The 57,671-nt window shown below is 43.4% G+C and carries 49 protein-coding genes and 1 tRNA gene (1 of these 50 running past the window's edge); 36 read left to right on the forward strand and 14 right to left on the reverse strand.

The features are described 5' to 3' along the window. Positions 1-316: 316 nt before the first annotated feature. The 4 genes from mnmE to AAEY72_RS12920 all read left to right on the forward strand — a co-directional run bounded on the left by mnmE (position 317) and on the right by AAEY72_RS12920 (position 4,748). The gene (gene mnmE, locus AAEY72_RS12905) at positions 317-1,705 is read left to right on the forward strand and encodes a tRNA uridine-5-carboxymethylaminomethyl(34) synthesis GTPase MnmE (RefSeq protein ID WP_352310866.1); all 1,389 of its coding nucleotides are present in this window, start codon (positions 317-319) and stop codon (positions 1,703-1,705) included. Between the two features lie 92 nt (positions 1,706-1,797). Beyond that, entirely contained in the window at positions 1,798-2,274 is a 477-nt protein-coding gene (nrdR, locus tag AAEY72_RS12910) for a transcriptional regulator NrdR (RefSeq protein ID WP_010197173.1), read from the forward strand. Between the two features lie 305 nt (positions 2,275-2,579). Beyond that, the gene (ribD, locus tag AAEY72_RS12915) at positions 2,580-3,650 is read left to right on the forward strand and encodes a bifunctional diaminohydroxyphosphoribosylaminopyrimidine deaminase/5-amino-6-(5-phosphoribosylamino)uracil reductase RibD (RefSeq protein WP_352310787.1); all 1,071 of its coding nucleotides are present in this window, start codon (positions 2,580-2,582) and stop codon (positions 3,648-3,650) included. A 423-nt stretch (positions 3,651-4,073) separates the two neighbouring features. Beyond that, entirely contained in the window at positions 4,074-4,748 is a 675-nt protein-coding gene (locus tag AAEY72_RS12920) for a riboflavin synthase (protein WP_352310789.1), read from the forward strand. A gap of 93 nt (positions 4,749-4,841) precedes the next feature. On the opposite strand, the gene AAEY72_RS12925 is transcribed toward AAEY72_RS12920, so the two are convergent. After that, complete coding sequence (locus AAEY72_RS12925) at positions 4,842-7,658, reverse strand: response regulator (protein WP_352310790.1); 2,817 nt, start codon at positions 7,656-7,658, stop codon at positions 4,842-4,844. Between the two features lie 460 nt (positions 7,659-8,118). Between AAEY72_RS12925 and fmt the strand changes: the two genes are divergently transcribed. The 15 genes from fmt (at position 8,119) to AAEY72_RS13000 (ending at position 23,814) form a co-directional block, all read left to right on the forward strand. Continuing rightward, positions 8,119-9,177 carry a methionyl-tRNA formyltransferase gene (fmt, locus tag AAEY72_RS12930; protein WP_502945380.1) on the forward strand — a complete coding sequence of 353 codons (1,059 nt, stop codon included), beginning with the start codon at positions 8,119-8,121 and terminating at the stop codon, positions 9,175-9,177. Between the two features lie 66 nt (positions 9,178-9,243). Next, the gene (locus AAEY72_RS12935; RefSeq protein ID WP_352310794.1) at positions 9,244-10,848 is read left to right on the forward strand and encodes a transcription antitermination factor NusB; all 1,605 of its coding nucleotides are present in this window, start codon (positions 9,244-9,246) and stop codon (positions 10,846-10,848) included. A gap of 45 nt (positions 10,849-10,893) precedes the next feature. Continuing rightward, positions 10,894-12,315 (forward strand): threonine synthase, encoded by a 1,422-nt coding sequence (gene thrC, locus AAEY72_RS12940; protein WP_352310796.1) that lies wholly within the window; start codon positions 10,894-10,896, stop codon positions 12,313-12,315. A gap of 348 nt (positions 12,316-12,663) precedes the next feature. Next, complete coding sequence (locus tag AAEY72_RS12945) at positions 12,664-13,761, forward strand: LysM peptidoglycan-binding domain-containing protein (RefSeq protein WP_352310798.1); 1,098 nt, start codon at positions 12,664-12,666, stop codon at positions 13,759-13,761. A 48-nt stretch (positions 13,762-13,809) separates the two neighbouring features. Beyond that, on the forward strand, positions 13,810-15,057 hold the full coding sequence (gene dprA, locus AAEY72_RS12950) for a DNA-processing protein DprA (RefSeq protein ID WP_352310800.1): 1,248 nt from the start codon (positions 13,810-13,812) through the stop codon (positions 15,055-15,057). A gap of 294 nt (positions 15,058-15,351) precedes the next feature. After that, positions 15,352-15,981: an L-threonylcarbamoyladenylate synthase gene (locus AAEY72_RS12955; protein WP_352310802.1), complete on the forward strand. Its 630-nt coding sequence runs from the start codon at positions 15,352-15,354 to the stop codon at positions 15,979-15,981. A 116-nt stretch (positions 15,982-16,097) separates the two neighbouring features. Next, positions 16,098-16,616, forward strand: coding sequence for a GbsR/MarR family transcriptional regulator (locus tag AAEY72_RS12960; protein WP_010197184.1), 519 nt, complete (start codon positions 16,098-16,100; stop codon positions 16,614-16,616). Positions 16,617-16,773: 157 nt separating this feature from the next. Next, on the forward strand, positions 16,774-17,727 hold the full coding sequence (locus AAEY72_RS12965; RefSeq protein ID WP_352310804.1) for a fatty acid desaturase family protein: 954 nt from the start codon (positions 16,774-16,776) through the stop codon (positions 17,725-17,727). Positions 17,728-17,844: 117 nt separating this feature from the next. Further along, positions 17,845-18,345: a hypothetical protein gene (locus AAEY72_RS12970; RefSeq protein WP_352310806.1), complete on the forward strand. Its 501-nt coding sequence runs from the start codon at positions 17,845-17,847 to the stop codon at positions 18,343-18,345. 23 nt (positions 18,346-18,368) lie between these two features. Next, positions 18,369-19,334: a TIGR01777 family oxidoreductase gene (locus tag AAEY72_RS12975; protein WP_352310808.1), complete on the forward strand. Its 966-nt coding sequence runs from the start codon at positions 18,369-18,371 to the stop codon at positions 19,332-19,334. Between the two features lie 83 nt (positions 19,335-19,417). Further along, positions 19,418-19,861, forward strand: a complete 444-nt coding sequence (locus tag AAEY72_RS12980; RefSeq protein ID WP_352310810.1) for a hypothetical protein — start codon at positions 19,418-19,420, stop codon at positions 19,859-19,861. Between the two features lie 114 nt (positions 19,862-19,975). After that, positions 19,976-20,845 carry a fatty acid desaturase family protein gene (locus AAEY72_RS12985; RefSeq protein ID WP_352310812.1) on the forward strand — a complete coding sequence of 290 codons (870 nt, stop codon included), beginning with the start codon at positions 19,976-19,978 and terminating at the stop codon, positions 20,843-20,845. A gap of 1 nt (position 20,846) precedes the next feature. Further along, the gene (locus AAEY72_RS12990) at positions 20,847-21,308 is read left to right on the forward strand and encodes a thiol-disulfide oxidoreductase DCC family protein (protein WP_352310814.1); all 462 of its coding nucleotides are present in this window, start codon (positions 20,847-20,849) and stop codon (positions 21,306-21,308) included. A gap of 148 nt (positions 21,309-21,456) precedes the next feature. Continuing rightward, complete coding sequence (locus tag AAEY72_RS12995) at positions 21,457-22,530, forward strand: metallophosphoesterase (protein ID WP_352310816.1); 1,074 nt, start codon at positions 21,457-21,459, stop codon at positions 22,528-22,530. Positions 22,531-22,686: 156 nt separating this feature from the next. Continuing rightward, complete coding sequence (locus AAEY72_RS13000; RefSeq protein WP_352310818.1) at positions 22,687-23,814, forward strand: metallophosphoesterase; 1,128 nt, start codon at positions 22,687-22,689, stop codon at positions 23,812-23,814. On the opposite strand, the gene AAEY72_RS13005 is transcribed toward AAEY72_RS13000, so the two are convergent. After that, a complete protein-coding gene (locus AAEY72_RS13005) occupies positions 23,779-25,074 on the reverse strand; it encodes an alpha/beta hydrolase (protein WP_352310820.1) in 1,296 nt (431 codons plus the stop codon). The two genes, AAEY72_RS13000 and AAEY72_RS13005, sit on opposite strands and share 36 nt — an antisense overlap. Positions 25,075-25,498: 424 nt before the next feature. Between AAEY72_RS13005 and grpE the strand changes: the two genes are divergently transcribed. Both grpE and dnaK read left to right on the forward strand, forming a co-directional pair. After that, positions 25,499-26,098, forward strand: coding sequence for a nucleotide exchange factor GrpE (gene grpE, locus AAEY72_RS13010; protein ID WP_189583952.1), 600 nt, complete (start codon positions 25,499-25,501; stop codon positions 26,096-26,098). A gap of 256 nt (positions 26,099-26,354) precedes the next feature. After that, positions 26,355-28,295, forward strand: a complete 1,941-nt coding sequence (gene dnaK / locus AAEY72_RS13015; protein WP_194620492.1) for a molecular chaperone DnaK — start codon at positions 26,355-26,357, stop codon at positions 28,293-28,295. A 270-nt stretch (positions 28,296-28,565) separates the two neighbouring features. Here dnaK and AAEY72_RS13020 read toward each other — a convergent pair whose 3' ends face one another. Both AAEY72_RS13020 and AAEY72_RS13025 read right to left on the reverse strand, forming a co-directional pair. Beyond that, positions 28,566-29,375: a methyltransferase domain-containing protein gene (locus tag AAEY72_RS13020; RefSeq protein ID WP_352310822.1), complete on the reverse strand. Its 810-nt coding sequence runs from the start codon at positions 29,373-29,375 to the stop codon at positions 28,566-28,568. A gap of 176 nt (positions 29,376-29,551) precedes the next feature. Next, on the reverse strand, positions 29,552-30,784 hold the full coding sequence (locus AAEY72_RS13025; protein ID WP_352310824.1) for an 8-amino-7-oxononanoate synthase: 1,233 nt from the start codon (positions 30,782-30,784) through the stop codon (positions 29,552-29,554). A gap of 288 nt (positions 30,785-31,072) precedes the next feature. Between AAEY72_RS13025 and AAEY72_RS13030 the strand changes: the two genes are divergently transcribed. From AAEY72_RS13030 to AAEY72_RS13055, 6 genes are all read left to right on the forward strand, one after another. Continuing rightward, positions 31,073-31,618 (forward strand): porin family protein, encoded by a 546-nt coding sequence (locus tag AAEY72_RS13030; RefSeq protein ID WP_010197225.1) that lies wholly within the window; start codon positions 31,073-31,075, stop codon positions 31,616-31,618. A gap of 110 nt (positions 31,619-31,728) precedes the next feature. Continuing rightward, the gene (locus AAEY72_RS13035) at positions 31,729-32,283 is read left to right on the forward strand and encodes a porin family protein (RefSeq protein ID WP_189583977.1); all 555 of its coding nucleotides are present in this window, start codon (positions 31,729-31,731) and stop codon (positions 32,281-32,283) included. A 207-nt stretch (positions 32,284-32,490) separates the two neighbouring features. Beyond that, entirely contained in the window at positions 32,491-33,051 is a 561-nt protein-coding gene (locus AAEY72_RS13040; protein ID WP_010197230.1) for a porin family protein, read from the forward strand. A 199-nt stretch (positions 33,052-33,250) separates the two neighbouring features. Continuing rightward, entirely contained in the window at positions 33,251-33,748 is a 498-nt protein-coding gene (locus tag AAEY72_RS13045; protein ID WP_352310827.1) for an NfeD family protein, read from the forward strand. 12 nt (positions 33,749-33,760) lie between these two features. Beyond that, positions 33,761-34,621 carry an SPFH domain-containing protein gene (locus AAEY72_RS13050; protein ID WP_189583983.1) on the forward strand — a complete coding sequence of 287 codons (861 nt, stop codon included), beginning with the start codon at positions 33,761-33,763 and terminating at the stop codon, positions 34,619-34,621. A 204-nt stretch (positions 34,622-34,825) separates the two neighbouring features. Next, positions 34,826-36,241, forward strand: coding sequence for an esterase-like activity of phytase family protein (locus tag AAEY72_RS13055; RefSeq protein ID WP_352310828.1), 1,416 nt, complete (start codon positions 34,826-34,828; stop codon positions 36,239-36,241). A 233-nt stretch (positions 36,242-36,474) separates the two neighbouring features. Here the strand turns inward: AAEY72_RS13055 and hemN are convergent, their stop codons facing one another. Then, entirely contained in the window at positions 36,475-38,016 is a 1,542-nt protein-coding gene (hemN, locus tag AAEY72_RS13060; protein WP_352310830.1) for an oxygen-independent coproporphyrinogen III oxidase, read from the reverse strand. A 248-nt stretch (positions 38,017-38,264) separates the two neighbouring features. Further along, positions 38,265-40,712: a penicillin acylase family protein gene (locus AAEY72_RS13065; RefSeq protein ID WP_352310832.1), complete on the reverse strand. Its 2,448-nt coding sequence runs from the start codon at positions 40,710-40,712 to the stop codon at positions 38,265-38,267. 374 nt (positions 40,713-41,086) lie between these two features. Between AAEY72_RS13065 and AAEY72_RS13070 the strand changes: the two genes are divergently transcribed. After that, positions 41,087-42,664, forward strand: a complete 1,578-nt coding sequence (locus AAEY72_RS13070) for a YifB family Mg chelatase-like AAA ATPase (RefSeq protein WP_352310833.1) — start codon at positions 41,087-41,089, stop codon at positions 42,662-42,664. Positions 42,665-42,697: 33 nt separating this feature from the next. Here the strand turns inward: AAEY72_RS13070 and AAEY72_RS13075 are convergent, their stop codons facing one another. After that, positions 42,698-43,369 (reverse strand): phosphoglycolate phosphatase, encoded by a 672-nt coding sequence (locus AAEY72_RS13075; protein ID WP_352310835.1) that lies wholly within the window; start codon positions 43,367-43,369, stop codon positions 42,698-42,700. A gap of 127 nt (positions 43,370-43,496) precedes the next feature. Next, entirely contained in the window at positions 43,497-43,997 is a 501-nt protein-coding gene (locus AAEY72_RS13080) for a DUF4385 domain-containing protein (protein WP_352310837.1), read from the reverse strand. A gap of 179 nt (positions 43,998-44,176) precedes the next feature. Between AAEY72_RS13080 and AAEY72_RS13085 the strand changes: the two genes are divergently transcribed. Beyond that, positions 44,177-44,548, forward strand: a complete 372-nt coding sequence (locus AAEY72_RS13085) for a hypothetical protein (protein ID WP_352310839.1) — start codon at positions 44,177-44,179, stop codon at positions 44,546-44,548. A gap of 104 nt (positions 44,549-44,652) precedes the next feature. Here the strand turns inward: AAEY72_RS13085 and AAEY72_RS13090 are convergent. Beyond that, positions 44,653-44,728 (reverse strand) — tRNA-Phe (locus tag AAEY72_RS13090). Positions 44,729-44,851: 123 nt separating this feature from the next. Then, positions 44,852-45,274: a hypothetical protein gene (locus tag AAEY72_RS13095; protein WP_194620473.1), complete on the reverse strand. Its 423-nt coding sequence runs from the start codon at positions 45,272-45,274 to the stop codon at positions 44,852-44,854. A gap of 386 nt (positions 45,275-45,660) precedes the next feature. On the opposite strand from AAEY72_RS13095, the gene hisB reads away from it, so the two are divergent. The 4 genes from hisB (at position 45,661) to AAEY72_RS13115 (ending at position 49,068) form a co-directional block, all read left to right on the forward strand. Then, complete coding sequence (hisB, locus tag AAEY72_RS13100) at positions 45,661-46,326, forward strand: imidazoleglycerol-phosphate dehydratase HisB (protein WP_010197269.1); 666 nt, start codon at positions 45,661-45,663, stop codon at positions 46,324-46,326. Then, a complete protein-coding gene (gene hisH / locus AAEY72_RS13105) occupies positions 46,326-46,970 on the forward strand; it encodes an imidazole glycerol phosphate synthase subunit HisH (RefSeq protein ID WP_352310841.1) in 645 nt (214 codons plus the stop codon). The genes hisB and hisH overlap by 1 nt, the downstream gene beginning before the upstream one ends. Positions 46,971-47,170: 200 nt before the next feature. Continuing rightward, positions 47,171-47,560, forward strand: coding sequence for a hypothetical protein (locus tag AAEY72_RS13110; RefSeq protein WP_201592789.1), 390 nt, complete (start codon positions 47,171-47,173; stop codon positions 47,558-47,560). A gap of 605 nt (positions 47,561-48,165) precedes the next feature. After that, on the forward strand, positions 48,166-49,068 hold the full coding sequence (locus tag AAEY72_RS13115; RefSeq protein WP_352310843.1) for a DJ-1/PfpI family protein: 903 nt from the start codon (positions 48,166-48,168) through the stop codon (positions 49,066-49,068). A gap of 93 nt (positions 49,069-49,161) precedes the next feature. On the opposite strand, the gene AAEY72_RS13120 is transcribed toward AAEY72_RS13115, so the two are convergent. Further along, positions 49,162-50,484, reverse strand: a complete 1,323-nt coding sequence (locus AAEY72_RS13120) for a valine--pyruvate transaminase (RefSeq protein WP_352310845.1) — start codon at positions 50,482-50,484, stop codon at positions 49,162-49,164. 351 nt (positions 50,485-50,835) lie between these two features. On the opposite strand from AAEY72_RS13120, the gene AAEY72_RS13125 reads away from it, so the two are divergent. Genes AAEY72_RS13125 through AAEY72_RS13135 form a run of 3 tightly spaced genes read left to right on the forward strand, consistent with a single transcriptional unit; the run spans position 50,836 to position 53,970 of the window. Further along, positions 50,836-52,113 (forward strand): DNA methyltransferase, encoded by a 1,278-nt coding sequence (locus AAEY72_RS13125; RefSeq protein WP_352310846.1) that lies wholly within the window; start codon positions 50,836-50,838, stop codon positions 52,111-52,113. 8 nt (positions 52,114-52,121) lie between these two features. Next, positions 52,122-53,264, forward strand: coding sequence for a DUF262 domain-containing protein (locus tag AAEY72_RS13130; RefSeq protein WP_352310848.1), 1,143 nt, complete (start codon positions 52,122-52,124; stop codon positions 53,262-53,264). Next, complete coding sequence (locus AAEY72_RS13135; protein ID WP_352310850.1) at positions 53,257-53,970, forward strand: MAE_28990/MAE_18760 family HEPN-like nuclease; 714 nt, start codon at positions 53,257-53,259, stop codon at positions 53,968-53,970. Before AAEY72_RS13130 ends, AAEY72_RS13135 begins: the two co-directional genes overlap by 8 nt. A gap of 13 nt (positions 53,971-53,983) precedes the next feature. On the opposite strand, the gene AAEY72_RS13140 is transcribed toward AAEY72_RS13135, so the two are convergent. The 3 genes from AAEY72_RS13140 to AAEY72_RS13150 all read right to left on the reverse strand — a co-directional run. Continuing rightward, positions 53,984-56,626, reverse strand: coding sequence for an ABC transporter permease (locus AAEY72_RS13140; RefSeq protein ID WP_352310852.1), 2,643 nt, complete (start codon positions 56,624-56,626; stop codon positions 53,984-53,986). A 19-nt stretch (positions 56,627-56,645) separates the two neighbouring features. Then, positions 56,646-57,365 carry an ABC transporter ATP-binding protein gene (locus AAEY72_RS13145; RefSeq protein WP_352310853.1) on the reverse strand — a complete coding sequence of 240 codons (720 nt, stop codon included), beginning with the start codon at positions 57,363-57,365 and terminating at the stop codon, positions 56,646-56,648. A 163-nt stretch (positions 57,366-57,528) separates the two neighbouring features. Continuing rightward, positions 57,529-57,671, reverse strand: the 3' portion of a protein-coding gene (locus tag AAEY72_RS13150; protein WP_439294381.1) for an arylesterase. The gene runs 709 nt beyond the window's last position; the window shows 143 of its 852 coding nt (coding positions 710-852); its start codon lies beyond the right edge, outside the window — the gene reads right to left on this strand; its stop codon occupies positions 57,529-57,531.

The raw sequence follows: 57,671 nt of genomic DNA on the forward strand, positions 1-57,671 counted from the left end.
AAAGGACTGAGCCCTGTACAATACAGAGCTCAGTCCTATCTTTAATTAAACCGTCCAAGTTTCGGGGGTCAGTTCATAAGCGGTGGTTTTTTTATACGTCAAACCTAGTATTTGCTTATACTTAGTATTTGCTTATATTGGTACGCACTAAAAAGCGCAAAATCCCGCTATGTAAAGATTGCTTTGTCAGCATGCTTTTAGCCGTCTATAATGGGGTTTTTATCTATTGAGAGTAAGCGTGAATTCTGTCGAAGTGACGTTAGCACTTGGTTCATCTGAAAAGCCTGATTCCTCTAAAAATCATAAGTCATCTGGATTGGCCACCATTGCCGCAATTGCCACACCGCTTGGGCGCGGTGGTGTTGGGGTTATTCGTCTGTCAGGTGCGCGTGCTTATGACATTGCCTGTCAGCTCACTGGTAAGTCTGTTTTTGTCCCGCGTATGGCCAGCTTTTGCCGTTTTTATCAAGAGGATGGCACGACCATTGATGAAGGCTTAGTGTTGTACTTTAAGGGGCCGCACTCATTTACTGGTGAAGATGTGATTGAGCTGCAAGGGCATGGCGGCATGATTTTGCAAAATCAGCTGCTAGCACGGGTGTTTGAATTGGGCGCAAAACAAGCCAGTGCAGGGGAGTTTTCTTACCGCGCTTTTGACAACGATAAGCTGGATTTGGTACAAGCAGAGGCTATCGCTGATGCGATTGATGCGACCAGTGCTGCCGCTGCCAGTAGTGCTATACGCTCGCTAAGTGGTGAGTTTTCACAAAAAATTAATGAATTGCTTGAGCAGCTTATTCATCTGCGTTTACATGTTGAAGCCGCCATTGATTTCCCCGATGAAGAAGATGTTGATTTTTTATCCGATGGCGTTATACAGGCCAATCTTGAGAACACGCAACACAAGATACAGCAAGTACTGTCGACCGCAAAACAAGGTCAGCTATTACGCGATGGTATTCACGTGGTATTGGCAGGCAGACCAAATGCTGGCAAATCGAGCTTGCTGAACCGTCTAGCAGGACAAGAGCGCGCTATCGTCACTGATGTCGCAGGTACGACACGCGATACGCTACAAGAGACCGTGGTACTGAATGGCTTGACGCTGCACCTAACCGATACAGCTGGCCTACGTGAGACGGAAGACACCGTAGAGCGTATTGGCATTGAGCGCGCGCGTACCGCTATTACGCAAGCTGATATGTTAATGATGGTCTACGACGTGACTCGCGACCTTGAAGAAGAAAGTACGCCACTACAGCTGGCTGAGCAGTTATTTGGCAAGCTACCAGAAGCTAAGCGATTATTGATTATTGCCAATAAAAGCGATTTACTAAACGGTTTGAGTGACGAGGATGCCATGTCCGCTTCACAGATTGAAATAAAGAATCGTGGTTATGAACAAGTTAATGTTTCATGTGAAACAGGCGCTGGTATCGATACATTGGTCGAAGCGTTGTGTGCTAAAGTGGGTTTCCATCCGCCCGAAAACAGTCTCATCGCCCGCACGCGGCATTTAGATGCACTCAGACGCACAGCAGACTATTTGGCAGAAGCACACGAACAATTAACCGTCTTTCAGGCAGGTGAGCTGGTGGCTGAAAGCTTACGTCAAGCTCAGCAAAGCTTGGCTGAGATTACTGGTGAGTTCAGTGCCGATGATCTACTGGGTAAAATTTTTGGCAGCTTTTGTATTGGCAAGTAGCTTTTTTAAGCCAGCATAATTAATGGCTTTGTTGAGCCGCGCGATTAAATCGTCGATGTTGCCGCCTTTAATATTAAGACAAGGAAAGTAGTATGCATTGCCCGTATTGTAATGCGTCAGAGACCAAGGTGATTGATTCACGGCTGGCGGCAGAAGGTGCGCAAGTCCGTCGCCGCCGTTCCTGTAATAGTTGCCAAGAGCGTTTTACCACGTTTGAGATGGTAGAAGTGGTAATGCCAAGAATTATCAAATCAAGCGGTAAAATTGAGCCTTACGACAATGAAAAGCTGCGCCGCTCTATACTATTGCCGCTACAGAAGCGTCCCATCACCATTGATGAGCAGGAGGCAATGATTAGCCGGATAGAGAAGCGCGTACGGCAAATGGGTGAGCGTGAAATTAGCAGCAAGGTCTTGGGCGAGATTATTATGAGCGAGCTTAAAACGCTTGATGATGTCGCTTATGTACGCTTTGCCAGTGTTTACCGTGACTTTCAAGACATTGATGCTTTTCATCAAGAAATCGCTAACATCCGCCCCACCGAAAAAACTGACGATAACGTTAAGTAGGGTCTGTTGAACATTCAAATATTAGGACTGCTGATCGCTAAAATCGCATCAAACTAGGCGTAAACTGATGATAATGTCGAGACCTTAGCTAGGTTTACAACAACGTTTGGGGTGATTTTAGCATCAGCCTTTCAGGGCAGGGCTATTTTTTGCCAATACATGGCGAAATTGTCTACCCTAGAATGACTAGGCGTCAAAAATTTCACTGCGTATTGTCTAAAAAATAGCCACTGCCAGTTCCACATTTGAATGTTCAACAGACCCTAGTCTTTATTAGCTACTTTCTTATTAAGTGTGACCTCTTTATGACGCTCTCAAATCATCAACTTTCAAACCATGAACAAAATGCTCAAGACCAGTATTTTATGATACTTGCTATCGAGCAGGGTAAGCGAGGTCTCTATACTACGAGGCCCAATCCAGCGGTAGGATGCGTTATTGTTCAGGCAGAGTCTATTGTCGGTCAAGGCTTTCATCCGAAAGCGGGGGAGCCACATGCCGAGGTGTTTGCCCTGAAAGAAGCAGGTACGCGAGCAGTAGGGGCAACTGCTTATGTAACCTTGGAGCCGTGTAGTCATACAGGACGTACGCCACCTTGTGCGCTTGCGCTGATCGCTGCAGACGTTAAGCGAGTAGTGATTGCAGGTCTAGATCCCAATCCACAAGTTGCTGGACGCGGTGTACGTTTACTAGAAGAGGCGGGGATTGACGTCACTATTGGTGTATTAACGCAGCAAGCAGAGGCCTTAAACCGCGGATTTTTGAAAGCAATGCGCACTCAGATGCCTTATGTTCGCCTTAAGATTGCTACCAGTCTTGACGGTCGTACCGCGATGGCGACAGGGGAGTCAAAGTGGATTACAGGCCCTGCTGCTCGAGAAGACGTGCAAAATCTGCGAGCCCGTAGTGGGGCGATTATCACGGGTAGCGAAACCGTTATCGCTGATGACCCACAGCTGAATGTACGCTCAACTCAATTGGGCGTACTATCTGAGCAAGTTCCCGCTCCCAAGGTTGTCGTGCTCGATAGACGTCAGCGCTTAGCGCACAGCTTACAGTCTGATTATCAGTTATGCCGTCTACCGGATACGATTTATTGGCACGAAGATAACTTAATGGCATTATTAAAGAATTTAGTCAGCGAGCATCAGTGTTATGAAGTATTGGTTGAAGCTGGTGCGAGCGTGGCAGGCAGCTTTCTAGCCCAGCAGCTGGTCGACGAGCTTATTGTTTATCAAGCGCCTTGTTTATTAGGAGCACAGGCTCGCCCAATGGTTGACTTTAATCCACTATCGTTGGCGCAGCAGCTGCGTTTTGATATCGATAGTTATGAAAAAATTGGCGCTGATCTAAAACTGACCTTACTGCCTTTATGACTCGGTTCTCCATCACTGATCTGCTCACAATATGCGTTAGATGTGTGCGGAATGTGGATAAATCAGTAAATCTATTAATGGTTTCACATGGAACTGTGCATAACTTTGTTTCACATGAAACAGAAAAGTCTATTTTTATGAATAATATTAATATATATGTATAAAAATCAATGGTTTATAGTTTAATGCGAAAGCTTTTAGATTTTTAAACCGACCATGATTTTCTGTGGATAACTTGGTGAAAATACAGGTTTTTAATAACATAAGGGTTGATTTACTATGACTTATCCACAACTTATCCCCTATTACGCTTAAAATAGGTGTGTTTCACTTAAAAGTTAAGGCAAGCAAACGCTGCCATCAATATTGATAAATGCTAATACGTTGTCTATGACGACAATATAATAATGAGATGAGGTTGATATGTTTACCGGAATTATAGAAAGTGTCGGAAAGGTTAAATCCATGCAGCCTACGGGCGGTGATGTACGCTTGACGATAGAGTCTGATGGTTTAGACTTCAGTGATGTGAAACTGGGTGACTCTATTGCTTCTAATGGTATTTGTTTGACGGTTGTAGATTTTGGCAGCAATCATTACTCGGTTGATGTCTCACGTGAAACAATTGCGCATACAGCGTTAGAAGATCTAAAGCCAGGTCATATCGTTAATTTAGAGAAGGCGATGTTGCCAACCACACGTTTTGGTGGTCACATTGTCGCGGGTCATGTGGATGGTGTCGGCGTCGTGCGTAAGTTGCAAAAAGACGCGCGTTCTATCTATATTGAGATCGAGATACCGCAAGAGTTGGCGCATTATACAGCCACCAAAGGTTCTATTACCTTTGATGGCATTAGCCTCACCACGAACTTGGTACGCGATAATATCGTCTCGTTAAATATCATCCCGCACACCGCACAAGTCACCAATATTGCTCAGCATTGGCTGGTAGGTGATAAGGTTAATGTTGAAGTGGATATCGTCGCGCGCTATTTAGAGCGGCTGTTAACCAAGTCACAAACTGACAGTAAGACAGCGCACAATACACCAAGTAATATCACTGAGACTTTCTTGGCTGATAATGGCTTTATGAGATAGTAAGTAAAAATAGTAAGTAGGGTTTTTCAGCATATCCTTTATATTTACTAAGGCGTGCCCTCATTTTGATAATGATAAAAATGAGGGCACGCCTTAATTTTTAATAAGGCTCTGTAACACTGTTTGCAGCTTATTTTTATTGATAGGCTTGGTCAAAAATTCATCCATCCCTACGGCAAAGCAAGCGTCACGATCTTCTGTCGAATTGTTTGCCGTCAGCGCCACAATAGGAATATCATTTCCTTGTGCACGAATGGCCTGAGTCGCTTGTAAGCCGTCCATAACCGGCATTCGGCAGTCCATCAAAATAAGCGCAATCTCTTTATGCTGCGCTTGCAATTGACTCAACGCCTGCTGACCATCTTCTGCGACCACCGTACGATAGCCAAGCTTGGTTAATATCTTACAAGCTATTTTTTGATTGGTTGGACTGTCTTCTACCACTAAAATAAGCGGCACTGCGATCGCATCGTTGACAGTATCTGTGATCGCGTTATCTGCCTCTGTTACTAGTGTGCCATTTTCTTTATTCACTTTTTGGATTGGTGCGAATGTCTGTCTGGCTGGAAGGGTTAAGCGCAGCAGCTCAGATAACAATAAAGCACTGTCTAAAGGTTTGGCCAAAAAACCATCACATTGATCTAACAGTACAGAGGAGATACGGCGCTCAGGCTTCATGCTCAGCAGTATTTTAGGCATCGAGATAGTGGCCAGTAATTGGCTTAAGGCCTTACGCCGGTTATGACTGATTGTTTTATCGTCTCCTTCTGCTGGTTTAGGAAATACGATAGTGTTGCTCTCATAATATTCATAATCTAGTAGCAGAATGGGTGCCAGTGTTTGCGCATTCTCGGAGAGCTGTTTCGTTAACTGCCTAATGGTCGCACTATTGATCGAGGTATGAATAGTGGCTGGTATGGATAGATAGTCGCACAAACGTTGCAAATGTTCCGCACCCAGCGTTTGATTCATCACTGCAACCAGATGAATATGAGTCAATTGTTCATGAAAACGATAGACTGGCTGATAGTTTGGACGATGACAAGGCAGGTATAGATCAATGCTGACACCTTCGTCGGCGGTGCTATTTGACTCAATAAAGCCGCCCAATAATTGTGCAAAGCTGTTCACCGTATTGAGTTCTAAAATTGCTTCAATAGAGGGCTGCTGTATAGGATAGTTGGTTGGGTTGTTTGCTTGATTGATATAAGTAAAATGCTGTGCTTGCTGCTGCGATGGGTTGCTCGTCCCAGCACTTTGTAGGCTAAACTTCACCCAGTTATGCGGATTTTTTGTTGTGCTGTCTTCGCGGATAGCCAGCACCTCATTCTTGGTGGCTGGTGGTAAAGGGTTGTCGGTAATGGCTTCAATCGTCAGAGAAACAGAGCCTGCAAGAGTGGATGTAATAGTAATGTCTAATAAATTTAGTAAAATCTGGCACAAGCGTTTGTGATCCGTATTGATATAACGCGGGCAGCTGGGGGCAAAAAAGTAATGCAGCTCGAGCCCTTGTCGTCGAGTATCATCTGTGACTAAGTCATTGACATGTTGTCCCAGTTTGTAGATGTCGACAGACTCAATCCTAAGACGGGTTTTCTTGACGTCGAACTCTCCTACACCCAGCATGTCATTGAGACTTGTCAGCATAGAGTCGCTCGACCTCATTAGCGTCTGTAACACTGCATTCTGCTGCACAGAAAAAATCTTGGGATTCAGGGTTTCAAGAGTGTCGATCATAGTCTCTATTGGTCTATGCAACTCATGATATATAGCGGGTTTGAGCCCATTAAATTCGTCGATTTTTCCTTGTAGCTGTTGGTTTTGTTGTTGTAGATGCGCGTTCTGATGGATGATTTCATTGACATTATTAAGCAGCACTGTAAAGCCATGCACTTGTCCGTGCTCACCAAACCAAGGGGTAATGTGCAACTGATAGGCTTGTTGATTCTCTAGACCGTGAACGTTTAGAGTACGGGTGACATACAAGTTAGAGAGTTTTTGTAGTAGTAGCTGGGTGGGTTCATCGTCAGCCGAGACAAAATCCGTCAATTGATAGTTGGTATCGCTTTGAAATGGGGTGGCAAATATCTGCTCAAAACGTTGATTGAAAAAGCTGATCTGACCGTGACGCATGATCATGACCATCGGTAGCGGTGCTTGCTCAACCAAACGCTCAAGACGATGTTGCAGGGTTTGTATACGTCGGTGGTTACTATGGAGTTGGTAACTGATACGACTGAGCGCATGACCTAGGCGCAAAAACTCAGCCGTAGAATTTTTGTTAATAAACGGTGGCGGCAGATAAGCGTCTTTCGCCTTGCTACTTAAGTTATCGGTATAAGCTATCAGCTGTTGCCAGTTACTTTGGCGATTTAATGTATAGAGTAACGCCATGATGAAGAACATGATCGCCGTCATTAGCGGTAGCCAATAGCGATAGGATATCCAGTCTATCTCAAGTGGTTTGTGGCGTAATATGATATAGAGTTTGTGACCACTCTCAAGCTCAATGGTTCCTGTTAAATTACTAGAGTTGAGCTTATAGGCACTATAATTATTGCTATCAGAAGGCAGTGAAGTAAGGACATTAGGGAAGGTGACGGTGGTAAATGCACGCTCATTAGGACGGACATAGCGATGAATATGAGTCTGCCCAGATGGCATCATAGAAATAATCTGATAACTAACACCTGCAAAAGAAGGCTCGGTCAATATTTCTTGAAGGTCAGAGTTTAGAGGTTCTGCATGTTCAGTAACGGCATGCTGCAATGACTCAAACGTGTCTATACTCTGCTGATGATTATGCGTGTTTAGGTCATCAAACTGCGCGAAGTAATACAGTGACAACATGGCCAGCAGTGTCAATGTATAAAAGAGCAGCAAACGCTGTAAAGACTGAAACTGTTGCATGAAAGCCTGACCCTATATCGGAACGATAAAATACAATTATGATGCGTCTGTCACCAATCTGATAAATGCGCGACACTTGTTATGGGTCTGTTCTATCTTGATAAGTCGCTTAGCTCAATTAATAAGTCGCTTGACTCACTATAAATGATGACACGCCCTAGTGTTGTTACTAGTGACAAACGAGAGATAATTGAATAGAAAATTCACTACGTGTCAATAATGAGTTCCCGTAGTACGAATACAAAGACTTCCTATATATAAACCTCTTCATAAAAGGGTGTTAAAAAGAGATCGTGATGGGCTTTATTGCTATTATAAAGATAAATGGCCTTATTAGTAACGCTGGATTGACACTATTACAATCATGGCACAACGTCGTAAACTCACCTATAATGGGCACATCAATCATATATTATAATGCATGACTATGAACACAATTGCTTCCACCTCTGATCTGTCTATGGATTCTACTAAACCTCAGCAAAATCCCATTCTTGGTGCTCAGCAGGGTACTAGCCCTTTAAGGCTAGTATTTGCTGGGACGCCTGAGTTTGCAGCGATTAGCCTAGAGGCTTTGATTCGCCAACAAGAATCCCTGAATATAGAGATTGTCGCGGTGTACACTCAGCCTGATCGCAAAGCAGGTCGCGGACAAAAACTCTCAGCTTCTGCTGTCAAGCAAGTGGCATTAGCCAATGATATCGCTGTAGAGCAACCGCTCACCTTTAAAAAATCCAGCACCGAAGGCATGGCGGCGCGGCAGACCTTGCGTACTTATCAGCCAGACGTGATGATTGTCGCCGCTTATGGCTTGATATTGCCTATTGGTGTATTGGACACGCCTACTTATGGTTGCCTAAATATTCACGCTTCATTATTACCACGCTGGCGCGGTGCTGCACCGATTCATCGTGCACTCTTGGCCGGAGATGATGAGACAGGCATTACTATTATGCAGATGGACAAAGGTCTTGACACGGGCGACATGCTTTATAAAGTCAGTGCTAGTATTGAGCCTACTGATACGGCCGCCAGTTTGCATGATAAGATGGCTGAACTTGGTTCGACGGCCATTGGCACTGTGCTAAAAGACTTGGTACATTACCAAAAACAGGCTGTATCTCAGGATGACAGCCAAGCCAACTATGCTGAAAAACTGGTCAAAACGGAAGGCGAAATCGACTGGACGCAATCCGCTACTGAGATTGAACGAAAAATTCGTGGACTGACCCCATGGCCAGGTGCTTATACTTTCTTGGCAGGGCAACGCGTCAAAGTATTGGCTAGCTTGCCTGTGAACCGCTCACAGCAAACCAATGAGCCTGTTGGCACTGTTATCAGTGTCGGACGCAAAGCGATTTTAGTCGCTTGTGGCAAAGAGAGCGAAGCTGAATCATCAGCCACTACTTTAGCCATTACTCACTTACAGTTTGCCGGTGGTAAGCCGATGACCGCTGAGAAAATTTGCCATGGCAACCAATTAAATGATGGCGATCAATTTACGACAGAATCAAAATAGCTTTTACTTATATTCAACCTACTTGCACAAGACGCTATCGACCATACGTCAAGGAAATAAAATTTAATGAGACAAACCAGCACTGCGCCAAGAAACAATAAGCTCAAACCGTCAAGCAACCTTATCATGAATGGCAGTGTGCGCGTGCGCGTGATTCGTACTTTGCTCGCTATTCAAAACGGTCAGTCGCTCTCAAGCGTCCTTGATCCATTATTGAATAGTTTGCATGATGGTGACAAAGGCTTCGCCCATGCGCTATTGCTCACGACATTGCGTCAATGGCATGCGCTGGCACGTTTGCTCGATACTTTAGCAGACAACCCTATCGATGAAGTTGAGGTGCGCACCACCATTCAAGTAGGCTTAGTACAGTTGCTGTATTTAGAGGTGGCTGATCATGCCGCGATTCATGAAACCGTTGAAGCGGCAAAAGAGATAGAGTTCGCTCATTCAACTGGTTTGGTGAATGCTATTTTGCGTAAAGTCGCTAAGAATCCAAGCAAATTTCGTAAGAAGTGCGATAAAAAACACAGCCTGCCGAATTGGCTCGCTTATCAGCTTAAGCAAGATTGGAGCGAGCAGTATGATGAGCTGACACAAGGCTTGCGCCAACCAGCACCGATGTTTTTACGAGTAAACTCGGCGGTTACTTCGGTAGAGGATTATCAGCAAGCACTCGATGGGGCAGAAATTGATGCAGACATCGTTGAGCTAACGACTGGTTTTAAGATAGCGAATTCGTCAGAGTCTGCCACTCCTACAACGCTATCAACCAAAGGTCTCCGGCTACATCAAAGCACTGCCGTTAACGCTTTGCCTGAGTTTGCTTTAGGGGTTGCTAGCGTCCAAGACATGCATGCACAACTTGCTGCACCGATTATTAATAAAGCATTGATGGCTAAGCTTAGCGCTGAAAATAACAGCGCTGAAAGTGCGAATACTGACAACGACAGTGCTGAAAGTAATAATAATGAGCTACACATTTTAGATGCATGTGCGGCACCTGGTGGCAAGCTGGCTCACTGGTTAGAACTTATAAGCGCTAATGACGAATCATCATTGTTTCACGTGAAACAAGATGATGCTGAAACGTCGCCTGAGACAGCTAATATCAAGGTAACGGCTATCGATAATGAAGCACCACGTATCGAGCGTATTCGCGAGAATTTACAGCGCTTAAATTTAAGTCAGCATGATTTGCAGCAAGCAGATAACAGCATCGCATTGAACATCGTCTGTGCAGATGCAACCAGATGGCAGCATGGAAAAAATAAAAAAGCAGCTACCAATGAACCCGTATTTGATGCGATATTATTGGATTCTCCTTGTACTGCGACTGGCGTGATTCGTCGTCATCCTGATATCAGTATCCTGCGTACCGAAGAAGACATCGAGCAAACGGCACTGCTACAAGCAGACATCTTGCACAATCTATGGCCACAACTCAAAGCTGGTGGTTATCTGCTGTATGTGACATGTTCTATCTTAAAGCAAGAGAACGTCGAGCAAATGCAGGACTTTATCACGCATCATAATGATGCGGTAGCGATTGAGTTTACCGAAGATTGCAGCTGGGGTATCGAACAAGCGATTGGTCGTCAGTGCTTACCGATTGATAGCGCAAGCGGTGATGGGTTTTATTACGCCTTGCTTCATAAAACTGCTGAATAAACCGTTTTTAATATTGAATAACCTCATTATAGACAGGACAATCTAATGAAATATATCAGTACCCGTGGTCAGATAGCGCCGATGGATTTTAGTGATGTGCTTTTGATGGGTCTTGCCCCAGATGGTGGGTTGATGCTGCCTGAGCATTATCCGAATATCGATAGGGCTGTACTCGATGAATGGCGTACGCTTAGCTACCCACAGCTTGCGATGGCGATTATGCAGCGCTTTGCCACTGATATTCCTGTGGCTGATTTGCAAGACCTCATTGAGCGTACTTATACCGCGGAAGTATTTGGTAGTGAAGAGATTGTTCCTGTCCGTAAGCTTGAAGATAACTTATATATTCTAGGATTATCAAACGGCCCGACACTAGCGTTCAAAGATGTTGCCATGCAGTTCTTGGGCAATGCCTTTGAGTATGTGCTGAAAAGAAAAGATGCGCGTATTACTATCATTGGTGCGACCAGTGGTGATACGGGTAGTGCGGCAGAATATGCACTTCGCGGTAAAGAAAACATCGAAGTCTTTATGTTATCACCACATGGCAAAATGAGCGAGTTCCAGCGCGCGCAGATGTATAGCTTGACTGATGATAATATCCATAATATCGCTATCGAGGGTATGTTTGATGATTGCCAAGATATCGTCAAGGCATTGCAGCAAGATGCTGAGTTTAAAGCGGCTTATAATCTAGGTACGGTAAACTCTATCAATTGGGGTCGTATCCTTGCGCAAATCGTTTATTACTTTAAAGCTTACTTTGCCGTCACGACGAGCAATGATGAAAAAGTTAGCTTTAGTGTGCCATCAGGTAACTTCGGTAATATCTGTGCTGGTCACATTGCCCGCGAAATGGGTTTGCCAATTGACCGTTTGATTGTCGCTACCAATGAAAACGACGTGCTAAATGACTTCTTTAACCAAGGTGCTTATCAGCCGCGCCCGACTGAAAAAACTTACATTACCTCAAGCCCATCGATGGATATCTCCAAAGCCTCTAACTTTGAGCGTTTTGTTTATTTACTACTAGAAAAAGACAGCGCGCGCGTTCATGAGTTGTTTGAAGGGGTGAAATCTGGTCAAGGTTTTGACTTATCTGACTTGATGGATGCGGTCAACAGCCGTTACGGCTTTGCTGCTGGCAAGTCTACCCATAACGACCGCCTGCAAACCATCAAAACGCTTTATGAGCAGCATGGTGAATTGGTTGATCCGCATACTGCTGACGGTATCAAGGTCGCCAAAGAGCTACAGTTAGACGGTGAAATCATTGTCTGTGCGGAGACAGCGTTACCCGTCAAATTTGCTGACACGATCGTTGAAGCGATTGGGCCAATAGACATCGCTCGCCCAGCTCATACTGAAGGCTTGGAGAGCTTACCACAGCACGTGGTGGTGCTAGATAATGACGCTGAGCAAGTCGCTGAGCAAATTCGCCAGCATGTCAGACCAAATCCAGCCTAAATCAAAGCTGGACTTGTTATTAGCTTTGTTCAACCATTAAACAAGCGTCCACATAAAAGTTACGCCATTGTAATAAAGTGTTTATGATTGTGTTATGGTAGATATAATTGTAATATTGGAAACAGCGTCGGCGACTCATCATTTTGCTAGACGCTTTTTTAGCAATCACACCAGCCAATTACACTGAACAGCTGCCCTATAGGCGTTATGATAACCGTACTGTTAAGTCCTTTTATGCTCTTAATTACTTGTCATTAATTTTAATAATGCTCAAAGATTAAGATTAAATCAAGGGTCTAAATAGTATTAATTGTGGCGACAACAGCGGTACATATTGTGGATATAACAATGAAGATGAGCTTAAAAACGATAGCAAAAGCCCTGTTGATCACGACATTTAGTAGTGCGATGCTAATGAATGCTGCCCACGCTAACAATCCAGCACCAACTATTAAAGCGGATGCGCCCAACCGCTATACGGTCAAAAAAGGCGATACATTGTGGGACATCTCAGGACGCTATCTAGACAGTCCATGGCGCTGGAAAGAAATTTGGGCGACCAATAAGCAAATCAAAAACCCCAATCTTATTTATCCCAACGACATTCTTATCTTATGTGTGATTCAAGGTAAAACTTTGATTGGTGTCGATACGGGTGAGGGCTGTGCTGGGATTGAAAAACAATTGACCGGTACTGCAGTTGCCACCTCGGTCACAGTCACGTCGACGGCGAATAGCATTTCACCTATTCCATGGTCTGCTATCCAGCATTGGCTAGATAAAACCATCATCGTTAATCCAGCAGATTTTAATACCACACCTTATATATTAGCGTCTAAAAAAGGCAACTTAATCACGGCAAGCGGTGATAAAGTCTATGCCAAAGGCGTACCACTTATCGTTGGTCAGCGTTATGGTATCTACCGTGAAGGTGAGATGTATGTCGAGCCAAAGACTCAGCAAGTCATCGGACTTGAAGTGACCCAAGTCGCGACTGGATTGGTTACGTCTACAGAAACCAATGGCGTTACCAGTTTGCAACTTACCGACAGCTACGGCAAAGAAGTCCGTGAAGGTGATCGCGTTTTTGTTGAGTTAAACAACTCTATCCCGCCCGTATTTTACCCAACGCCTGCAACGGTTAGCCGCGGCGGTATGATTGTCCGTGTCATGGACTCAATCAGTTCAGCGGCGAAGGGCAGTGTGGTCGCGATTAATTTGGGCAGCGCAGAGGGTGCCAAACCCGGCGATGTGTTGACTGTCTATCAAAAAGGGGCGTTGGTACGAGATACCAAAGATAATGATGCCTCTGTACGCTTGCCAAGTGAGCAGAGCGGTATGGTGATGGTGTTCAATACTTTTGACCATATCAGCTACGCTTATGTGCTTGATTCTGAGCTACCGCTCAATGTGGGTGATCAATTACTACCTCCCCCTTATCTATAAACCAGACTTCTTAAGTCAGTTGAATCCGTAAATGCGAGTCAGACCATTATGACGGCAGTTTCTCCAGTATTACCCGACGAGCAGCGTGCAATATTGGCGCTGTGGACCGAGGTGAATGCGTCATTATCGGCTTATCATAAACTTATTACCTCTTTTGGTACGGCGGAGCTTGCTTGGCAAGCCAAAGCAGAAGCATGGCGTCAGTTGGGTATTCACCATACGCATCTTGCCCGCCATGAACAGCCAGCACAAACACAAGCCAGTATCGATAAAATTCAGCAAGCGCTCAACGAGGGACGCTACGGTCTGCTATTTGCCGATCAGCCTGATTATCCTGCCCAACTCTTACAAATCTATGATCCACCGCCATTATTGTTTTATCGTGGTAATCATGCACGCCTGCATCAAGCACAAATCGCTGTCGTCGGCAGTCGAAAACCCACCGCCCATGCCCAAAAAATCACTTTCGATATGGCACAGTATTTGGCGCAAGCTGGTTATATCATCACCAGTGGTCTTGCCATGGGGGTAGATAAGCGTGCGCATTTGGGTGCGCTGGCTCAGACAGATACTGAGTATCAAGGTCGAACGATTGGAGTCATGGGTACAGGGATTGATGTCAATTATCCCAATCATCATGATAAGTTATTTACTCAAATCATCGATCAAGGTGGCTGTATTATCAGCGAGCTGTTACCACACACGCAGCCGCATAAGCATACGTTTCCACGCCGGAATCGTTTGGTTGCTGGATTAAGCTTGGCGACCATAGTGACGGAAGCCACGATTCAAAGCGGCTCACTGATTACCGCGCGCCTAACCTCGGAGCAAGGCAAGCAAGTTTTTGCGATTCCCAGTCATATTGACAATAGCAATGCTGAAGGCTGTCACCATTTGATACGTGAAGGCGCGACGCTGATTTATCATCCGCAGCAAGTAATCGAGGATGTAAATGGTCAGCTGGATTATGACAATAATGGCTATCGACCAGCACAACAGACAGCCAAGGCCAATCATAAGCTATCGAATAGTCATCAACCTTCTCATGCCGCAGAGGCAGACTCTTTGGCAACGACGAGCCAATCGACACCGTCTAACATCAAATCCCCTAAAAGCGCTATCGTCGTCCCTGAGCATTTAACGCTGGTCTATGAGCAGCTTGATTGGCATGGACAAGATTTAGACGCGCTGTTGGTCAGTACCAAGCTTGACACACCGCAGCTGATTGGGCAGTTAATGGAGCTTGAGTTACTGGGCGTTATCAGCGTGCAAGGTGGGCGTTATTTACGCGTTTAAAGTCGTACTTTCTCTACTTTTATGTTTTTTCACTTATTAATTTTAAGTGATTGAATACGGTACAATTTCATAAATATAGTCAGTGAAAAGTAATATCGAACCATCACGCACTGCGGATATCAGTTTTTCTTGCTTGCTGTGCCTGCGCAGACAGAGACTACAAAAAATGGATATCAGCAACACTGTCGCGTTTTTAGAATATTTTGACTATATTTGGATTTGGCTCACTTAGTCAGCTTCTCTCCTATGTTATTATTAATGCTTAAACTCCTACCTTTTCGAAGCCTTCAAGCCATGAAAAAATCCGCATCCTTTACTACTGATTCTGTCGCTCAAGCTGCTACGTGGCTAAAAGAAGGGCAGCTGCTTGCGTATCCCACCGAAAGCGTTTGGGGTATCGGTTGTGATGCTTACGATGAGATAGCCGTTCAGCGCATTTTGGATATCAAACAACGGCCACAAGCCAAGGGTATGATTGTCGTTACTGACAGTGCTGAGCGTTTAATGCCTTTACTAGAGCCTTTAGAAGACAGTCAGCGCCAACACATTATCAAGAGTTGGCAGGCAGATAGCGACAATATAGAGCTGCAATGCAAGCAAGCGCATACTTGGTTGTTACCCATTCCGCAGGCTTTAACGACAGTGATACCTTCTTGGATTACGGGGCAGCATCAAACAGTGGCAGTTAGAGTTATTGCCCATCCTATGGTTCGTCAATTGTGCCAACAATTGGTCGACGTTCAAAACCCCTTTGGGCTATTAGTTTCTACAAGTTGTAATCCATCAGGGCAACTGCCTGCTATGACTTTCACTGATGCATATGGGTATTTTGGTGAGCAAATCAGCTACTTGCAGGCTGACACTCTAGGCTATACCTTGCCTAGTCAAATTCGTGATGCAACGACAGGATTAATTATTCGCTAAACAAATTACAGTTATTTAAAGATTGATACTTATATCTATTTCACTATTGACAGAAATAAAAGAATGGCGCAAGATAAGTTAATCTAATTGTATAAAAAATTAAGTGAATGGCTCTTATGAAACTAAATCCTGTGACCGAAAAATTTATCTTACATTGGGGTGAAATGGGTTCTCAGTGGGGCGTTAATCGCACCATGTCACAGATACATGCATTATTATTTATCATTGGCAAGCCACTAAATGCTGAAGAAATCACTGATACACTTGGCGTCGCGCGCTCTAACGTTTCAAACAGTATTAAAGAGTTGCAGCATTGGGGCTTAGTACAAAAGATTTCGATATTGGGTGACCGTCGTGACCACTTTACGACCAATACCGATGTTTGGGAGTTGGCACGTATTATTGTCGTTGAGCGTCAGAAGCGTGAGCTTGAGCCAACAGTGCAGTTTTTACAAGAGCTCATGGACAGCCCTGAATTTGAACATGAAAATAATGAGGTAAAGTCACGTATCCGTGATACCCAAGAATTCGTCAGTACCCTAACCACTTGGTCATCTGAGATGCTTAAGCTGCCCACAAGCATCCTCAAAAAAGTCCTGAAACTGGGCGCTAGTATTAAAAAGGTTTTGCGTTAACAGTAAGCTGTATGATTTAAAATAAAAAATTTGAGATATTATTTCTGTTTTGACAGAAATATATGTAATAGGTATAAATACTAGCTAAGTTTAAGTGACACGAGCTTGAGTAAAAGTAGCAGCAATAAGAAACAGCAACGACAAATGGATGTGTAAAATGACAGTCAATCAAACACACGCTAATAAAGAGCAAGCCATTAAAAAGGCTATCGCTGCAGTCGAGTGGCAAGACTTGCGCCAATTAACGCGCGGTCAAATCGCTTATAACGTTATTTTGCCTTATCCATTTTTGTTGTTGTCTTGGTGGTTCGCCAGTCAATCATTGTATGTACTAGCATGCGGCGCTTCTTATTTGTTTTTTGCTGCTGCATTCCGCCAAGCGCACGATGGCTATCATCATAGCTTAGGGACAGGTAAGCGTACGACCACCGCGATATTACTATTGCTTAGCGTGCTATTAATGACCAGCTTACATAGCATTCGAGCTACTCACATGGCGCATCATCGTGACCCATTGGGTGACAGTGATATTGAAGGCAGTCTAGCAAAAGTGTCATGGTGGCAAGCGCTACTCGGCGGGATAACTTATCGGCTCGATATTTATCATCAAGGACTGCGTCTAAGCCGCCGTCGCAATCAAAAACTGGCTTGGTTAGAATTTGGCTTGATTGCTTTAGTCGTCTTGGTTGCCTTCGTACTGACCGTATTTACTGTCGCTGTTCCTGCTCTGACCATGTTAGCGCAAGTATTGATATACCACATATTGACCATGATGTTGGCCAATGCCAGCGTTGGTATCATTGCTGTGTGGGGCGTGCACCACGATTGTGATGAGACAATCGCTCGCACTGAGCGTAACCAAGTAGTCAACTTGCTGACCTTTAATTTACTCTATCACGTAGAGCATCATCTATTCCCTGCCGTCCCATCCAACCATTTACCTGAACTTGCCAAGCGTTTGGATACGGCTGCGCCACACCTGACCAAAGCACATGTATTGCCTAATATGGCCGCTGTAATGGAGTTTATAGATGATTCTTCGAATAAATTAAAAGAAAAACATCAAAATAGTAATGATAGTGAGTGTCCTATCCGTAAGCGTTTTGCCTAATAAGTAGGCTAAATAAAATCAAGATACTTATCCACCAATTATCCACAGTAGTTTCATTGGCTTTGCCAACGCCGTATTTATACTCAATTAACGACGAATGTTAATAGGATAAATATCATGAAAACGAATAACAATGTAAGTGCTTACCCTTACCTATCAGTGATTATTTTGTTTGCAGGGCTTGGCAGCATAGTTGGTGGGTTGATTGCAGAACTGGGTTTATTGTTTATTTTTAGGAATGCGGATTTTGCGCAGATTGGTTATCAGCCATTGCTATATGTCGGTCTGCTCGGTTTTATTCCTGCTTTATTAACAGGCATTATTGTCGCTACTCAACAGATATGGCGCGGTGATCATAAGAGTCTACGAACGACATTTTTAGTTGGGTTCGTAACATCAGCAGGTTATATGGGTGCAATCACCCTATATTTAGGCATAAACTCATTGATAGAGGTTGGCGTGCTACTGGCCTTTATGATTGGTATAGGACTATTTGGCGCTATCAATTCAGCCATCGCTGGCTGCATTGCTTTACCAAAAGCATGTAAAAGTCGTTTTGATATAAAGGTTAAAAAAGAAGACGATGACTATAACGGATTAAGTTTTACTAAACGATAAGCGAAAAATATAAGGAACAGGACATGAATATTTTAATCAGTGGTGGCTCAGGATTTTTAGGCAGTGCCTTTAGCGATGAGATTATGGCGCGTTACCGTGCCCAAGATCAAGCGCTGCATATTACTTGGCTGACGCGTGATAGCAGCCAAGCACATCCGAATGATATCAATATGATGACTTATGATGAGTTGGCGAGTTCGGATAAAAGCTTTGATGTTATTTTAAACCTAGCAGGGGCAGGTATTGCTGACTCACGTTGGAGTGATGCGCGCAAAGAGCAATTGCTCGCCAGCCGTATTAAACCTACCGAATCCTTATTGGCATTTATTAAGCGTACCAGTATTAAGCCCAAGCTAATGGTCAGCGGTTCAGCGATTGGTTGGTATGGCACACAAGGTGACAAACCTCTTACCGAAAGCAGTGGTTTTGAAACCGATTTTGCTCATCGATTATGTGATGAATGGGAGCAGCTAGCATTGACAGCAACCGAATATAGCGTGCCCGTGGCTATCGTGCGTACTGGGGTGGTTATCCATCCTGATGGCGGTATGCTCGGTAAACTATTAACCCCGTTTAAGATGGGCGTCGGTGGACAATTGGGTGATGGTCAGCAAATCATGAGTTGGGTCAGCCGTGAGGACTGGATAGGGGCAGCGATATTTATCATTGAGCAGCACCTTGCTAGTCATGCGGGCAGTCAAACCACGCATGAGAATACCCTACAGACTACAAATGATACGACAGCGGTGGTGTATAACCTAACGGCACCCAATCCTGTAAATAATCATACTTTTACCAAAACACTGGGGTCATGGTTACACCGTCCGACGTTTTTTACTTTACCAAATTTCTTACTCAAGCTGATATTTGGTGAGATGTCGACGCTACTCATAGATGGACAAAAGGTATTGCCGCAAGCATTACAGAGCGCAGGTTATGAGTTCCAGCAGCCAACGCTAAAGCAGGCGCTAGAAGGACAGAAGTCATAAATAATCATTAAGGTTGTTTCATGTGAAACGTAATTCTTTATTATAGGGTGCTTTGTTTCATGTGAAACAAAATAGAGGTTTTTATGAGTGACATTGAGTTTAGTACAGTCAAAGCACCTAGCTATCCTAAAGGTAAGGTAATAGGGATTTATGGTTTGCTAGGTGGAGCGATAGGTGGTTTTATTGTCTTCTTATATATGCTTGTAATTGACGGTAATATTTTTAGGCAAGAGTTAACAGATATTTTCAAAATGCTATTAGCTTCTATTGTAGGCGGATTCTTTTTTGGTTTACTCCCTACGTTAGTAGCTGGATTAACTATATGTAAGTTGAAGATAGTATTTGATTCCATACTAAAAATAGTACCGTTATTCTTCATTGGATTTTTTAGTACTTTTATATTTTCAGTTTGGATTATAGCAACAGATGTTTTTTTAGAGAAAATAATGTTTGGGTTGGTTTTTAGCTTGATAGGTGGTGTCAGCGCTGTGATTACAGGTCTTATCGCATTACCTAAATACAAATAAATTTATCTAAATATTTCACTTTTGACAGAAATAAAATAAATAAAACCAGACAATTAAATTGAGTGGTCGCGCCAGCAAGACAGCTACTGCTTATCACTAAGTAAGGAGAACATCATGCGTCATTCTTCGTTAGCCAATATTGAATGGCAAGATTTGTGTGAGCTCAAGCCCACTGAGACCGTTTACAATATCTTTTTATCGTTACCATTTTTATTATTGTCATGGTGGAGCGCGTGGCAGGGGTTTTGGCTACTTGCGCTGGCTGCGACGTTTTTCTTTTTTACTGCCGCACTTAGACAAGCCCATGATTGCTATCACCGCACTTTAGGTGTGAGTAAGGTCGCCACAGAGCTCATGCTATTTATGCTGAGTATCACCATGCTTTGTAGTACGCATGCCATTCGGCACACTCATCTCAATCATCATAGAGATCCGCTTGGAGACAGCGATGTCGAGGGTAACTGGGCACGCCTGCCGTGGTATCAGGCGATATTAGGCGGTGGTATTTTTTCGATTATGATTCAGTGGTTTGGTTTGACGCATGGTAGTAGCCGCAATCGCATGCTCGTTGGCTTTGATATGCTGCTTATTTTCGCAGTGATTGCCACCGCTTTTATCACGATGCATCCCGTATTGATGTATCACGTGTTGGTGATGATATTGGCGAACACGATGGTGGGGTTCTTTGCCGTATGGAGCGTCCATCATGGTTGTGATGAGGTGGTATACGCCCGCAGTGAGCGTCATCCATTGATTAATTTGCTAACCTTTAACTTGCTCTATCATATTGAGCATCATCTGTTTCCAGCGGTGCCGACCAATCATTTACCGGCACTGGCTAAGCGTTTAGATGCTACCGCTCCACAGTGGACGCAGCAACCAGTCATTCCTTTTTTAGCACCAGTCAATAAATACCAAAAATCTAGCGTGATTAATAAAACGAATAGCCTCGATGCTGAGGTATCACTCAGAAAGGAGTTGTAAGATGATTATTCAAAATCATATCAACAGTTATAGAGAGCAAGCACATTTATCCATCACCATGTATTACGATGATGCTTGCGTCATATGCAGTACCGAGGCACACAATATGCAAGTGCGTCAACCAGAGAAAATACGCTTAGTTCCTGTAGAGGAGGGGCTAGATGAGTTGGCAGCTGCAGGATTTAGCCGTCAGGATGCGATGACGTATATGTGTATGAAAGACAGCTACGGCAATTGGTACACACATATGGATGCTGTACGACTGCTCTACAGGACAGGTGACGTTAAATGGTCACCGTTGTTGTTTTTGCCAGTGGTCAAAAAACTGGGCAACTTTGCTTATCCCTATGTCGCGCGCAATCGTTATCGAATTCCGAATTGGGTGACCAAGTTGCTCTATGGTAAAGCGCTGATGCAAGCTTGTGAAAATGGCGTTTGTAAAATAGCCCCAGATAAACGTTAAAGGGCTTTTACTGGCTACTATTTGGTTTTGTGGCAACAGCACTTTAGAGGTAAAGCATATGAAGTTTTCGTGAAAAAAAAGACGCTATGTTCAGAGCATTCAGCTTTTAACGTAAGATAGCATCCTCTTTATCTGATGAGACCTTATTATGTGGTTCTTTATCATTTTCACTCAGTTGCTAGCTGTTATGACCAGCGTTCTTATTTACTGGCTTGTAAAGCCAAAAACTACGTCTGCTAAAATCGCGCTGATAGCTGCTGTCTTTATTATTAATAATGTGGCTCTCATTTATGGTTTGACTGAGTTTTGGGGTGAGCGCTTTCATGTCTATCTGGTCGTTAGTATTTTACAAGGTTTTATGCTTTATGCTGGTGTGATAACCGCTACGGTGGCGCTACTCGTTTATCGACTCTTTAAACGAAAATCTCGTCCAATACTCTTGCGCGCCTTTGCCATTACGACTTATATAGCCATTGTTAGCTTAGCCGTATTTAATGCTTACTCACCCGTCGTACATCGTCTAACAGTCACTATAGATAAGCCACTGGATAAGCCAATGGATATCGCGCTTGTCTCTGATACGCATCTGGGTAGATGGTTTGGCAATCGACAGATAAAGAAAATGGTAAACCTTATCGATGCGCAACATCCCGATGTCGTGGTTATCGCTGGTGACATTATGAATGACAATACCATTGCTTACGATAATACGAATATGCATGAGCAGTTATCAAAGCTAAAGGCACCGCTTGGTGTCTATGCGACTTTAGGCAATCACGATTATTTCGGTTATGACCAACAGATCACACAGGCGGTGGAAGAGGCTGGCATCAAAGCGCTTGATAATGAGAGTGTGTTATTAAATGACTCGGTGTGGCTGGTGGGGCGCTCAGATGATATTGATCGTACCAGACTGTCAGCTGATGAGTTATTGACACAAGTACAGACAGACAAACCGGTGATATTTTTGGAGCATCGTCCTAGCGCGATGGATGAGGTCAGCGCCCTGCCAGTCGATTTGCATCTGTCTGGGCATACCCATGGCGGGCAGATATTCCCGTTAACGATATTGATGGATTGGTTGACACCGCTAAACTATGGCAGCAAAAAAATAGCCGATACGCAGTTTTTGGTGACCTCTGGTTATGGCATCGGCCCAGTACCTTTTAGACTGGGTACGCGTTCTGAGATTTGGATAATTACGTTGCAGTCTGGTGTATGAGCCATTTAAATAAACAGTGTTACCCTAATGATAAAGCCTCTACCATATCTAAATGGTAGAGGCTTTTATTTGCTGTTAGGCTGGCTAATAGCTACTTTGCTTGTCTGGTTAGCTAAAAATATACTGCATTGACGCCATCATACTCAGGGATTCTTTATGCGCTACGCATTTTTCATTACCATTTTTGCGCTATTGCAGCTGTTTAGTTTCGGCGCAGCTCTAAGCGTGCAATGGTGGTTACAGCCTTGGCAGACAGCAGGTTTGCAAACTTCGGTATGGGTTATCATATTCATTATTACCAACGGTTTGCTGCTACTCAGTGTCAATAGAGCATTTGCCAATAGCTATCGCTGGATCAGTGGTTGGATGTTGGCCATGCACTTTATGCTATTGACGGCTTTAGTTACCAGCCTGTTTTATGGTTGCTATTGGTTAATCACATCGCTAACTGTTAATGTGCTGGCTACACCGGCTACCGTCGATTTTGGGTTGCGCATATTGGCATTGGCAGTGTTTATCGGGTTGTTTGTTTATGCCCTATATAGCGCTTATGCGCCTGTGGTACGTGAGTTATCTATTGATATTGATAAGCCTTTGGCCAAGCCGCTACGTATTGCGGTCGCTAGCGATTTGCATATTGGGAGATTGTTTGGCATTGGCGCAATAGATAAGCTGCATCGTCTTATTGTGCAGCATAAAGCAGACATATTGCTGATGCCAGGCGATATCATGGATGACAATACACAGGCATTTACCAAATATAAAATGGCAGAAAACTTGGCTGAGTTATGCAAAAGCTTGCCTTATGGGGTCTATGCGACTTTAGGCAATCATGATTTATACGGGCACGAGCAGCCGATTGTCCAAGCGTTGCGTGCTGCTGGCGTGCAGTTGTTAAATGACGAAGTCATACGCCTCACGCACCAAGGGCAAGCGCTTTGGCTGATGGGACGCTTCGACAATCATAAGCGTCAGCGCGTCCCGACGACTGATCTATTGGCGCAGGTCAATAGCGCTGAGCCGCTGATATTGTTAGACCACAGACCAAGTGATATTACTGAGCACAGTCAAATGCCGATTGATTTGCAGCTCTCTGGGCATACTCATAACGGTCAGATATTCCCCGCCAACTTCATTGTCAGTGCCATCAACCGCTTGGGCTATGGCTATGAGGTCATCAATGACAGTCACTTTGTGGTGTCATCTGGTTACGGCTTTTGGGGCATTCCGTTTCGACTAGGCTCGCGCTCAGAGATTTGGCTCATCACCCTCACTGGTCAGTAGGTTTTGCACAAAACAAGCAAACGACTTGATAATATAGCTTGTCTGATTGCCAAGACCTTGATGGACACTCATCAAGTTAATAAAACCGTGCGGTGCGCCTAGCACTGTATAGGTTTCTACTTTAACCCCTTCTTTTTGCAAAAGCTCAGCATAAGCCAGTCCTTCATCTCGCAAGATATCTAATTCCGCAACGACGACATAGCTTGGACACAGGTGTGTGTTGTCACCCTGCATGACTGATATAAGCGGGTGGGACTGCGTTAGACCACTGTGCTGAGTGTAGGCAGTATTAAAGACGTTTGCATCGTTGTGATCGAGCAGCAAGCCTTCACCATAAAGCTCCCAACTCGGATATTCAGCCTCATAATCAGTGACAGGGTATAGCGGCAATTGGGCTAAAGGTCGCGGCAAGTCAGCCAGTGATTTTTTAAAGGTATTATTGGCTTTTTTATCAGTCTCAGTAGCTTGATTATTATCTTGCCATAATGCATCGATAGGCTTGATAACCTGCTGCGCAACCAGTGCTGCCAAGCAACCACCTGCACTATCACCAGACAATACGATGCGCGATGGCAATGCACCAAGTGACTGAGAATGTTTAGTCAGCCAAGCATACGCTGCTAGACAATCTTTAAGAGCCGTTGGCGCTGGATACTCAGGAGCCATGCGATAGTCGACACTCACGACTGCCCAGCCAGTTTGGGCACAGACCGTATGACAAAACTCGTGGTGCGTATCGATATCACCGATACAAAACCCGCCCCCATGAAAAAACAACATGGCGACTTCATCCGTACTTTTTCCCTCGTTATTCTGCTTCGACTGCTGGTAGCAGCGCACGGTCATGTCACCACCATCCGCATTGGCAATGGTCTTATCTTGCCAGCTGACGGCATTCTCTGAATTTCCTGAGGCCTCAGCATTTTGTTGCCAAACGCTAGGCGCTTGCAACGACACCGCATCTGTACCAAATTTCTGCCGTAGTTTGGGCAGCTTATCCAGTGCCAACGGGCGCTTGAGCTTATTACTGACAGCAAGTATCAGGCGCAGATGGCCGTCAGCAAGGGGATATTGCTCCGCTGTAGACGCTTTTAATTGGTGATTAAAACGTTCGAGTATCGGCGTTGGCAGATTATCCAACCCTTTTAGCGTATGGTGCAAAACATGATGCTGGTGCACATTTTTAGCGGCTGTCTTTTTTACGGTCTTAAGCGTTTTTGTCAATAAAGCATTGAGCGATGGCACTGGTAAAATAGGCATAAACCCTCTCTTGTAATCGATGTTTAAACAAAGTTAATCGGCTTTATAAGTGAACGATTAATATAGCAGTTAATCGCAAAGGTTATATTACATTCCAATCAGGTATAAAAGCTCGTCACCATAAAGTTAAGCATGGCTCGATGCCAAAAATATAATCATTTCTACCCGTTATTTATCGCAGCATTTATTGCGTTATTGACAATAATCCTTATGCTCTGCAATGATTTATCTGGCTAAAGCGAAAAATTCCTCATATTAGGCTTGAAATTTATGGTCATCACCTTTATCAAGCAGCTATTGAAGCGCATTTAAAAAAGAATGAACAAAAACAGTTAGGCCATTAATAAAAGCACAATGATCAGCCCTTGGTCGGTTTGTTGTGCCTTAAAACCAACCATTATATTAATAATCCTAAGGAGCTACCATGAGCGAGCAGAATACGAACCAAGAATCTCTTGAGCAAAATGTGTCACATGACAATATTGACCACGATGAGAGTATTTTAGAAGAAACCTTGAAAGAGTTTGATCCACAGAATAACTCAGGTGAAGAGATGACGATCGAAAATGACATCAATCTTGACACTTTTAAAGCCCGTATCGCTGAGCTAGAAGGCGAAGTAAAGCAAGCTAAAGAAGGCACCGCCCGTGCCAATGCTGAAGCTTATAACGCGCAAAAACGTATGGAACAAGAAGCGGATAAAAGCAAAAAATTCGCCCTACAGAAATTTGCTAAAGAGCTACTGGACATCGTTGATAATTTAGAGCGTGCCATGGAAAACGCTGATGCCAATGACCCAGTCGCTGAAGGCGTTCAATTAACGCACAAAGCGCTATTAGCACTACTAACCAAAAATGGCGTAGAAGTCGTTGAACCTCAAGGTGAGAAATTCAACGCTGACTTTCATGAAGCGGTAGGCATTGATCCAGACGCCGAAGCAGATACCGTCGGTACGGTACTACAAAAAGGCTATAGCTTGAATGGTCGTCTGTTGCGCCCAGCGATGGTTCGTGTCGGTCAATAATATTTGAGCTGATATCGTCAGCAGCAGTAACGCTTTAAGTCATCGGTTTATTATATAAGTGGTGAACAATCAGTTTTTAACTGTGCTAAACCTCATTATTAGTAAGGGTTTTCACAAAAAGTCACACAAAAGACAGTTTTTGCGTGGCTTTTGACTTGAAAAAATTAATAAGCAAACCGATATATAGCAACAAGTGACCAACTATGGTCTGAACATATAAGTATTTATATTGAAAACAAATTAGGAGCATTTGATTATGGGTAAAGTAATTGGTATTGATTTAGGTACAACGAACTCATGTGTAGCAGTAATGGAAGGTGACAAAGTTAAAGTCATCGAAAATGCTGAAGGTACGCGTACCACACCATCGATCGTCGCTTACAAAGACGACGAAATTTTGGTTGGTCAGTCAGCCAAGCGTCAAGCGGTAACGAACCCAAACAACACCTTGTTTGCGATTAAGCGTCTGATCGGTCGTCGTTTTGATGACAAAGTTGTGCAAAAAGACATCGGCATGGTGCCTTACAAAATCGCTAAAGCAGACAACGGCGATGCATGGGTAGAAGTCAACGGCAAAAAACTAGCACCACCACAGGTTTCTGCTGAAATCTTGAAAAAAATGAAAAAAACAGCAGAAGATTATCTTGGTGAAAGCGTGACTGAAGCAGTCGTAACTGTACCTGCTTACTTCAATGACTCACAGCGTCAAGCCACTAAAGATGCGGGTAAAATCGCTGGTCTTGATGTAAAACGTATCATCAACGAGCCAACCGCTGCTGCACTTGCCTATGGCATGGACAAAAAGCAAGGCGATAGCACTGTTGCTGTATATGACTTGGGTGGTGGTACTTTTGACGTATCAATCATCGAAATCGCTGACGTTGATGGCGAGCAGCAGTTCGAAGTACTAGCAACCAATGGCGATACATTCCTTGGTGGTGAAGACTTTGACTCAGCATTGATCGACTTCTTAGTAGACGAGTTCAAAAAAGACCAAGACGTCAACCTAAAAGGTGACTCATTGGCAATGCAGCGTCTAAAAGAAGCGGCAGAAAAAGCGAAAATTGAATTATCAAGTGCCCAAAGCACCGAAGTAAACTTGCCGTATATCACTGCAGATAGCAATGGTCCTAAGCATTTGGTTGTTACTATCAGCCGCTCAAAACTTGAGAGCCTAACTGAAGCGCTAGTACAACGTACCATGGGCCCTTGTAAAATTGCCCTTGAAGATGCTGGCATAAAAATTGGCGACATCGATGATGTTATCTTGGTTGGTGGTCAGACTCGTATGCCACTGGTACAGCAAAAAGTACAAGAATTCTTCGGTCAAGAGCCACGTAAAGACGTGAACCCTGACGAAGCAGTAGCAGCTGGTGCGGCCATTCAAGGCGCGGTATTGTCTGGTGAAAAAACGGACGTATTGCTACTTGATGTGACGCCATTGACCCTTGGTATCGAAACGATGGGCGGTGTCATGACGCCAGTTATCGAGAAAAACACCATGATTCCTACTAAGAAATCACAGGTATTCTCAACCGCTGAAGACAACCAGCCAGCAGTAACGATTCAGGTATATCAAGGTGAGCGCAAAATCGCTAACCAAAACAAACAGCTTGGTCGTTTCGATTTGACGGACATTCCACCAGCACCACGTGGTCTACCACAAATTGAAGTGTCTTTTGACATCAACGCTGACGGTATCATGAACATCTCAGCAACGGATAAAGGTACTGGTAAAGCGCAAAGTATCCAGATCAAAGCGGATTCTGGCTTGTCGGACGAAGAAGTTGAACAAATGGTTCGTGATGCAGAAGCCAATGCTGCTGAAGATGAGAAATTCGCTAACCTAGCGCAAGTACGCAACGAAGCAGATGGTCGCATCCATGCCGTACAAAAAGCACTAAAAGAAGCAGCAGATAAAGTGACTGATGAAGAAAAATCAACAGTAGAAACGGCTATCACTGAGCTTGAAACAGCGGCTAAAGAAGATGACCATGATGACATCAAAGCCAAGCTTGAAGCATTAGACAATGCTTTCTTACCAATCAGCCAAAAAATCTACGCTGATGCAGGTGCTGGCGCTGAAGGTATGGATCCAAGCCAATTCCAAGAAGGCGCGGATGCTGCTGGTGGCAACCAAGCTGATGACGACGTGGTTGACGCTGAGTTTACTGAAGTAGACGAAGATAAGAAGTAGCACCAAATCCAAAAACGCGATTAGCTGCGTCAAACTCGCTTAGTCTACTCAATGTAGTACTTACGCTCGTTTTCCTTGCTACTCAAGTTTTTGAAAATGGTAGAATCGATACAAATCGATAAGAAGTTAAATTAAAAAGCGCATCCTTCGGGGTGCGTTTTTTTATGGCTATAATTTCTGTTAGTAATATTAGGTATAGTCAGTGAAAAGTAATATCGATATATCCGCAATACCGTCGCGTTCTTAGGATATTTTGACTATATGGCTTATTTAGGGTTTAAACGCACTCACGGTCAGTACTTCATACGTCAAATTAACGCAAGACTGGCCATCTTCGTTTTGTGCAGAAAAATGCTGCCAATAATCTGACTCAAACTGTTGTAAACGCGCTTTCGTCCATCTGAAAGGTGGCGTGTTCCTTGAAGATACTTGCGTTTGACTGGTTGAGACACCCGTCAGTTTCATATGCTTCAACACAGCATAGGGGCTGATAAATGGTAAGTCGAAACGCTCAATTGAAAGCTCGATATGCTCAAAGCCAGCATTCGTCAATACTGACTGCCATTCAGTGATATCTGGGTAATCAAGGCCTTGACCCGTTAGCGCTTTAATTTGCAAAAAATTATTGGGCGTAAAGGTGCTGAAGAGTAGTTGACCTCCAGGCTGTAGACGGTGTGCTGATTGCGTGACAAAGTTCAACGGATTATCAAACCACTGCACTGCATTTGCACTGACTATCAAGCTGTGTATTCCTTCCAAGTCCATGGTTTCAGCATCGCCAATCGCTATGTCAGCCGTTGGTAAAATTGATTGCAAGGTAGCCGCTTGTTCAGCGCACAATTCATTGATCAGCCAATGCTGGCTTTGTATATGCTCAGCCAGTAGTCGTGTCATTTGACCGGTGCCGGCACCAATTTCTAATACGCTGCTTTGTTTGGTATGAGCAATATTTTCTAGTAAATACTGACAGACTGTCTGCTGAATACTGGCATGCTGGTCATAGTCGCTGGCACTGGCAAAATGGCGAGCGATGGTTTGTTTTCTAGCGCTAAAACTATCAGGTGTAACGAGTATTTCCATAGATCTTATTACATCCAATTGAGCCAATTATCAATCGATATAGTCATTCCACTATAAAAATATTACTGCGTTAACCTCGCTTGAAGTATTAAATATACATCTACGTTCGGTTGCCTTGTACTACTTTTAAATTGAATCGACTATAGTAGGACCATTGTCCTTGCTAGATAGTGGAATTATAACTGTTGTATTAGCCGTTCACAGTCTTCGTTGGTTAGTTTGGCATTCATGACTAAGCGAATACGCGCGGTGTTTGCAGGAACGGTGGGTGGTCTGATGGGCAATGCGTAAAACCCTGCTGCCTGTAACTGTTTTGCTTTAGCAAGCGCACACGCATTGTCGCCCAATATATAGGGGATAATAGGTGAATCATAGCTTATGTTTTGAGAAGTTGGCGATGCGCGGTGTTGTTGGTCGATGGCTCGACTAAGCTTGATAGAGATCTGCGCCAGATATGTGCGTTGGTGGGTCAAGTTTGGCATTTTTGCTAAAATAAATCGGGTCCATGCGTGATTGATCGGTGGCAATGCAGTACTAAAAATCAGCGGACGCATGGCATTGATTAGCCATTGTTTGACGACCTCATCACACATGATGTAAGCGCCAACTGACGCAAACGCTTTACCAAACGTCCCCACCAAATAATCAATATCTGCTAACGTGTGTGTTTCTTCCGCTAGTCCCAAGCCAGTGTCACCTAACACACCAATGGCATGAGCCTCGTCAACATATAGCTCAATGCGAGCATCTTTGGCTTTTAATTGTACCAGTTGAAGCAAGTCAGCACGGTCACCATCCATACTAAAAACACTCTCAGTGACAATAATGATGCGCTCAACCGTTTCATCTGCTTGTTCAATAAATCTGGCTAAATGCTCGTAATCATTGTGACGGTAACGACGATAGGTGACCAGTTTGCTTTGGCTTAGCCGCATCCCATCGATAATACTGGCATGCACCAGTTTGTCAGCCAAAATAAGCGTTTTGACTGGTAGCGCCGTCAGAGCTGGCAGGATACCAAGATTGGTATGATAGCCGCTGTTTAATACCAGCACCGATTTTGAAGCGGATAAGTCTTGCTTGTCAGTTGCATTTTGATACCAGCTTTGCAATTCAGACTCTAATGCTTGCAACTGTATATCATTGCCGGTAAGTAACCGCGAGGAAGTGGCACTCATCTTTGGTCGTTGCGCCACTGGTAACCGATCTATTTGCTTGAGAAACTCGCTTTGTAACTCTGTATCGCTACCCAAGCCTAAATAGTCGTTACTGGCGATATTCAGCAGTGTCTTGCCTTGGCTCACCACATAACGTCCTTGATGTTCTAAGCTTGGTAAACTGCGGTATTGCTGCTGAGACTTCATATGCGTCAATGATTCTTGCAGTTGCACCACGATAGAACTTGTCATATTGATGTCTTCCTTTATCTTATTTTTGACTTTTTAACATTCATTGACTGTCTGATAAGTAGGAAGTATTGCACAAATCGGCTACTTGTAACAAAAAATTTCATATCTCGACCTTTGTAACCCATAGGCTGACAAACGCTTGCAAATCTTAACTCTGATGCCATCAAACACAGACAGACTGTATGAAATACTTTGTTACTATATATTCATCGTTAGCAAGCAGGGCGATGAGGCTTAGAAAGCCATTAAGAATAACTTGCTTGCCCATATAAGTTAAAGGAGCTAATAATGAAAACTCTACAAAAAACTCTATTTGCACTAGCAGCTGGTTCTTTACTAACGGTCAGTGCACAAGCAGCCGTCTCTTATGGTAACGGTTATACCGGTCAGCCATACGTTGGTGTTAAAGTCGGTCAATTCGATCTAGACGTTGATAACGCTGATGATCCAACGGCCTATGGTGTATACGGTGGCTATAACTTCGATCCTAACTTCGGTGTTGAAGCAGAGTACGTCGGTTCAGATGATGCTGATTACAGAAACGGTGATCTCGATGCCAAGACTTATGGCGCTTACGGTACTTACCGTTATGCTTTCCCAAACACGGGACTATACGCTAAAGGCAAACTGGGTGTCGCCAAAACTGAAGTAGAAGGTGACTATACTGTTGGTCCAGTTAGAGTGTCAAACTCTACTAGTGACACAGGTATCGCTGGTGGTGTCGGTCTTGGATATTCAGTAAACCCTGACTTCGGTGTTGAGGCTGAATACTCAATGATGGACAGTGATGTCGATGCTAAGTTGTTAACCGTTGGTGCACATCTTAAGTTCTAAATCTCAGATAGATTCATGATAGAAGGAAGAAATGGTCAGTCTACTGGTCGTTTCTTACCCCAATAATTCATATAAAAGCAATTAAAAAAAGACGATATTAGGAGAACACAATGAAAATTCTACAAAAAACATTACTTGCACTAGCCGCTGGTTCTTTAGTAAGCATGGGTGCACAAGCCGCCGTTTCTTATGGCAATGGTTATACTGGGCAGCCGTACATCGGTGCTAAAGTCGGTCAGTTTGACCTAGACGTAGATGGCGCTGATGATCCAACCGCTTATGGTGTATACGGTGGCTATAATTTCGATCCTAACTTCGGTGTCGAAGCAGAATATGTCGGCTCAGACGACGCAGATTATCGCGGCGGTGATATCGATGCTAAGAGCTATGGCGCATACGGTACTTACCGCTACCAGTTCCCTAATACTGGCTTATACGCCAAAGGTAAACTAGGGGTCGCTAAAACTGAGATAGAAGGTGACTTCACCCGCAATATCGGCAACACTGAAGTCAGAACTGAGACTTATTCAGAAAGTGATACCAGTCTTGCTGGTGGTGTAGGCCTTGGTTATTCGGTGAATCCTAACTTCAGCGTCGAAGCTGAATACGACAAGCTAGGTAGCGATGCTGATCTTATGACGGTTGGTGCACAGCTAAAATTCTAAATGATTGCTAGTTAATTATAGAATAAGAAACGATCGCTTCGGCGGTCGTTTTTTTGTACGAAAAAAGCTACGGTTAAAGTCATTAAAAAAGAATGCATTAAAAATAATCTTCTGCTAGAATCTCGAATTCAACAATAGTTCAGCTAACTTATGTGCTCTGCTATGTCCACTCAGGCTACATTTTAGTTTTATTTAATAGGAAGACAGATGAATACTTTACAAAAAGCTTTGATCGCATTATCAGTTGGTTCTCTAATGAGTATTAGTGCGCAAGCAGCAGTTAACTACGCTGGTCAGCCATACGCTGGTGTAAAAGTGGGTCAGTACAGTCCAGATGATGTAGAAGATGATGCAGTATCATACGGTGTCTATGGTGGCTATAAATTCACTCCAGAATTTGGTGTGGAAGCTGAATATTTGACGACTAACGATGCAGATGCGTTTGATGATACTTTTGAAAAGTCAGAATATAGTGCTGATGTATATGGCCTATATGCGACTTATGATTACAATTTTCCAAATACCGGTTTGTACGCCAAAGGCCGCCTAGGTGTTGCGAAAAATGAAATTGATGTAGACTATACAGATAAAGTTATTGCTAGCAACAGTGAGAGCTTTAGCGTTTCTGATACAGGTGTCGCTGGTAGCTTAGGATTGGGCTATAACCTCACTCCTATGGCTTCTGTAGAAGCTATGTATAACATCTATCCTGAAGTGGATGATCTCGAGGTAAGTGGCGTTACTTTAGGTGCTCATGTAAAATTCTAAGTTAGCCTGACTGCAAAGAGATTAATAAAAAAACGATCACGAATGTGGTCGTTTTTTTTGGTTGAAGCATTTACAAATACTCATTAGGCTTTTGCCTCCACTCGGCAAAGTCAGCAGTATATTAATGATTTTTAAGGCATTATCGCTCTAAAAATGTGCTACATTGAAAGCTAGAATGACAAAGACAGGGAATATATCAATGATTGAGATGCTCTGGATGATTGAACCGTGGCATTGGCTGGTATTAGGCTTTGTGTTACTGATTGTCGAGATGTTTGTTCCGACGTTTGCCAGCCTTTGGTTTGGTGCTGCTGCTATTATCGTCGCGGCACTGTCGTGGCTATTACCTATCTCGTTAGCTGTCCAAATTGTTATTTGGCTGGTACTTTCTGCGGTGTTTCTATTGGCATGGTTTAAGTTTATTAAGCCTCTGTCAGTGGATCGTACCAAGGCAGGGCTAGGCGGCAGCGTCATTATCGGTGAGACTGGTATGATTATCGTACCGCCGCAGCCTGAAAGAGCGGGCATGGTACGGTTTAGTGTGCCTATCGTGGGAGCGGCTGAATGGATGTGCCGCACGCAAGGGGAACAAGTGGCGGTCGGTGATCGGGTGATCGTGACAGATATCGTTGGTAATGAATTGGTCGTCAGTAGTATGAAATCGCAGGCCGTGATACATAAAAGTGTGCAAATATAATAGGGGTGAAATATGGGAAGTTTCAATATCGTAATGGTGGTTTTGATCGCGCTGGTGGTGTTTACCGTATTTAAAGGTGTTCGGATCGTACCGCAGGGGTATAAGTGGGTCGTGCAGCGTCTTGGTAAATATAGCCAAACACTAGAACCAGGGCTAAACCTCATTATTCCTTATGTTGACGATGTGTCTTATAAAGTGACGACCAAAGACATCGTGCTCGATATTCCTTCTCAAGAAGTCATCACGAGAGATAACGTCGTTATTATCGCGAACGCCGTCGCTTATATTAATATCGTTCGTCCTGATAAGGCGGTATATGGTATCGAAGATTATGAATACGGTATTCGTAATCTGGTACAAACATCGCTACGTTCAATCATCGGTGAGATGGATCTGGATAGCGCATTATCTAGCCGCGACGAGATCAAGGCCAAACTCAAGCATGCCATCTCAGAAGATATTTCTGATTGGGGTATCACGCTAAAGACAGTAGAAATTCAAGATATCAACCCGTCAGCGACCATGCAGACAGCGATGGAAGAGCAGGCAGCTGCTGAACGTCAACGCCGTGCAACAGTGACGCGTGCTGATGGTCAAAAGCAAGCCGCTATCTTAGAGGCAGATGGGCGTTTGGAAGCCTCACGTCGCGATGCAGAAGCACAAGTGGTGCTTGCCAAAGGGTCAGAAGAGTCTATTCGTTTGATTACCAATGCCATGGGCACTGAAGAGATGCCGATTGTTTACTTACTGGGTGAGCAGTATATCAAGGCGATTCGTGAGCTGGCTGAGTCTGATAACGCAAAAATGGTGGTACTACCTGCTGATATCCTCAGTACAGTGAAAGGTATGGTGGGTGATAAATTGAAGGTTTAAGCAATAATGCTTTGATTACATGTACTTTGATCACATGTTCTTTGATCACATAGCTACAACTTATAAAAATAGCCAGTGAGCATGCGAAGCACTGGCTATTTTTTTGACTTAAATTTGATCATACTATTTTTGCTGGTTTTTCAAGCGCGAAACATGAAACATCTTTTCTTACATAATAAAAATACTGATACAAGGAAAAAAATAATGACCAAGCAAAATCCAGATATTGAAATAATCTCAATAGAGAATTTCCCTCAAGGCAGCCCATTACCTTATACCGTGCTTGATGCGACCCATATTAATGCCGCCTATCCTGAGCAAAAATTAGAGATTCGTGGTGGTGGCTACGTCTCAGACGCAGCGGCACATCCAATTAATGCCAATCAGTTTTATGTACTTACTGATCGAGGTCCCAATGCTGATTTTGATGGGATTGCGGGTAAAGGTAAGCAGTTTTTAGTGCCGAGTTATACACCGTCAATCGGGCTATTTGAGTTACATGACGCTGGCAAAATTATCAAGATAAAAGAGATAGTGCTAAAAGACAGCAATGGCAATCCTATCTCTGGGCTACCAAATCCAAAAGCATTGGGCGGGACCAATGAAGTGCCCTATGATATCGATGGTCAGCCGATGACCGTAAATCCTAACCTGCCTTTTGATAAAGTGACGAATCCTATCAAGACTGATATCAATGGTTTAGACCCCGAAGGACTCGCTGCACTTACAGACGGAAGTTTTTGGATTAGTGATGAGTATGGTCCACATCTCGTCCACTATGACGCGGATGGGTTAGAGGTTGAGCGTATCAACCCATTTGCTAGTGATGAGCGTAACAATGTGATGATTGATGGCACGCCAATTTTATTACCGATGGGGTTTACCAAGCGCCGCGCCAATCGTGGAATGGAAGCATTAACGATTACGCCAAATCAAACCACGCTGGTAGGCATTATAGAATCGTCAATGGACAATCCTGATAAATCAGGGCGCGTTTCTAGCGTGACACGGGTTATTACCATTAACCTAAAATCTGGCCAGATTGCTCAATATTTATATCGTCTTGATGTAGCGGAGCATGTGGTGTCAGGGTTAGTCGCGCTCAGCGATCATGAATTTTATCTCATTGAACATGATCGTAAATTCCCCCTACAAGATGAGTCGGCAAAAAAATATATTTATAAAATTAACCTCTCACAGGCAACAGACATAGAAACCATTAGTACTGCCAACCACCTAAAGGCGATTAAACAAGATGAGCATGTTGGTCTAACCGTCGAAGGAAAAACACTTGAGCAGCTTATTGCAGATGATGAAGATCACTGGCAGGTACTTGAAAATATCAATATTATGCCCGTTAAGAAAACTTTAGTCGTCGATGTACTTGCTACTTTAGATTATCCACATGACAAGCTTGAAGGTCTGTGGCTACGCCAAGATGGCTCACTTGGGTTGTTAAACGATGATGATTTTTCTATCACAGATTCAGCGATGACAGATACGGACATAGTAGGGCGGGATAATAAAAAGCCAAAAAGCACCGTTGAACATAAATATCTCGATAAAGAAAAAACCATCATAGATGCCAATAGGCTGTACATCGTCATGCCTATTGAGTAGTGATAGGTGGCGGATGGTAAGTCGCCGCATTTATCATAAAAAAGACCTCGCTTGAGGTCTTTTTTATTGCTAATAACTAACTCAAAAGCCAGTCTATAGTCAGTAAAAAGTAATATCTATACATGATGCACTGCTGATATTAATTTTCCTTGCTTGCTGTGCCTGCGCAGACAGAGGCTACAAAAAACCGATATCAGCAATACCGTCGCGTCTTTAGGATATTTTGACTATAGTTAGATAACTTTAGAAAAGCGATTTTGATGCTTCTTTGCCAAGTACTCGTCAAATACCATGGCGACGTTGCGACCGAGTAGGCGACCTTTTGGTAAGACCCGAATCCCAGCGGCATCCATATCGATGAGCTTGTCATCTTGCATCTCGCCCAATTGCTGAATCTCATCAATGAAGTAAGTAATGGCGTCGACACCGAATTTCTGATTCACATCTTTAAAGTCGATATAGTCGTGACAGAGTAGCTTCATAATCACATATTCACGTAAGCGATCTTTAATCGACGTTTTAATTACTTTTACCGCTGGCATGATAGTAGGGTTGTTTTTCGACGCAGCGATATTGGCCTGATACGCTTGTAAATCAGTATCATTCTGCAAAATATAACGGGTATTGGCATTGGCAATTTGGCTGATAGAGGAGACACCAAAGCCTAGCAAGTCGCAGTCACCCATAATGGTGTAACCTTGGAAATTACGATGCAGTTTGCCCTCGCGCTGCGCCACCGCGAGCTCGTCATCAGGCTTGGCAAAGTGATCAATACCAATGTATTGATAGCCAGCTTCGGTCAGTGTGTTGATGGTATTGCCGAGCATGGCAAGCTTAGCCGCTGGGTCTGGTAGGTCTGCTTCTTTTATTTGACGCTGGGCTTTAAAGCGTTCTGGCAGGTGCGCGTAGTTAAATACCGACAGACGATCTGGTGACATCTCAATGATGCGGCATACGGTTTTATCCAAGGTTGCAGGCGTTTGATGCGGCAGACCATAAATCAGGTCAATATTGATAGAACGGAAACCCAGCTCGCGTGCCTCAGTGAGCACATTCTCGATCATTTCTGCTGAATGCACACGATTGACAGCGATTTGTACTGTTTCGTCCAAGTCTTGCACACCTAAGCTGACGCGATTAAAACCAAGATTGCGTAGCGTTTTTAATGTCTCGTCACCCAGCTCACGGGGATCAATCTCAATAGAGTAGTCGCCTTCACCTTCGGGTAAAAATTCAAACTGGGTCTGCAAAAAATCCCACAGTTGACCCATCTCTTCATCACTCAAAAACGTCGGCGTGCCTCCACCTAAATGGAGCTGCTTAACGAGTGGTTTACTGCTGCCCTCTGGTGCAGATAATAAACGGCGCTTGTGGCTAATTTCAGTGATTAAGTACTGCAAATAATCGCCTGAGTCGCTATTTTTTTTGGTGATGATTTTATTGCAGGCACAGTAATAGCAGAGATGACGACAGAATGGGATATGGAAATAGAGCGATAATGGCGCACGGGCTTCGCGATTTTGGAGAATGGTTGTTTCAATGCCATCAGCGATTGGTGAAAACTCTAATGCCGTTGGATAAGAGGTATAGCGTGGCCCTGAACGATTGTATTTATTGATAATCGATTCATCAAATGTAGGTAGCTGCTTGGTCATAATACTGCCGCGCGTACTGGCGTAAGGGTTGTCCGGCTGCATGACAGGGCGTACCGTGGTGGGTTGCTCTCCTGCACGATTATAAGGCTGCTGGGTGTTTGTTTCAGAGTGTTCTGTCATGTGGCATTCCTTTTTGATGCTGTTTGCGCCTATTAAAGCAACCTTATCCACTAGTGATAACAGATAACGTATCAGCGTCTTTTAGCGATAGTAGTGACTTGGTTTGCAAAGGATAGTATAGCAAATCCTTGCTCATAATAGGGTGATTGGTAAGTTCTCTTAGCCTATGGATTTACTTTGTTTTAAAAATAGAAAAACCCCCAGAGTCTATCTGAGGGCTTTTGCTTATATTAAAATAACGAAGAATTTTATTCTCTTAACTCAACTTTAGCACCAACTGCTTGTTTAGATACTTCACCAGCACTAAAAGGCAGACGTATCCAGTCTTTGTCTGCATAACGACGGGTTTGATCACGATGGAAAGGACGTGTGGTATCACCAGCTTGCGAGAAAGCTAACAGCGCTTCCACGACCGGACCTTTGCTATCAAACGTTACCGATTGCATATAAGTTGGACCATTGGTAATTGGACCATAAGTGCCATCGCTGTTTTGACTTGAGCTGGCAACGTTGAAGATGCCTTCACCACCGAAGCCACCATGCATAGGAATTTTCTCACCGTTTCTGTCCGCATCAATAACGAATTGTAAGCTACCTAACGGTGCGTCAAGCGCAATATTTTTACTACTGTAATAGCTAATAGAGTCGCCCAAAGCTTTACGTGTTTTATCATTGATGATTAAGTCACGAGGCGTGTTAACAGGGTCAGCTTTATCGAAGGGAACACTAAATCCTGCATAACTACTAAACCCAAAATTAGTCCAGAATTTTCTAAAGACATGAGCGCCTTTACTATCAAGATTATTACGACGATCCCATTTACTCAAGACAATACAAGCTTGAGTGGCATCGATAGTCCCACCGTCAGTCAAAGGTAATATTGGATTAGCTTGGCAATCTGCCAAAACATCATCAAGCACTAATTCAGCACCATAACTGCGATTTCCGTAGACAACTTGTTGCATATTATCAAGATTAAAGGTATTTCCGCCTAAACCATCTTTATTACTTAATCGATCAAATATTTGAGTAAAGGCCATACGAGTACGTGGAGATAATGGCGCGGCATCTTCAGAAAGAGGTAACAACCCACGTCTCAATAATGGTGAGAATCCTGTCAACGGCTGTTCTGCATTACTAAACCAATAAGAGTCATTCGAGTTTAGAGCGTAGTCATCACGAATTAAGAATGGTAAGTTTGAACCGCCAAAAATACCTGCTTGTGGTGAGTCGGCATCATTGCCCCATTCACAGGCAGCTTTACTGCCATCTAGTGCGGGCAAGTCAGATGCAATCAGAGCATTCAGGAAAATCCCCGCATTAGTACCACAACTTTCTAGCTTTTCTCTAGTGACATTAGGCACGGTCGAGATATCAGCATAGAGCGCTTTGCCATTACGATCGGTGGCGATGGTATTAACAAAGCCTAGGCCTAAAGTAGTCTGCATTCTATCGACGAGATCCTCAACGCTAGTGGCCATGTTCATACTGCGCCACTGATTAAGTGCTCTTGGATTTTCAGAGGCCGCATCACGAATCGTATAAGCCAGATTGTTCGCACCCCACGTTGGCAAAAGACCACTAAGCAAGTTAGCCGCGAGCATAGGCCCATATTGAGACAAATAGATAGGTTGAACCAACGTTTGATTGTCTGGCAATTGAACCGTCACATCGACTTTTTCGATATCACGTTCCTCAACCACACCCGCGCTATTTGTGTATTTGTATTTCAAAGGGTTGCCATCTACTAGATTAAGCTGGTAAAGCGTAAAGCGTTTGGCAGTTGATACGGTATGACTCCAAGCCACGTCTTTATTAAAGCCAATATTGATAAAAGGTTGACCTTGTTGGGCGGCGCCCATCACGTCAAGCTCGCCTGGTATCGTTGTATGAAACTCATAAAAACGCTGGACACCGTTCCATGGCTCATGTGGGTTACCATATAGGACACCACTATCTGTCCCTGTCACCTCACTACCAAAGGCATAAGCGTTACTACCGCCATTCAGTACATTGATAGTCGTCATGTCAAACTCTTCATCTGACTCTACTGTAGGCTCGACGCTACTCATTCTAGAGCTACCTTGAATGCCAGTAGTTGCAGGAGGAGCTGCCGCTACAACGGGGCTGACAAAGTTAGAGAGCCCACCGCGTAGATTGGCTTTACCATAAACTGTCAGTAGGTCATCAATAGTAATCTCTCGAACCCACTCAGCGTTAGCACAAGCAGGATCAATATTCGCCACACCTTTATCTCGCAGATAACGGCTAAAGCCTGCTGCATAGCCTGTGACCGCATCGATAGTTTCAGGATCTTGAGCTGCTAAGAATCCAGCTCGTCTCTCTGGAGAGTTGTACCAAGTATAAAATACATCGCTATTAACATTACCTTCATCGCCTAGATACAGCATGCTCTGACCGCTAGCGACGACAACTTCTTTCGCTAGTGAGCAGAAGTTATCTTCTGCAAAAGCATAACCAACACCGTAGCCTAGACTTTTATAATCCTTTGCGGTGATATGAGGTATACCAAACTCGGTACGTTGAATGTCGACCTCATAAGTCGCGGAAGGGGTGACGACTTCATCATCATCAAAATCGTTATCGCTATCCGAACAGCCTAATAGTGCTAAGGAAACTGCCATTGTGAGTAATGTGAGTCTGGGCGCTCGCCGATTTTTAATCAATATATTCATTGTATTTACCATCCATGGTTAATTTTTACGATTTAAAGCACTGATAATCCTTTTATCTGTCGTGCTCTAAATAGTCAATAAATTGCTATTGTTGCTTTCAGTGTACAAACACTCACCAATCATATACCTAAAAGAAATAACTTTACCAGTAATTTAATAAAATTATTTTTCTTATAAAAATAAAAGGTAGGAGCGCTTTTTATTCTTTAAAATCATAGCTCGGCATTCAAAAAACCCATAGATATTGGTTCGTTAAAACGTTAAGAAAGTGAGGTTTAGCAGTAGACAAACCATTTTTATTATAAAATACACGACATTTGCGCACTGATACATAATACTTTATGATCAAAAGCTCCCTTTATTAGGAAACGCTGATGTCGTTTGCTCAAGTCTATACCCGTTCAGTCGTCGGTTTGCACGCACCCAAGGTCATTATTGAGGTGCATTTATCGCAAGGCTTGCCAGCATTGACCATCGTTGGTCTACCAGAAGCCGCTGTGCGCGAGAGTAAAGATAGAGTGCGCTCAGCCATTCTGAATTCTGGCTTTCAGTTTCCCAATCGTCGCCTGACGATTAATTTAGCGCCAGCAGATTTGCCAAAAGATGGTGCAAGGCTGGATTTGCCCATTGCCATTGGCATCTTGGCAGCCAGCGATCAGTTGGATCCAGAAGTACTATCAGGGTTTGAGTTTATCGGTGAGTTAGCGCTCAACGGGAATTTACGGCAAGTCACTGGTAGCTTGGCAGTAGCACGAGCGATAAAGGCGGAAGTGTTGGCGTCCAAAGTCTTACAGACAGCAGATAATGATGAACTGGAATTGACGGAGCAGGGTCAAGAGCCACAAACGCCGCAGTTAATCGTCCCGATCGATAATGGTACCGAGGCTAGCCGTGTCGAGGGTGTAGAGATATTGGCGGCGGATAGTCTAAAGGCCGTTTGCGATCATTTGCAATCTTTGACCAATCCAAATGCCACTTACGAGCGCTTAGAGATTGTACCGCCCGCTGCGATAGAAAAACACACGGGTTATAAAGTAGACTTGGCTGATGTCAAAGGCCAACATCATGCGAGGCGTGCGCTAGAGATTGCCGCCGCTGGTGGTCATTCGCTATTGTTCACAGGGCCTCCCGGTTCGGGTAAAACACTGATGGCCTCGCGGCTACCGACTATTTTGCCAGATTTGAGTGCTGAGGATGCGTTAGAAGTTGCCAGTACTTATTCGGTGGCAGACAGTGATTATGATTATGGGACAAGGCCATTTCGGCAAGTTCATCACACCATATCAGCCGTGGCTTTGGTCGGTGGCGGCTCACGTCCCAAACCGGGCGAGATTACCCTTGCCAATAAAGGCGTGTTATTCCTTGATGAATTACCAGAGTTTGATCGTACGGTGTTAGAGGTGCTGCGCCAACCGTTAGAGGCGAAGCAAATTACCATCAGCCGTGCTAATTCACAAATGACCTTCCCAGCCAACTTTCAACTAGTAGCGGCGATGAACCCGTGTCCGTGTGGCTATGATGGTGACGGCTCGGCAAGATGTCGTTGTCGTCCCGAGCAGATTAAGCGCTATCAAGATAAGCTGTCGGGCCCACTGCTTGATCGCATTGATTTGCATATTACCGTGCCAGCGTTACCGATTGCCGACTTGCAAAATGCTCAAGCTGGTGAAACCTCCGAGCAAGTGCGGATTCGGGTCGCTGCCGCGCACAAGCATCAATTAAAACGGCAAAAAAAGGTCAATAATGAGCTTAGCCCGAGCGAGATTGATAAATATATTCAGCTAGGCGCGGGCGAGCAGCAGCTATTACAGCTTGCTCAGCAACGTCTGAATCTATCGGCACGCGGCTATCATCGAGTCTTGCGCGTTGCACGTACCATCGCAGACCTTGCCGACAGTACCGATATCACGAGTGCCCACGTGTCAGAGGCATTGAGCTATCGAAGTAAGTAGCTGACGTGATGTTCAGCTATTTGTCATTTATCCTTATAAAAGATAATCAACCAAGGCGGCAAAGTCATCAAATGCTTCGGTAGGATTCAGCTCACGAATGTCTTGCCCGTAGTTATAACCATAGGACAGTCCAAGGGTATCCATATTGGCGTTTTGTCCTGCCAAGATATCGTTTCTAGAATCACCAATCATAACGGCTTGCGCTGGGTTAATATTCAACGCATTGCAGACATGCAGTAGCGGCGCAGGATCTGGTTTCTTAACAGGCAAGCTATCACCGCCCAGCACTTCGGCAAACAAGTCCTGCCAGCCAAATGATTGTAATATCTTGGGTACAAAGCGAATGGGTTTATTGGTCACTAATGCCAGTATATAACCTGCATCTTTCAGCTTCTTTAGTCCGCTATCGACATCTGGGTAGGCGACGGTTTTGCTACCGCTGATATTGTTGTAAGCATCAAAAAACACCTGCTCGGCATGATCAGCTTCCTCGACCGTCAACTCACCTTCTAAGACCTCTACCTTACCCACCAATGCGCGCTCGACCAGCATTCTTGAGCCATTGCCGACCCAATTACGTATGCTGTCAATAGGATAGGTCTCTTTGCCAAGCGTGGTCAGCATGGCATTGGTCGCATCAGCCAAATCTGGCACGCTATCGATCAGTGTGCCATCAAAATCAAAAATCAAAAGTTGCTTATCCATTGTTCCTCACTATTGGAAGTCGTTATATTTATTATGCTTGGTATATCGTGCCATACCTTAGCACAGTAGTGTTTTGAGACCAGTTACTTTAGTTACCTGTTGTGCTTAATATCTTGAGTATTAGCATCTATTCGACATCTTTATAGCGTTCACGATGCTCTTTTCTCATTTTTAGATAATCTTTGTTCTCGCGGCACTCATCCCATTTTTGTTTAAAAATACGCGCTGACTCTGCTTTGACTGGGTCTTCCTCTTGCCGTGGTAACTCTGGGCGACCATGCGCACCGCTTTGACCTTTTTTATCCTCAGGAACAGGGCCTTTGTACTTCTTGCCGCCTTGATGATTGGCATAGCGACGGGCGCGGGTATAACCCATTTGAATAAATTTGCGCGCCATATCCGCACCGACAAAGTCATCAGCTGCCAGATAATCTAAAAACATCTGATAAATAGCCTCGCTACTTTCAGTCGCAATATCAGGCGTGGCAAAGCGCCAGTGCGGCAATATCTCAGACTTATAAGGCTCTACCAATAATACACCTTGCTCACCGCGACCGACGCGATACAGCTCAGGCTGCGCCCGCAAGTCTAAGTTTTTATAATCCAAATCATAATCAAATTCTCTCATCGCTTATCCCTATTAGCATTTATCTGTCTTATTTATGATTAACATTGCTATCGAGTATACTGAGCACTGCCGTCTAAAAAACAGCACAGAAATGTTATGCAACCGTGACAGTAAGTGTTTAGCATAAGAAGCGTAGCGAACAGAATCAATCATTGAGCAGGTCTGAGTAGGTTAAGGTCATGACAGTTAATAAAAATATCCTAAATAAAATCAGCTTAGCCGGTGCGACTTTTGCGATGTCGTTAAAAAGTACCTTTATGATATCAGCGCTGCTGCTCATAAGTGTGCTAAGCACCAATGCCGCCCATAGCGCATGGTTTGAGCGTTTGATTCCGCAAGGTGAGACCTATACGGTACGTGAGATAGATCGTGATTTGGCATTCGTCATTGATGGTTTTATCTATGATGCGCGTACGTCTTGTTTTTTAGCCGTGGGCGATCGGGTGGTGTTTTTTGAAGGCCGTCACGGTATTGATTACCGTGCGACCATTTATGACTTGGATTCACGCGAGCGTTGTAATTTATTATTACGTGGTCGGCTATACGAATAAGAGAAACGCATGAATAAAATCAATACTAAAGAATACGATAAAAATTAAGCATAAAAAAAGCCCCAAACAGCAATGTTTGGGGCTTTTTAGAATTCTTAAACGAATGGTGGCTCGAGGCAGGTTCGAACTGCCGACACACGGATTTTCAATCCGTTGCTCTACCGACTGAGCTATCGAGCCGTCTTCGTTGAGGCGCTATTAAACTAAATATAGGCGTTACTGTCAAGTAGTTTTTGCATCATAAGCGATAAAAGATTAAAAAAAATGACTTATTTATCAAAATATCGCTTTTTAACGCTAAAACTAATCTTTGACACGCAGAAGCTCATACTCGCTCATGATACGGTGAATATCCGCATCAGCAGGGACAAACTCACGCACGCCTTTTTTCACTTCGGCATCATAAACCAGTTTAATAAACTTGGCATCGATAGCACGACCACGATTTTGGGTATGAACAGTAAGATACTGTAAGCGCTTGGCATTGGTCTGCCCATCATCAAAACAGGCAACGGCAGCGATAGGCTTGTCATTGAACATACCGACATATAGGTATTGCCCACGCTTAAAGCCTTGCTCAACGATATTTAATACCTCGAGACCATCAGGCTGCGCGTCATCGCTATCGTACAACGCTTGCAAGCGCTCTGCTAGCTCATTGTCGCGAGCAGGTTTTTTGATAAGTGGGGCATCCAAGCTATTAATGGCGATCGCTTCTAAAGGCATGGCAGTTCCTATAAACAAAGGGTTTTATAGTATAAAGTAGCAGTATGACACAGCACTATGCCATAGAGAGTAGGCTACAGAATATGATGTCTCACAGTCAGTGCGAGTCATGATTGATAATACTGAATACACTATTTTAGCAGAATGAGGTAATTTTGTGCGTGGTTTACCGCTTGACCGTGGCGGTAAATGTTAGGGTTTGCTATGATGAGGCTATATAATATTTAATACGTATAAACCCTAATGCCTTGATATCTTTTGTATATATCATTTTCTAATACATTTTTTGCTAGTGCTGATTCAGGTACTAGCAACAATGAAATAGGCGCTTTTTTGCCCTATTTATTGACCGCTTTTCACTGATAAAAAACTGATAGAGAGTAGCCATGACCGCCAATACAACGACGACCGCTGACACACCTGAGCAAACTGCACCAAAAAACCTAAATCTACATGGTCGCCCTGAACGTATCGCGACCGTTGAACGCATCACTGCTGAAACGCAAATCACTTGTACCGTCAACCTTGATGGTACGGGTCAAGGTACTGTAGATACTGGCGTACCGTTTTTGGATCATATGATTGATCAAATCAAGCGTCACGGTTTGTTTGACTTAGATATCAAATGCAACGGTGATACGTTTATTGATGATCACCATAGCGTGGAAGACACGGGTATTACGCTTGGGCAAGCCTTTAACAAAGCATTAGGCGACAAAAAAGGCATTCGTCGTTACGGGCACTTTTATGCGCCGCTAGATGAAGCATTGACTCGTGCGGTTGTCGATCTATCAGGTCGTCCAGGTTTGCATATGGATATTCCGTTTACCCGCTCGCACGTGGGTCGTTTCGATGTTGATTTGTTTAGTGAGTTTTTCTACGGCTTTGTTAACCATTCTTGGATGACGGTGCATTTAGACAATCTAAAAGGCAAAAACAGCCATCACCAAATCGAATCAACCTTCAAAGCCTTTGCTCGTGCGCTACGCATGGCCTGTGAATATGATGAGCGTGCGTTAAATACACTACCATCGACCAAAGAGGCATTTTAATGGCTAAAGTGACCAAAATTGCACTACTAGATTATGGTATGGGTAATTTGCATTCCGCCAGTAAAGCATTGTCAGTGGTCGGGGCAGACGTCTCTATCACCAACGATCCCAAAGTGGTGGCGGCAGCAGATAAGATAGTCTTCCCCGGTGTCGGTGCTATGCGTGACTGTATCGCTGGCATGCACGAGGCAGGTATTGATGACGTCATACGCCATGCAGTGTTTAACAAGCCCGTTATGGCCATCTGTGTGGGCATGCAGGCGTTGTTTGAGCAGTCATCTGAAAATGGCGGTACAGACTGTCTTAGTATCTTGAACGGCACGGTAGAAGCCTTTAACCCTACGTGGAAAGACAAACAAGGTGCTACAATTAAAGTACCGCACATGGGCTGGAACACCATTAGTGGTATGGACTTTGAGCATCCATTGTGGACGGGTATTGAGGACAATGCGCACTTTTACTTTGTGCATAGCTACTACTGCGAGCCTGCCGATAGCTCACAAGTTGCTGCTGTCTGTGATTATGGTCAGCCGTTTTGTGCCAGCGTCATCCAAGACAATCTATTTGCGACCCAATTTCACCCAGAAAAAAGTCATACCGCTGGCTTGCAGTTGTTAAAGAATTTTGTAGAGTGGGATATTTAGCAAAATATGCGTCAAATATTTAATTTAGCAGAAGGTAGGTTCGCAATGGCGTAACCTGAGCGAGGAAGAAGTAAAGCATTGCTTTGCCCTCACGCAAGAGAGTTTGCATTGTCGCAAACTCTTTTTTATTTTAAATTTATACTTAATCGGTTTTTATTTATACTCAGCTATTCTCTATCTCTTATACACGGAATAAAATCGTGGATTTTTATATCTTCAAAAATAGTGTCGTGAATGCCACAGGATTGGAAAAAGATGCTTTACATATTTATGTAGGCATCAGCGTTTATCTATTAAGTTTAATCCTGATGCGTCCAATTTTTAAGAAGTACAGCGTTAGGGCATTTATTGCTTTAATTATGGTGACAGCTATCGCCTTATTGGGTGAGTATTTGGATAATCGCCAGACGATTACCGAGCTTGGTCTCTCAGCGATAGGCAGCGCAGAGCTTAAAGCCAGCATTCATGATTTGATCAATACGTGTCTGCTCTCTTACGTACTATATGGTTTTACCGTATGGACAAAGAATTTTCAGTCAGTCAGTAAAGTTAAACCTATGATTAAACGACATCAAAAAACGGACTATTAGAGTCCGTTTATTGTTTTGCTATTTGAGTTTATGATTGCTTATTTTCTGGCTTCATCATACAACTCGCGTACCACTTCACCAAATCACTTTGATACCATGCTTTTGCGTTTGTTCGTCAAGAACAATACTCCTATAAGAATATCCACACAAATTACTTCTAAAATAGCTTTTTCCTAAGTAGGTATAGTCGGTTCAGTATAATTTGGATACAAGGAAGGCGAGTGAAAGTACTACAAGTAGTAGACTAAGCAAGCTTGACACCGTATCCAATTTATAGAGGATTGACTATAGCTATTGCAGCGGTTGTAATTTGACAGATTAAACACGCTCTCTTTACAAAGCTTACGAAATATAAAAAGTCTTAGCTATTTAACCCTTTCTCAGTTTGTTATCTTAAGATCAAAGAGTAGCGGTATCGGCGTATATTCTAAGCATATTGTCTTTAAATATCGCCTGATTAGGTATAGTCATTCCACTATAAAAGTATTACAGCGTTAACCTCGCTTGAAGTATCACATATACATCTACACTCGGTTGCCTCGTACTACTTTTAAATTGAATCGACTATATCCATCCTCCATAATTAATAATAACTAGGAAAAACTATGAATATCCAGGATTTATTAGGCAAGGCCAAAGATACTTTAGGTTTAGAGGCGCAAGAAACCGAAGCGGGGATTTTTATTCCTTCTAAATCATCACTGAAACTTGCCGCACCAAGTAAAACTAACTATGACCATACGGAGTATGACGCGCCGTACACTGGTGATAAAAAAATTCTAATGGTCTGCACCGAAGAGCAGTACATGACCATGGAAAATGGTAAAAAATTCGATACCGGCAATCATCCCGTTGAAATGATGGTACCTTTACTGCATTTTAAGCAAGCAGGTTTTAAGGTAGACGTTTTCACCCCTACAGGTGAGTCTGTGAAAGTTGAACAGTGGGCAATGCCAGACAATGATGACGACGTCAAAAAAATCTATGCTGAATATGAATCAACGCTGAATAACCCAAAAAGTATCGCTAACTTTGTTAAAAACGATATGACTGATAGTGAAGATTATGCAGCAATCTTTATTCCGGGTGGTCATGGCGCGATGTTAGGTCTGCCCGAAGACCAAAACCTCGGTGAATTGCTACGTTGGGGTCATAATAGAGATTTATTTACTTTATCTATTTGCCATGGCCCGGCGGCTTTATTAGCCGCTAATCTCGACAGTCCTAATAGGTCGGATAAGTCTGAAAGCGACTTCATCTTTAAAGGCTATAAGATGGTGGCGTTCCCCACTGGTATGGATAAGCAAATGCCAAAAATTGGCTATCTGCCCGGTACGATGCCTTGGTACTTCGGTGAAAAGTTAGAAGATTTGGGTGTCACGATTAGCAATAAGCTCGCCTCAGGACAGACGCATCAAGATAGAAAGCTGATTTCAGGTGATGGGCCATTAGCCGCTAATGAATTTGGTAAGATCAGTGCTAAAGCTTTGTTAAAAGCGCTTAGCTAAACTGCTCTTATACGGTCATAGCATAAAAAAACGGACTATTAATAAGTCCGTTTTCTGTTTTGCTATTTGAATTTATTATTTTAGCAGCTAATCTTATTTTTTAGCCTCATCATACAACTCACGTACCACTTCACCAATTGCTGCAATACCATCAGTGAGCGTCTGCTCGTCAGCCGCGATACTCATACGAATACACTCGTGTGCGTGCTTATAATCGCTGACATCAACACCAGGGAAGAAGTACTCGCTTGGCACAATAAGCGTACCTTTTTCTTTCAAAATCTCGTATAACTCGACTGTCGTAATCGGTAAGTCTTTAAACCATAACCATAAGAATATCGCGCCCTCAGGCTTATGAATCATTAGCGGGTAATCGCCCAATGCTTCTTTTAATAGCTTCACAGCGAGGGTGGCTTGCTTTTGATAAAACGGCTTAATCGCGTTATCAGATAACTGTTTGATACGATCGTTTTCTACCAGTGGTGTAGCAATCGCTGCACCCAAGCGTGTCGGCGCTAGATTGACCACGGCATTCATCGCACTGACTGCTTCGATTACTTTGGCGTCGGCCACGATAATACCCGTACGCATACCGGGCAAACCAATTTTCGACAGGCTAAAGCACAGAATCGTATTGTTATCCCACGTCAAATGCGCGTCAGAGTAGATGATATTTGGGAAGGGCATACCGTAGGCATTATCAATGATGAGAGGTATGTCATAACGTTTGGCAATCTCGGCTAGATGCGCCATTTCGTCATCGGTCAGCACATTGCCCGTTGGATTGGTCGGGCGTGAGCAGCAAATCGCGCCGATACGGCCTTCTTTTAGCGCTGGCAAGTTCTCTAATGCGTCAAAATCGACACGATATTTAAAGAAGCCTTCCTCACCATCATGAGTCACTTCATCAATATGTGGCAATACCGCTGCAAAATGCTGACCTTCGACATGCACGTCGCTATAGCCGATATACTCAGGGGTCAATGGTAGTAGAATAGATTTGTCTACAGCTCCATTCTTTTCATCAGCGAAAGCCCCGCCAAACAGATTAAACAGATAGAAAAACGCATTCTGTGAGCCATTGGTCAGGGCAATGTTTTCTGAGGTGAGGTTCCAATCGTAATGACGGTTAAAGAAGCCCACCAAGGCATCGATAAAGGCCGAGTCACCTTGCGGATTAGAGTAATTCGCCATGCTGATGATAGCGCTACTATTGGCCTCACCTGCATCATTGTCCGTGCCCAGCGCTTTATAAGTCTCCAAAAACAGCTCATTAACGGCATCAATTTTGGCAGGGTTACCACCGCCCAGCATGTTGACTGGCTGATCGCTTTTTAGCGCATCGCCCAAATCGTCCATCAATTGTGAGATGCCAGTGGGCTGGGTAAATTTTTGACCGAACTTTGAGAATTTCATAAGACTACCATGCTGTTTTGGAGGATGTTGTAAGAAGGGATTTGATTGATAAAAGTTAGGCTAGTATAGCAAATGAGGAATGTGTTTAGTGGGCAAAGAGTGGGTTTGATAATGGTTTATATAGTGATAAATATTTGAAGTTTTGCTAAGAGTAAATTTTGGCGTAGGGTGGCGCTAGACTTGTCAAATTCTCGTAGAGAATGAAGGCGAGGCGTAATCCACCGAATAAGTTAAGCTCTACTATCGTATTTAATAATCTATAATACAATTTGATGGGTTTACGCTATCGCTAACCCACTCTACGCTTGCTATACTGGAGCACATACATTTTCTTACACTATGAATAAAATAATGCTCAGCCTCCCATCTCCTAAGTTGAATAAAAAAGAGCAGACTAATGGTACAGCGCTGTACCCTTATTACGCTGGCTTTTCATATGATTTCGTTGACGTTTCAATCCAAATGTTTAAAAAAGATAATATGCTAATTTTGGATCCATGGACAGGTACAGGTTTAACCAATAGAGTGGCTCAAGGATTGGGCATCTCGTCTATAGGTTTAGACATAAACCCAGCAATGGCAACTGTTGCTAAAGCTAATTTGATAATTGGTAACTATTCACTATCTATAAAACCAATCTGTTCAGAAATTATTAGCAAAGTTAAGAGGAAAAGAGTAGCTGATTTTTACAGCGAGACTGATCCTTTACTCCAGTGGTTTGATGATGAAAGCGTAAAAAACCTACGTATATTGGACTATTCAATATATAAACTCTTAGTTGATGAAAAACTGAGAGAAGAACTTACTATCGACATCACTAAACTTTCAGATATAGCTAGTTTCTTTTATATAGTACTTTTCAAAATTACAAAATCTTTGATAAAGCAGACTTATCCAACATCAAACCCTTCATGGATCAAAACCCCAAAAAGTAGTGATAAAAAAATAAATCTCAAGAAAAGCGATCTATTAGATTTATTTAGTGATGTAGTTGGAAGGCAAGTTCTTTTAGTGAGCCAATATAAAGACATACAACATAATACTACGACTGAAGTTAGAGTGTGCGACTCTCAAAATATTTCAATAGACTCTAGTCAGGTAGATTTAATAGTTACATCTCCTCCTTATTGTACTAGGATAGACTACGCTGTTCTTACTAAGCCTGAGTTGGCTGTTTTAGGTTTTGAAAGCACGTACTTTAAGAAGCTTAGAAAAGAAATGATAGGAACTACAGCTATTGATGACTCAAGCCATGATATGAGTTTTGGCTGGGGCGAGTCCTGCCATCATTTTTTGAAGCAAATGTCAGAGCATGCTTCTGTTGCTTCTAAATCTTACTATTTAAAAAACCATATTCAGTATTTTGCTAGTATGGAAAAATCAATTAAAGAAATAAATAGAGTGTTGAAAGCTGATGGTGATGCGATACTTGTAGTTCAGGACTCTTACTATAAAGACCTTCATAATGACTTACCTTTGTTTATTGCAGAAATGGCGACTAATATAGGTTTGAAGTTAGAAGAGAGAGTTGATTTTAAAGCTCGTTCGCTTTCCAATATTAATAGTAAGTCACTAAACTATAGAAGTATAAAGCCTATATACGAATCGGTATTGCATTTTAAGAAATAAGGAAAGTTATGAGCAATGATTTAGTAAAAATAATTGAATCTAATCTTAGAGGTATCCATACCTCACAGTATGATTTGTCATTTAATGAACTTGCAGATATGTATGAAAGTGGTGAACTAACAATTAACCCAGACTTTCAACGTTTATTTAGATGGTCTAATGCAAAACAATCACGCTTCATAGAGTCTCTCATACTTGAAATGCCCATACCTCCTATATATGTTACTGAGACCGCTGAAAAGCAGTACGATCTAATTGATGGTCTTCAGCGTATATCTAGTTATTTACACTTTCGCGGAACATTACGAAATGCTGAGCATCTCGATATTGGATTTGGTGATAAATTAGAACTCACAGACTGCGATATAATAAGTGAATTGGACGGAATAACATTCGATGATCTACCTAGTTCTTTACAAATAAGAGTTAAACGTAGCTTTATAAGAATGCAGATTATAAAAAAAGATAGCGATCCAATGTTTCGTTACCATATGTTTAAAAGATTAAATACAGGAGGAGAAATTCTAGAAGAGCAGGAAGTTAGAAATTGCACAATTAGAATTTTAGATACGGCTTTTCCAGATTTTCTGAAAAAATTATCTAGCGAACAATCTTTTAAAAGTGTAACAGATAATGTGTCGGATTTAAAATCAAGAAATGCTTATACAGAAGAACTAATTTTAAAGTTTTTTGCATTTAAAAATAATAGCGACAACTATGTAAAGAATATAGGTGATTTTTTAGACGATTACATGGAAAGTGTGGCCTTACCTAAAGAAGAGGAAAATCATGTCACTTTCAATTACAACGAAGAAGAAATAGTATTTAGAAAAGTTTTTAAGATTTTGAGTTTATCTATGGGAGAGCAAGCATTCTCTTCGAATAATAAAGCTCAAGATGGTTTGCAAAATAACTTTAGAAGTTATCATTATGAGGTTTTTCCTCAGGCTCTCATTCCATTAATTGATGTGATTGATGCTGATAATAATGAGCATATCAGGCTTGTTAGAGAAGTAATAACAGAAATAAAGCTAGACCCAAATTTTATTTCAATGACTACTGGCGGCGGTAAAAACACTAAAAATGCATTAGACCAGCGTATTGCATTTGCTAGTAATAAATTATCTAACATAGAGTTTAAAAATGATTAATTTAAACGAAGTGTTAACTGAAATAGAAGAGGATTTAGCTTGGCGAGAGGACGAGTTAAGACATTTCGAAAACCGTATCTCGTCAGATGCAAATATAGATATACAAGAGAAAACAATTGAAACTAAACCCCTAGTTTTATTTCTTTACGCACATTTTGAAGGACATGCTAAATTAATGTTTACTGTTTATGTAAATGCATTAAATAGCTGTAATCTTAGCTGTAAAAGTGTATCGTTCCCCTTGATCGCAAGTGGTTTGCATTCGGAATTTGGTGCATTAAAAAACCTTGATAAAAAAAATCCTTTTTTCCCAAAGGAATATGAACCTATGTTCAAAGAATTAGGACGTAGGGTAGAGTTTTTTGAAAATCTAGAACAAATTTTAACTACCTCTTTGAAGTTGAATGTTGATAATATAGTTGATACTGAGTCTAATCTGAAACCAGATGTACTCAAAAAAATATTTTTCAGATTAGGGTTTGATACAGAAAATATTGACGATAGAGATTTTGCCAAAATTAATAGGTTACTTCAATTAAGAAATAATTTCGCTCATGGAAGCCATTTCGAAGGTATATCATATAATGAGTATCAAGAGATAAAGACTATTATTTGGAAAGTACTTAGAGAGATCAAGAATTTAGTTATAGATTATACAAGTAACAATAAATTTCACCGCCAACATAATCTCTCTTTAACTGCGTAGCTTTAGCCTCACCCTATATCATCGCCCTTACCCGTGCCATAATCCCACGTCCAATCACCAATCTCACATAAATAATGGCAATGGCAAACAGCAAGACGACTAACGCTGAGCCGCCAATAGCCAGACTCATCCACGGCACGCTAAATTGTAGATTAAACCATTGCGTGATGGCAGCCCATGCGCCAACGCTGGCGATGACAACGGCAAAGGTCGCTGCACTAATACCAAGCACACCTAGCTCTAAAATATTGAGCATATATAGATCGCGCTTTTGCATACCGAGCAGTCTAAATGACGCGCTGTCCTTCATACGATCTTGCGAGGTAGACAGTAGCGAGCTGATCAGCACCATGACCCCAGTGAGCAGGGCAAGCAAGGTGAACACATAGACCAAGCGGCTCATTTGTACCACCAGCTCTTGGATTTGCTTCGCAATAGCAGTACCATCAATCGTAGTGACAGCAGGGAACTCGCGTACCAGTTTGCCTTGTAGTTCTGGAATCGCCTTTTCTGGTACGTGGGCAGTAGCAAACTGAATCTGCGGTGCAGCGGACAGCACAGACGGCTCAAATAAGAAATAGAAATACGGGCTTGGGCCACGCTCATAGCGTGTACGAATACTGGTAATCTGCCCGACGATTTCGATCCCTTGAATGTTAAAGCGAACCTGATCGCCCATACCGACATTGAGCATACTGGCGGCTGTGTCCAATATAGACAAGGGTTTGACTTGCTCATCTGTCGCATCGATAGGGGTGTATAGCGCGTCATCTGTGAGTGATTCAGTGATGTATTCGGTCTCCATGACCGTATCTGCGTAGCTCAAGTTAAAGACACGCGTGGGATCATCAAACCCATCGGCAGGCACGATATCTTTTGCCACCACCTCATTGGCCGTCTCCACACGCGCACGAATGACCGGATAATAAGTGACGGGCGCCTCAATGATCGCATCAATATCGTCGTGTTGATCGATCTGCACATCGAGCAAAAACAGATTAGGCGCGTCTTCAGGATAGGCATTGATAAACTGCGCATTGATACTGTGATTGAGTGTCGTGATAAGCGTCAGCACTGCCACCGATAGTGATAAGGTGACAAAGAACAAGGCTGATTGGTTACCTTTACGCGCAAGGTTATGAATGGCGATACGCTGCATCCAGCTGATCTTGGTTTTCGTCGCCACCTTGGCAAGTAACCACAGCCACCCACGAGCCAATAGCCAAAATATCGCCACTAGAGCAATCAAGCCGCCCAATAGCTGTGCGCCTAATGACAGTGAGCCCACTTCATAAGCAAAGAAAGCATACAGCCCTGCCAGTACCACGCCATACCATAGTAGCGGCACGCGTCGATACCAAGGCAAGTTTTGCGTCTGCGTGCTCGCACCTTGACTAAGTAGGGTAGCGGGCTTGGTGGTGCTCAGCGTACTCAAACCACGCTGAGCGATCAGTAGTGTCAGGACTAAGGCAATCACAATGGTCTTGATGGCGCTGATTGGATTGATGGCTAGGCCAACGTCAGCAGGTAAGATGGCCACCATATACGGCTGACCGATTTTGAGTAAGCCCAGACTAAGCGCAATCGCTGCGATACAAGCGATGGCGGTCGTGATGATGAGCAATTGATAGTAGCTACGTTTGAGTGAACCAAGCGGCTCGCCTAGCGCCAAACGAATGGCATTATTAGACTGCTGCTTACTGACAAACGCGCTAATAACACCATACATGGCAACCGCAGATAATAGCAACACCGCGATGACTAGCAGTTTTAAAAACATCAGTACATTGTCAGAGATACGCGAGACCGAAGTATCTGCAGACTCTGCATCAGAGAGCTCGATATCAGGATAATTGGTTAGTATGTCTGTGAGCTTGTTACGCTGCGTGGTTATCAGCTCTGGATCGCCTGCCATCTCAATGCGGTAGTTTATTCGGCTACGTTGACCCAATAGGTTGGTTGCTGCAAGCGAGTCTTGATGCATCAATACACGACCACCGAACCCAAATGTGGTCAGCGGTCTATCAGGTTCTTTTGTCAGTACATCACCGATCGTGAATTGCGCATCGCCAATGGTGATACGGTCACCGACATTGGCCTGTAGGCTACTGAGTACTTCTGGTGCGACGATGACACTGTCAGACGTCAGCTGCTCCCACAGCGGTTTTCCTGAGGCAAGCTCCGCCGTACCGTATAAGGGATACGACGGCGAGACCGCTTTGACGCTGGCAAGCAAGGTTTGTTCATCATTGACCAGCATGGCGCTAAATTGATAGTCATACACCGTCTGGGTATCAGCGAGAGTTTCTACCTGCGTCAATACTTCGCTGGGCCAGTCTTGCTTACTGTTTAGGATTAGATCCCCACCAACGAGCGCGCGCTGATTGTCATTGATGTAGCTATCGACAGACTGCTGTACAGAGTCGAGGGTCAGGTAAGTTGCAAGCGATAGAGTTAGCGTCAGTAGAAATAACACGGGATATACCCAGCGCTGCCACCAGCTACGGCTGAGTGCTTGCGAGCCTAGTGTTTGAAAACCTAAGGTACGGGCAAATAATTGATTTAAGATGCCGCTAGGATAACTGGACTCTTGACGCATACTGGTATCAGTTTTTTTTGTATCAGTCGATTTATTGTCTGTGGGCTTACTATTCATTAAGATACAATCCAGTTATTCATGTAGGTACAATGTGGCCGTCATGCATGGTGATGACGCGATCTGCCATCTCGGCAAGCGCAGGATCATGGGTCACGACCACCAGTGCCGAACCGACTTGCTGTCTTAAGTCTAATAATAGTTGCATAACTTGATCGGCATTTTGCTCATCTAAATTGCCTGTAGGTTCATCCGCAAACACAATCTTTGGGTGCGATACCAGCGCTCGTGCCACTGCTGTACGTTGTTGCTCACCGCCTGATAATTGGTTGGGTAAGCTATTACGTCTATGCCCTAAATCGACCGCGTCAATGAGCTCATCTACTCTCGCTTGATTTGGACGCCTTGCAATATCGAGTGGAAAGGCGATGTTTTCGGCGACGGTCAGTGTTGGCAGTAGATGAAACGACTGAAAGACAAAACCCATGTCCTGTTGACGAATGACTGCCAGAGCATCTTCGTCAAGACTGCTAAGCATTTGACCTGCTAGCGACACCGTACCGCTATCGGGATAGTCTAATGCTGCGAGTAACCCTAGCAGAGTAGATTTTCCCGAGCCTGATTTGCCCATGATGACCACAAACTCGCCAGCGTTGACATACATATCTACGTCTTTAATGATGGACAGCTTTTGCTCACCGACTTGCACGGTTTTATTGAGTTTATTAGCGGTGAGTAGGGCTTCTTTTTTAGAATCGGCTTGTGGCATTGACGTGGCAATCGAAGGTGATGATGTCATTACAGTGTCTCGTTAAGTAGTCTCATTTGTCGTATTTTTTGTCATAAGTCAGGTCAATATGAAAAGAGTCAGCGTGACTGATATAATTTTTTTGTCGCCTCTGTCTGCACAGCAAGCAAGAAAAATTTTTACCAGTCACGCCTCATGATGTCGTATATCTATTTTATTTCGTATCGACTATATCGTTTTGAACCGTCTCAGTTGTACTGTCCGCATTGGCTGTTTTTAGTGCTTCCAGTTTGGGCGCTAAGATAGGCAAAATATTGTCATTGACGATAATTTTGTAGCCATCTTTAGTCGGATGAA

Source organism: Psychrobacter sp. W2-37-MNA-CIBAN-0211 (genome assembly GCF_040309405.1).
In the GTDB taxonomy this organism is placed as follows: Bacteria; Pseudomonadota; Gammaproteobacteria; order Pseudomonadales; family Moraxellaceae; genus Psychrobacter; species Psychrobacter glaciei.

What these genes read in the sequence shown, in the direction of transcription:
- AAEY72_RS13120 (WP_352310845.1), bottom strand. Translation starts at nt 50,484, where the DNA reads ATGAAATTCTCAAAGTTCGGTCAAAAATTTACCCAGCCCACTGGCATC.
- AAEY72_RS12955 (WP_352310802.1), top strand. Translation starts at nt 15,352, where the DNA reads ATGAAAAAATCCGCATCCTTTACTACTGATTCTGTCGCTCAAGCTGCT.
- AAEY72_RS12965 (WP_352310804.1), top strand. Translation starts at nt 16,774, where the DNA reads ATGACAGTCAATCAAACACACGCTAATAAAGAGCAAGCCATTAAAAAG.
- AAEY72_RS12995 (WP_352310816.1), top strand. Translation starts at nt 21,457, where the DNA reads ATGTGGTTCTTTATCATTTTCACTCAGTTGCTAGCTGTTATGACCAGC.
- AAEY72_RS13070 (WP_352310833.1), top strand. Translation starts at nt 41,087, where the DNA reads ATGTCGTTTGCTCAAGTCTATACCCGTTCAGTCGTCGGTTTGCACGCA.
- AAEY72_RS13135 (WP_352310850.1), top strand. Translation starts at nt 53,257, where the DNA reads ATGATTAATTTAAACGAAGTGTTAACTGAAATAGAAGAGGATTTAGCT.
- AAEY72_RS13125 (WP_352310846.1), top strand. Translation starts at nt 50,836, where the DNA reads ATGCTCAGCCTCCCATCTCCTAAGTTGAATAAAAAAGAGCAGACTAAT.
- AAEY72_RS13000 (WP_352310818.1), top strand. Translation starts at nt 22,687, where the DNA reads ATGCGCTACGCATTTTTCATTACCATTTTTGCGCTATTGCAGCTGTTT.
- AAEY72_RS13005 (WP_352310820.1), bottom strand. Translation starts at nt 25,074, where the DNA reads ATGCCTATTTTACCAGTGCCATCGCTCAATGCTTTATTGACAAAAACG.
- AAEY72_RS13145 (WP_352310853.1), bottom strand. Translation starts at nt 57,365, where the DNA reads ATGACATCATCACCTTCGATTGCCACGTCAATGCCACAAGCCGATTCT.
- AAEY72_RS13130 (WP_352310848.1), top strand. Translation starts at nt 52,122, where the DNA reads ATGAGCAATGATTTAGTAAAAATAATTGAATCTAATCTTAGAGGTATC.
- AAEY72_RS12925 (WP_352310790.1), bottom strand. Translation starts at nt 7,658, where the DNA reads ATGCAACAGTTTCAGTCTTTACAGCGTTTGCTGCTCTTTTATACATTG.
- AAEY72_RS12975 (WP_352310808.1), top strand. Translation starts at nt 18,369, where the DNA reads ATGAATATTTTAATCAGTGGTGGCTCAGGATTTTTAGGCAGTGCCTTT.
- AAEY72_RS12920 (WP_352310789.1), top strand. Translation starts at nt 4,074, where the DNA reads ATGTTTACCGGAATTATAGAAAGTGTCGGAAAGGTTAAATCCATGCAG.
- AAEY72_RS13065 (WP_352310832.1), bottom strand. Translation starts at nt 40,712, where the DNA reads ATGAATATATTGATTAAAAATCGGCGAGCGCCCAGACTCACATTACTC.
- AAEY72_RS12945 (WP_352310798.1), top strand. Translation starts at nt 12,664, where the DNA reads ATGAAGATGAGCTTAAAAACGATAGCAAAAGCCCTGTTGATCACGACA.
- AAEY72_RS12960 (WP_010197184.1), top strand. Translation starts at nt 16,098, where the DNA reads ATGAAACTAAATCCTGTGACCGAAAAATTTATCTTACATTGGGGTGAA.
- AAEY72_RS13030 (WP_010197225.1), top strand. Translation starts at nt 31,073, where the DNA reads ATGAAAACTCTACAAAAAACTCTATTTGCACTAGCAGCTGGTTCTTTA.
- nrdR (WP_010197173.1), top strand. Translation starts at nt 1,798, where the DNA reads ATGCATTGCCCGTATTGTAATGCGTCAGAGACCAAGGTGATTGATTCA.
- AAEY72_RS13035 (WP_189583977.1), top strand. Translation starts at nt 31,729, where the DNA reads ATGAAAATTCTACAAAAAACATTACTTGCACTAGCCGCTGGTTCTTTA.
- AAEY72_RS13075 (WP_352310835.1), bottom strand. Translation starts at nt 43,369, where the DNA reads ATGGATAAGCAACTTTTGATTTTTGATTTTGATGGCACACTGATCGAT.
- AAEY72_RS13115 (WP_352310843.1), top strand. Translation starts at nt 48,166, where the DNA reads ATGAATATCCAGGATTTATTAGGCAAGGCCAAAGATACTTTAGGTTTA.
- AAEY72_RS13085 (WP_352310839.1), top strand. Translation starts at nt 44,177, where the DNA reads ATGACAGTTAATAAAAATATCCTAAATAAAATCAGCTTAGCCGGTGCG.
- hisB (WP_010197269.1), top strand. Translation starts at nt 45,661, where the DNA reads ATGACCGCCAATACAACGACGACCGCTGACACACCTGAGCAAACTGCA.
- dprA (WP_352310800.1), top strand. Translation starts at nt 13,810, where the DNA reads ATGACGGCAGTTTCTCCAGTATTACCCGACGAGCAGCGTGCAATATTG.
- dnaK (WP_194620492.1), top strand. Translation starts at nt 26,355, where the DNA reads ATGGGTAAAGTAATTGGTATTGATTTAGGTACAACGAACTCATGTGTA.
- AAEY72_RS12990 (WP_352310814.1), top strand. Translation starts at nt 20,847, where the DNA reads ATGATTATTCAAAATCATATCAACAGTTATAGAGAGCAAGCACATTTA.
- AAEY72_RS13080 (WP_352310837.1), bottom strand. Translation starts at nt 43,997, where the DNA reads ATGAGAGAATTTGATTATGATTTGGATTATAAAAACTTAGACTTGCGG.
- AAEY72_RS13050 (WP_189583983.1), top strand. Translation starts at nt 33,761, where the DNA reads ATGGGAAGTTTCAATATCGTAATGGTGGTTTTGATCGCGCTGGTGGTG.
- thrC (WP_352310796.1), top strand. Translation starts at nt 10,894, where the DNA reads ATGAAATATATCAGTACCCGTGGTCAGATAGCGCCGATGGATTTTAGT.
- AAEY72_RS12980 (WP_352310810.1), top strand. Translation starts at nt 19,418, where the DNA reads ATGAGTGACATTGAGTTTAGTACAGTCAAAGCACCTAGCTATCCTAAA.
- AAEY72_RS13020 (WP_352310822.1), bottom strand. Translation starts at nt 29,375, where the DNA reads ATGGAAATACTCGTTACACCTGATAGTTTTAGCGCTAGAAAACAAACC.
- AAEY72_RS13055 (WP_352310828.1), top strand. Translation starts at nt 34,826, where the DNA reads ATGACCAAGCAAAATCCAGATATTGAAATAATCTCAATAGAGAATTTC.
- ribD (WP_352310787.1), top strand. Translation starts at nt 2,580, where the DNA reads ATGACGCTCTCAAATCATCAACTTTCAAACCATGAACAAAATGCTCAA.
- hemN (WP_352310830.1), bottom strand. Translation starts at nt 38,016, where the DNA reads ATGACAGAACACTCTGAAACAAACACCCAGCAGCCTTATAATCGTGCA.
- AAEY72_RS13045 (WP_352310827.1), top strand. Translation starts at nt 33,251, where the DNA reads ATGATTGAGATGCTCTGGATGATTGAACCGTGGCATTGGCTGGTATTA.
- AAEY72_RS13140 (WP_352310852.1), bottom strand. Translation starts at nt 56,626, where the DNA reads ATGAATAGTAAGCCCACAGACAATAAATCGACTGATACAAAAAAAACT.
- hisH (WP_352310841.1), top strand. Translation starts at nt 46,326, where the DNA reads ATGGCTAAAGTGACCAAAATTGCACTACTAGATTATGGTATGGGTAAT.
- AAEY72_RS12985 (WP_352310812.1), top strand. Translation starts at nt 19,976, where the DNA reads ATGCGTCATTCTTCGTTAGCCAATATTGAATGGCAAGATTTGTGTGAG.
- AAEY72_RS13095 (WP_194620473.1), bottom strand. Translation starts at nt 45,274, where the DNA reads ATGCCTTTAGAAGCGATCGCCATTAATAGCTTGGATGCCCCACTTATC.
- fmt (WP_502945380.1), top strand. Translation starts at nt 8,119, where the DNA reads ATGGATTCTACTAAACCTCAGCAAAATCCCATTCTTGGTGCTCAGCAG.
- grpE (WP_189583952.1), top strand. Translation starts at nt 25,499, where the DNA reads ATGAGCGAGCAGAATACGAACCAAGAATCTCTTGAGCAAAATGTGTCA.
- AAEY72_RS12935 (WP_352310794.1), top strand. Translation starts at nt 9,244, where the DNA reads ATGAGACAAACCAGCACTGCGCCAAGAAACAATAAGCTCAAACCGTCA.
- AAEY72_RS13025 (WP_352310824.1), bottom strand. Translation starts at nt 30,784, where the DNA reads ATGACAAGTTCTATCGTGGTGCAACTGCAAGAATCATTGACGCATATG.
- AAEY72_RS12970 (WP_352310806.1), top strand. Translation starts at nt 17,845, where the DNA reads ATGAAAACGAATAACAATGTAAGTGCTTACCCTTACCTATCAGTGATT.
- AAEY72_RS13040 (WP_010197230.1), top strand. Translation starts at nt 32,491, where the DNA reads ATGAATACTTTACAAAAAGCTTTGATCGCATTATCAGTTGGTTCTCTA.